The sequence below is a fragment of the Providencia sp. AGC89 genome (assembly GCF_053543535.1).
This window is the reverse complement of record NZ_JBIXLP010000008.1, coordinates 1-57,671: the sequence shown is the minus strand read 5'-3', so window position 1 is coordinate 57,671 and position 57,671 is coordinate 1. Positions and strand designations below refer to the sequence as shown.

At 39.0% G+C, this 57,671-nt stretch carries 36 protein-coding genes (1 of these 36 running past the window's edge); 10 read left to right on the top strand and 26 right to left on the bottom strand.

Translation table 11 applies throughout. The features are described 5' to 3' along the window. Positions 1–571 carry the 3' portion of a porin OmpA gene (ompA, locus tag ACIPUA_RS04465; RefSeq protein ID WP_071547904.1) on the top strand. 500 nt of this gene lie to the left of the window's left edge, so the window shows 571 of its 1,071 coding nt (coding positions 501–1,071); its start codon lies beyond the left edge, outside the window; its stop codon occupies positions 569–571. Positions 572–755: 184 nt separating this feature from the next. Here ompA and matP read toward each other — a convergent pair whose 3' ends face one another. Next, positions 756–1,223: a macrodomain Ter protein MatP gene (gene matP, locus ACIPUA_RS04460; protein WP_042846439.1), complete on the bottom strand. Its 468-nt coding sequence runs from the start codon at positions 1,221–1,223 to the stop codon at positions 756–758. A gap of 173 nt (positions 1,224–1,396) precedes the next feature. Here matP and ACIPUA_RS04455 point away from each other — a divergent pair, with 173 nt between their 5' ends. The 3 genes from ACIPUA_RS04455 to fabA all read left to right on the top strand — a co-directional run bounded on the left by ACIPUA_RS04455 (position 1,397) and on the right by fabA (position 4,132). Continuing rightward, the gene (locus ACIPUA_RS04455) at positions 1,397–1,573 is read left to right on the top strand and encodes a GhoT/OrtT family toxin (RefSeq protein WP_071547903.1); all 177 of its coding nucleotides are present in this window, start codon (positions 1,397–1,399) and stop codon (positions 1,571–1,573) included. Positions 1,574–1,780: 207 nt separating this feature from the next. Further along, complete coding sequence (locus tag ACIPUA_RS04450) at positions 1,781–3,517, top strand: AAA family ATPase (protein WP_042846440.1); 1,737 nt, start codon at positions 1,781–1,783, stop codon at positions 3,515–3,517. 96 nt (positions 3,518–3,613) lie between these two features. Further along, positions 3,614–4,132: a bifunctional 3-hydroxydecanoyl-ACP dehydratase/trans-2-decenoyl-ACP isomerase gene (gene fabA / locus ACIPUA_RS04445; protein WP_449059315.1), complete on the top strand. Its 519-nt coding sequence runs from the start codon at positions 3,614–3,616 to the stop codon at positions 4,130–4,132. A gap of 145 nt (positions 4,133–4,277) precedes the next feature. Here the strand turns inward: fabA and rmf are convergent, their stop codons facing one another. The 6 genes from rmf to rlmKL all read right to left on the bottom strand — a co-directional run bounded on the left by rmf (position 4,278) and on the right by rlmKL (position 12,339). Beyond that, complete coding sequence (rmf, locus tag ACIPUA_RS04440; RefSeq protein ID WP_004909639.1) at positions 4,278–4,448, bottom strand: ribosome modulation factor; 171 nt, start codon at positions 4,446–4,448, stop codon at positions 4,278–4,280. Between the two features lie 351 nt (positions 4,449–4,799). After that, a complete protein-coding gene (pqiC, locus tag ACIPUA_RS04435; RefSeq protein WP_042846443.1) occupies positions 4,800–5,354 on the bottom strand; it encodes a membrane integrity-associated transporter subunit PqiC in 555 nt (184 codons plus the stop codon). Next, the gene (gene pqiB, locus ACIPUA_RS04430; RefSeq protein WP_042846445.1) at positions 5,354–7,003 is read right to left on the bottom strand and encodes an intermembrane transport protein PqiB; all 1,650 of its coding nucleotides are present in this window, start codon (positions 7,001–7,003) and stop codon (positions 5,354–5,356) included. Before pqiB ends, pqiC begins: the two co-directional genes overlap by 1 nt. Then, positions 7,000–8,280: a membrane integrity-associated transporter subunit PqiA gene (gene pqiA, locus ACIPUA_RS04425; protein WP_071547901.1), complete on the bottom strand. Its 1,281-nt coding sequence runs from the start codon at positions 8,278–8,280 to the stop codon at positions 7,000–7,002. The genes pqiB and pqiA overlap by 4 nt, the downstream gene beginning before the upstream one ends. Positions 8,281–8,310: 30 nt before the next feature. Then, positions 8,311–10,218, bottom strand: coding sequence for an ABC transporter ATP-binding protein (locus tag ACIPUA_RS04420; protein WP_042846447.1), 1,908 nt, complete (start codon positions 10,216–10,218; stop codon positions 8,311–8,313). A gap of 12 nt (positions 10,219–10,230) precedes the next feature. Further along, complete coding sequence (rlmKL, locus tag ACIPUA_RS04415) at positions 10,231–12,339, bottom strand: bifunctional 23S rRNA (guanine(2069)-N(7))-methyltransferase RlmK/23S rRNA (guanine(2445)-N(2))-methyltransferase RlmL (protein WP_449059314.1); 2,109 nt, start codon at positions 12,337–12,339, stop codon at positions 10,231–10,233. 99 nt (positions 12,340–12,438) lie between these two features. Here rlmKL and ACIPUA_RS04410 point away from each other — a divergent pair, with 99 nt between their 5' ends. Further along, a complete protein-coding gene (locus tag ACIPUA_RS04410; protein WP_071547899.1) occupies positions 12,439–13,554 on the top strand; it encodes a YcbX family protein in 1,116 nt (371 codons plus the stop codon). 136 nt (positions 13,555–13,690) lie between these two features. Here the strand turns inward: ACIPUA_RS04410 and ACIPUA_RS04405 are convergent, their stop codons facing one another. The 3 genes from ACIPUA_RS04405 to pepN all read right to left on the bottom strand — a co-directional run bounded on the left by ACIPUA_RS04405 (position 13,691) and on the right by pepN (position 18,804). After that, complete coding sequence (locus ACIPUA_RS04405) at positions 13,691–14,236, bottom strand: cell division protein ZapC (RefSeq protein ID WP_042846450.1); 546 nt, start codon at positions 14,234–14,236, stop codon at positions 13,691–13,693. Positions 14,237–14,516: 280 nt separating this feature from the next. Further along, positions 14,517–15,527 carry a quinone-dependent dihydroorotate dehydrogenase gene (gene pyrD / locus ACIPUA_RS04400; RefSeq protein WP_449059313.1) on the bottom strand — a complete coding sequence of 337 codons (1,011 nt, stop codon included), beginning with the start codon at positions 15,525–15,527 and terminating at the stop codon, positions 14,517–14,519. Between the two features lie 658 nt (positions 15,528–16,185). Next, the gene (pepN, locus tag ACIPUA_RS04395; protein WP_048606602.1) at positions 16,186–18,804 is read right to left on the bottom strand and encodes an aminopeptidase N; all 2,619 of its coding nucleotides are present in this window, start codon (positions 18,802–18,804) and stop codon (positions 16,186–16,188) included. 552 nt (positions 18,805–19,356) lie between these two features. Here pepN and pncB point away from each other — a divergent pair. The 4 genes from pncB (at position 19,357) to ACIPUA_RS04375 (ending at position 25,741) form a co-directional block, all read left to right on the top strand. Next, complete coding sequence (gene pncB / locus ACIPUA_RS04390; RefSeq protein ID WP_042846454.1) at positions 19,357–20,562, top strand: nicotinate phosphoribosyltransferase; 1,206 nt, start codon at positions 19,357–19,359, stop codon at positions 20,560–20,562. A 490-nt stretch (positions 20,563–21,052) separates the two neighbouring features. After that, positions 21,053–22,453, top strand: coding sequence for an asparagine--tRNA ligase (asnS, locus tag ACIPUA_RS04385; RefSeq protein WP_042846455.1), 1,401 nt, complete (start codon positions 21,053–21,055; stop codon positions 22,451–22,453). A gap of 568 nt (positions 22,454–23,021) precedes the next feature. Continuing rightward, positions 23,022–24,143 carry a porin gene (locus ACIPUA_RS04380; protein WP_449059312.1) on the top strand — a complete coding sequence of 374 codons (1,122 nt, stop codon included), beginning with the start codon at positions 23,022–23,024 and terminating at the stop codon, positions 24,141–24,143. A 407-nt stretch (positions 24,144–24,550) separates the two neighbouring features. Then, a complete protein-coding gene (locus tag ACIPUA_RS04375; protein ID WP_071547895.1) occupies positions 24,551–25,741 on the top strand; it encodes an amino acid aminotransferase in 1,191 nt (396 codons plus the stop codon). A gap of 132 nt (positions 25,742–25,873) precedes the next feature. Here the strand turns inward: ACIPUA_RS04375 and ACIPUA_RS04370 are convergent, their stop codons facing one another. The 10 genes from ACIPUA_RS04370 to cmoM form a co-directional block, all read right to left on the bottom strand. Further along, on the bottom strand, positions 25,874–35,812 hold the full coding sequence (locus ACIPUA_RS04370) for an anthrax toxin-like adenylyl cyclase domain-containing protein (RefSeq protein WP_449059311.1): 9,939 nt from the start codon (positions 35,810–35,812) through the stop codon (positions 25,874–25,876). A gap of 140 nt (positions 35,813–35,952) precedes the next feature. Then, the gene (locus ACIPUA_RS04365) at positions 35,953–36,279 is read right to left on the bottom strand and encodes a hypothetical protein (protein WP_449059310.1); all 327 of its coding nucleotides are present in this window, start codon (positions 36,277–36,279) and stop codon (positions 35,953–35,955) included. Positions 36,280–36,500: 221 nt separating this feature from the next. Further along, positions 36,501–37,148, bottom strand: coding sequence for an MBL fold metallo-hydrolase (locus ACIPUA_RS04360; protein ID WP_071547892.1), 648 nt, complete (start codon positions 37,146–37,148; stop codon positions 36,501–36,503). 39 nt (positions 37,149–37,187) lie between these two features. Then, positions 37,188–37,736 (bottom strand): YcbK family protein, encoded by a 549-nt coding sequence (locus ACIPUA_RS04355; protein WP_042846461.1) that lies wholly within the window; start codon positions 37,734–37,736, stop codon positions 37,188–37,190. 366 nt (positions 37,737–38,102) lie between these two features. Then, positions 38,103–39,860: a L,D-transpeptidase gene (gene ldtD, locus ACIPUA_RS04350; RefSeq protein WP_042846462.1), complete on the bottom strand. Its 1,758-nt coding sequence runs from the start codon at positions 39,858–39,860 to the stop codon at positions 38,103–38,105. A 392-nt stretch (positions 39,861–40,252) separates the two neighbouring features. After that, positions 40,253–41,206: a YadA C-terminal domain-containing protein gene (locus ACIPUA_RS04345; protein WP_145927298.1), complete on the bottom strand. Its 954-nt coding sequence runs from the start codon at positions 41,204–41,206 to the stop codon at positions 40,253–40,255. A 721-nt stretch (positions 41,207–41,927) separates the two neighbouring features. After that, positions 41,928–46,367 carry a chromosome partition protein MukB gene (gene mukB / locus ACIPUA_RS04340; protein ID WP_210789007.1) on the bottom strand — a complete coding sequence of 1,480 codons (4,440 nt, stop codon included), beginning with the start codon at positions 46,365–46,367 and terminating at the stop codon, positions 41,928–41,930. Continuing rightward, complete coding sequence (gene mukE / locus ACIPUA_RS04335; protein WP_042846466.1) at positions 46,367–47,092, bottom strand: chromosome partition protein MukE; 726 nt, start codon at positions 47,090–47,092, stop codon at positions 46,367–46,369. Before mukE ends, mukB begins: the two co-directional genes overlap by 1 nt. After that, positions 47,073–48,398 (bottom strand): chromosome partition protein MukF, encoded by a 1,326-nt coding sequence (gene mukF, locus ACIPUA_RS04330; protein ID WP_042846467.1) that lies wholly within the window; start codon positions 48,396–48,398, stop codon positions 47,073–47,075. The genes mukE and mukF overlap by 20 nt, the downstream gene beginning before the upstream one ends. Continuing rightward, positions 48,395–49,183: a tRNA uridine 5-oxyacetic acid(34) methyltransferase CmoM gene (gene cmoM / locus ACIPUA_RS04325; protein ID WP_048606597.1), complete on the bottom strand. Its 789-nt coding sequence runs from the start codon at positions 49,181–49,183 to the stop codon at positions 48,395–48,397. Before cmoM ends, mukF begins: the two co-directional genes overlap by 4 nt. 356 nt (positions 49,184–49,539) lie before the next feature. Between cmoM and elyC the strand changes: the two genes are divergently transcribed. After that, positions 49,540–50,367: an envelope biogenesis factor ElyC gene (gene elyC, locus ACIPUA_RS04320; RefSeq protein WP_042846469.1), complete on the top strand. Its 828-nt coding sequence runs from the start codon at positions 49,540–49,542 to the stop codon at positions 50,365–50,367. A gap of 97 nt (positions 50,368–50,464) precedes the next feature. Here elyC and kdsB read toward each other — a convergent pair whose 3' ends face one another. The 6 genes from kdsB to ACIPUA_RS04290 form a co-directional block, all read right to left on the bottom strand. After that, positions 50,465–51,211: a 3-deoxy-manno-octulosonate cytidylyltransferase gene (gene kdsB, locus ACIPUA_RS04315; RefSeq protein WP_042846470.1), complete on the bottom strand. Its 747-nt coding sequence runs from the start codon at positions 51,209–51,211 to the stop codon at positions 50,465–50,467. A 5-nt stretch (positions 51,212–51,216) separates the two neighbouring features. Further along, positions 51,217–51,396: a Trm112 family protein gene (locus ACIPUA_RS04310; RefSeq protein ID WP_042846471.1), complete on the bottom strand. Its 180-nt coding sequence runs from the start codon at positions 51,394–51,396 to the stop codon at positions 51,217–51,219. Between the two features lie 152 nt (positions 51,397–51,548). Further along, positions 51,549–51,764: a cold-shock protein gene (locus ACIPUA_RS04305; protein ID WP_004256206.1), complete on the bottom strand. Its 216-nt coding sequence runs from the start codon at positions 51,762–51,764 to the stop codon at positions 51,549–51,551. Positions 51,765–52,167: 403 nt separating this feature from the next. Further along, positions 52,168–53,166 carry a tetraacyldisaccharide 4'-kinase gene (gene lpxK / locus ACIPUA_RS04300; protein ID WP_449059309.1) on the bottom strand — a complete coding sequence of 333 codons (999 nt, stop codon included), beginning with the start codon at positions 53,164–53,166 and terminating at the stop codon, positions 52,168–52,170. Then, positions 53,163–54,908: a lipid A ABC transporter ATP-binding protein/permease MsbA gene (msbA, locus tag ACIPUA_RS04295; protein ID WP_042846473.1), complete on the bottom strand. Its 1,746-nt coding sequence runs from the start codon at positions 54,906–54,908 to the stop codon at positions 53,163–53,165. The genes lpxK and msbA overlap by 4 nt, the downstream gene beginning before the upstream one ends. 36 nt (positions 54,909–54,944) lie before the next feature. Next, positions 54,945–57,329, bottom strand: coding sequence for a DNA internalization-related competence protein ComEC/Rec2 (locus ACIPUA_RS04290; protein ID WP_449059308.1), 2,385 nt, complete (start codon positions 57,327–57,329; stop codon positions 54,945–54,947). Positions 57,330–57,671: the final 342 nt, after the last annotated feature.

Here is a 57,671-nt window from a genome sequence, read left to right as displayed (position 1 = left end):
TCGTTTAGACTACCAATGGGTTAGCAACTTAGGTGATAAAGACAATATCGGTACTCGTCCAGACAACGGCATGCTGAGCGTTGGTGTTGCATACCGCTTTGGTCAAGAAGATACTCCAGTTGTTGCTCCAGCTCCAGTTGTTGAGCCAGCTCCAGTTGTTGAAAACAAACGTTTCACACTACGTTCAGACGTTCTGTTTAACTTCAACAAAGCTAGCCTGAAACCAGAAGGTCAGCAAGCTCTGAACGAACTGTATAACGAACTGAGCAGCATCGATCCAACTCAAGGTCGCGTACTGGTAGTTGGTTTCACTGACCGTATCGGTTCACAAAACTACAACCTGCCACTGTCACAAAAACGTGCTCAGTCTGTAGTTGACTACTTAGTATCTAAAGGCGTTCCAGCAAGCGCAATCGCTGCTGAAGGTCGTGGTAAAGAAGATCCAGTAACTGGTAACAAATGTGACGCAGTTAAAGGCCGTGCAGCTCTGATCGAGTGCTTAGCGCCAGACCGTCGCGTTGAAATCGAAATTCAAGGTACAACTGAAGTTGTAACTCAACCAGGCGCTTAATTCTTAGCCCTAGTTTGAATTTTGAACTGAACAAAAAACCCCAATTATTATTGGGGTTTTTTTTATTCTTATAAAAACTAATATAACGAATATAGACCGTTTGTTATTTAGTGTTTAATCTACTTTTCGCTTCCCATTACACTTAATAGCAAGAACAACAACCATAAAGATCTTTTCAGATAGCCTAGCTGCCATCTCCTTTCGACGCCCCTAAAATCGCTTGTAGATCCTGCTTCAATGAGCTCATTTGGCTCTCGTATTTATCTTTATGCTCAGCATCTTCGATCAACTGGATAATCGTTTCAGAAAGTGTTTTATTACGTTTTACTGCTAAATTAGACAGACGCTGCCAAACCGAAAAGGTTAGATCTATCGATTTTTTGCGAGTATGTGGGTGCTCAGCATTGAAATGACGTTTACGCCTAGCACGAATGCTTTGTTTCATTCGGTTATCAAGCTCAGGATTCATATGTAATGAAATCCACTTGAGCACATCAATCGGTCTATTTTCCATTTTTAACAGCAAATCTATCGCTTCTTTTTCTGCGCTTCGTTCTATATAGCGGGTAATCGCTTCACCACCTCGTGCTTTATTGACGAGGTACTCCCATTTCCAGCCACATTCAAGATTTTCAAGCTGCTGATATTTCATAATTTTTCCTGAAGAAAACCGAACCTATCTTTATATTAGCAATATTATAAACAAAATGCTCAAGCAGACGTTCGATTTAGTGAAATATTCGTTTCTGCAATAAAGAAAGTAACCTGTCTTTGTAAAAATAGTGTACAATCCGCCCCCATCTGTTAACAAATTAATAAAACTGCATGTCCACTTTTGAAAATATACTCGTCATCTATGGGATTGTCGGTGTATGCGCTATGCTATTCACCCTACTCGTCACAAAAGACCCTAATTGTTTTATGCGCTTACTTAGCGCCATATTAATTGGTTTCACTTGGCCAATGACATTACCTATTGTGTTTATGTTTTCGTTATTCTAGTCAATAATTCAACAATTCTTGCTGCAAGATTGCCTATCAAAGGCTAATATAGCAGGCTTGCCCACTGGGTAATTAACAGGCCTGAAAATTGTTTATAAAACAAACGATGTTATTTGGCAAATTATTAAATAAACCAAATTCAGGCACATGCGCCCAGCTCATTGGCAGGCATTTTATTTATAACCCTATTAATAGCAGATAATTATAGTGATCAGTCAAGAACTAACATGGCAAGGCCTCATTCCTAACTTATCGTCATTCCAGACGAAATTTGTATCCTCAGAAACGTTGTCCCCAACAACACTGTCAGACATTCAGCCTAGATTGTCCGATGGAATACAACATTTTGTCGATGAATTTGCCCAAACACGCTTTATGTTTATCAAGTCTGATGAAAGTGAGGAATACCTTAGCACTTACGCTAATGCAATTGGCCCATTGCTTGTAGATATCAACACTATTGATGGCGACTACCAATTATCTGAAGATAAACATTCCTTTCAATGGAAACATGGCATTAAAAGCCGCTTTTCATCTCGCACAGCGATTGCATACCGTAATTGGATAGAACCAGAGCAACTATTTGGTCATGTAACCCCATCTTTGACCCTTGTCCCTGGCCTATTACATCAGCTTAATGGGGGCATATTAGTGATTGCAGCTAATGCACTCATTAGCCAACCTTTAATGTGGAATCGCTTAAAAGATATGGTTATTCGTCGGCAATTAGAATGGTTATCCTATTCTGATAGTCAACCTTTACCTATAGAAATCGAGCCACAACCTCTTGAACTTAAAGTTATTATTGTTGGTGATAGGCTTGCTTTAGAAGAGTTTGAATATACTTCACCAGAAATATTTGAAAGTGCAATTTATGGTGAATATGAGCCAGTCATGTTCTTTGAGGATGAACAACAATTAACATTATGGATGCGTTATATTAAATCCATCATTGATTCCAATAAATTACCAAATATCTCAGTTGATGGTTGGTTACCTTTGGTTCATCAAGCAACCCGCTATTGTGAAGATAAATTTACTCTTCCCCTTGATATTCCATGGCTTACAAGGCGCTTAATGGACGCGGTTCATTACCAAGAAAATAACTTATTAACTCAAAATTCATTTAATCAAGCGGTCGAAAACCGCCTATGGCGCCACAACTTCCTCATGGAAAGAACGCAAGATGATATTTTGCAAGAGCAAATCTTCGTTAAAACTGAAGGGGAAGTCATTGGGCAAGTGAATGGGTTATCCGTTTTACAATACCCTGGTCACCCTGAAGCGATTGGAGAACCCTCACGTATCACTTGTGTGGCTCATCTAGGTGATGGGGAATTTACCGACGTAGAACGTAAAGCTGAATTAGGTGGCAATATTCATGCAAAAGGTATGATGATTATGCAAGCCTATTTAAACTATGAGCTTAAATTAGAGCAACCACAGCCCTTCTCAGCCTCAATTGTCTTTGAGCAATCCTACGGTGAGGTTGATGGTGATAGCGCCTCACTGGCTGAGCTATGTGCGTTAATTAGTGCTTTATCATTACAACCAATTGATCAACAAATTGCTATTACAGGTGCAGTTGACCAATTTGGCTACGTCCAGCCGATTGGTGGCGTCAATGAAAAAATTGAAGGCTTCTTTGATATTTGTGCCAAACGGGGCTTAACCGGTGAGCAAGGTGTTATTATTCCAATGGCGAATATCCGTCATTTATGCACTAAAGCTGAAGTCGTTAGCGCGGTACAAGAAGGGCAATTCCACATTTGGCCTGTTGAACATGTCGCTCAAGCTATTACATTATTGACTAAGCAACCTTACTTTGAGCAGCAAGCTGAAGAAGAAAACGTACACCTGTTAGCTTTAATTCAAGAGCGTATTAACCAAGCAAACGCACCGGATAAAGCAAGGCTTCCTTGGTTCTTAAAATGGATGAGTTAAGTAAAGATTGCGTAAAAAATAGCAGATCGGAGTTGTTCAGCGTACAAGTGTAAGCTATCCTGTGCCCCTACATTTAATAAAGGCTATCTGAAGAACATGGTTGAGAAACGCGGATCCTACACAAAAGATGATTTAATTGCTTCTGGAAAAGGCGAGTTATTTGGGGAAAATGGTCCTCCACTCCCATCAGGAAACATGTTGATGATGGATCGTATCGTCAGCATGAATGAAGACGGTGGTACATATAATAAAGGCTATGTTGAAGCTGAGCTGGATATCAATCCAGACCTTTGGTTCTTTGATTGCCACTTTGTCAATGATCCTGTCATGCCAGGCTGCTTAGGGCTTGATGCAATGTGGCAATTAGTTGGTTTCTATCTGGGCTGGCTTGGCGGTGAAGGTAGAGGCCGTGCATTAGGTGTTGGCGAAGTAAAATTTACTGGCCAAGTCCTACCTACTGCAAAAAAAGTCACTTACCGTATTAGCTTTAAACGTGTAATTAACCGTAAGCTGATCATGGGGCTAGCAGATGGTGAAGTTTTAGTTGATGGTAAATCAATTTATACCGCAACGGATTTAAAAGTTGGCTTATTCAAAGATACAAGCGCATTCTAATTTTTAGAAGCCTAAGCTATGAGCTAATTAATGCAAACCTCCGCAATGGCGGAGGTTCTTAAATTGATTAGTATCTTTAAGTTAAAAACCCTAAATATAAAAAAATGACAGGTTATTTAACCTTAAAAATGAGATAAATTCTGGATTACACAACCGCTACGGTTCGATCCTCCATCGCCTTTCGCCAACCACCTAGCCAATGCGAACGAGCATCTACTGCTTGATATGGGCAGAGCTCTTTAGAACGCCCTGCTAAACCTGCTTGATAACCTCTTGATAAAGCTCTTTCTAAACGATCTCGCTTCTGTCTTTTCATGCCTTACTTCCCTCATCATTAAAAATGGAAAAGAAAACAGCACCTACTATTTATTAATAGGTACCTTATAGAAATAACGCCCACAGATAAGAAAATCAAGTAAAGATTTTCATATATTTGTCATAAATAGCATAAATGTGACTTAGATATGGCAATTAATATAATCATTTGATTTTACTATGAAATATTTTACTTTATTTATCATGACATTAGAGCATATAAGGTGACTATTATTAACTACATATAAGTTTATTAAATATATTTACTTATTGAAGATAAAAAAATACACCTCAGAAATTTATATTTACCATATATATCTGAGGTGTATTTAATTAGTTAACTAGGTAATAACTAATACTTTGCAATTTCTTTAGCAATATTATCAGCAACTTGTTGCCAGCCTAGTGACAATGTACGAACCAAGTCCGGATACCCATCTTGTTGTTGGTCTAACTGCACATCAAAATTACGACGAATGACTTTATCACCATGGGAAAGCGTCCAAAAACCTTGAATAAGCACTTTTCCATCGTATCGACCATTAAATGCCGTCAAAGTGATATCCAGTGTATCTGGAGAATTCTGTAATGGCTGTAAAGACACTAGCTTATCCGGTAATGCGGCGGATAATTCACTCACCATTGATTGCCCGAGCTGTTGTTCCAATGGGCTAGCCCAAAGATGTGTGCTCGCATTTGTATAACTCACATCGGTTGTTTGGTAAGTAATACCGTTGGAAGTTAATACATCAGACAACATAATACGCTGTAGCCAAACTTGGCCTTTATCCATCACTGCCGCTGATTGTTCCTGAGGAGTTTTTATTGGCAATTGATAATACTTTTTTTCTGGCGTACTACTACACGCTGCCAACAATAAAACAAATACTGATAATAAATATCGCATTATTTTTTCACTCCTTTCGGCTCTACATCCTTAGTCGGCTCCGCTTCAAACACTAATGCATTACTCTTGTTGTTTAATGTACGTAAAAGCGGCTGAACTTCTCTCAATACTTGGTCTAAACGCTGCATGTTATCCACCATTTTATTATAAGCAGGTGAACCCGGTTGGAAACCTTGCATTGCACGGTTCATTTCTTGCAGTGTTTTTTGTAAGTCATGAGGCAAGTTTTGGAACTCTTTACTTCCCATGACTTTGTTTAATTCCACCAACATGGCATTGGCTTCTTTAACCACTTTTTGCCCTTCGGCTAATGTTTGTGTCGTTTGATTAAGCATTGGCTCAATTGGCATGTTATTGATCTTATCCAACACCGCGATAACTTTTTGTTGGATTTGCGCTAAGCCACCACTGGTCGTTGGGATAATTTTATATCCAGCCACTACCGTAGGCCCTTTATAAGGCTCAGCATTAGGGTCAAAATCTAAATCAACAAACAGGGCACCTGTTAAAAAGTTACCCGATTTTAACGATGCTCTTAATCCGTCTTTCATAGCCAATTTTAATTCATTTTTTAAATTAAAATTCGCACCAACATCTTTTGAAAAACGCTCTGGCTCGATATGAATTAGAACAGGAATTCTAAAGTCATTATCCAAAGATTGGTCAAGCCCCTCGGTATAGAAAGGCACTTGTGCCACTGTGCCTAAACGAATACCACGGAATTCCACTGGTGCCCCAGGCTGTAACCCACGAATAGAATCAGAGAAGAACAAGACAAAATCTTGGTATTCTGTATACAGTGAATTTTGAATACTGTTTTGGTTATCAAAGAGTCGGAACTCTGTATTTTCCTTAACACTCGTACCTGGAACCCATCCCGTAGGCACATCAAAACTCACACCACCTGTCAGTAATGTCGCAATAGACCCCATTTCAACGTGAACACCTTGGGATGACATGTCGAATGCAATTCCACTGTCTTTCCAGAAACGCACATTGGAGCTGATCAGCTTATCATAAGGAGCATTGATAAATAATTGGTAGCGCATATCACGCTTGTCCATATCAAAATTACTAGTTTCAACTGACCCAACACGATAACCACGGAATAATACTGGGTCACCAGGGTTTAATTGCCCTGCTTTATCGCTGACTAATGCTACTCGTATCCCTTTTGCATCCGGTGATGCAAGAGGAGGTGTGTCCAATAAAGTAAATTCAAAGTTTTCTTTGGCCTCTACCCCAGGCTGAAGTTCAATATAAGCCCCTGAAAGTAAAGTACCTAACCCTGTCACACCATCACGCCCGATTGTAGGCTTAACAATCCAGAATGATGAATCAGCACGTAGTAAATCCTTCATGTCATTATTTAAGCGCGCTTTTATTAACACCCGACTAAAATTATCATCAAGAGTGACGCTTTCAACGACGCCAATATCGACGCTACGACTTTTAATTTTCGTTTTACCTGCTTCTATTCCCTCAGCATTGTAAGTGATTAGCGTCACTTCCGGGCCTTGGTTGCTAAAATGGTAAAATAATACCCAAGCACCAATTAAGACAGTTACTATTGGGATCACCCAAACTGGTGACCAACTTTTTAACTTACTAACTTTGGCATTGGCCTGTGATGTTTCTTGTGAGGTCACCCGACGACTCCTTCTTGTTCAACAGCATTCGTGTTTACTGCGTTTTTCCTTTCACAACGATCCCAAGTTAACCTTGGGTCAAACGTCATCGCTGCAAACATTGTGAGAATAACAACAACACCAAAGAAAATAATCCCCATTGCTGGCACGATACTCATCAACTGGCCCATTTGAACCAAAGAGGCTAAAATCGTGATCACAAATACATCAATCATTGACCAACGCCCCACATATTCCACTAGCTCATAAATAAAATGCATCCGATGAGGGTCTCGATTGCCATATCCTTGTGAATCAAGGCAAAGCCATGCAATACCAATCATTTTTAACGTAGGTACCATGATACTGGCAATAAAAATGACCATAGCAACAGGATAAGAACCATCCTCCCACAATAGAATAACCCCATCAATAATGGTTGAATTTAATGCGCTGCCCAGTGTATATGTCGTCATCATGGGTAACACATTAGCGGGAATATACAGCATGATTGAAGTAACGAGCAGTGCTAATGTCCACTGCAAACTTTGGTGTTTACGTACACTTCCACGGGAAAAACACCGTGGGCACTGTGATTGTTCCGCTGGTAAAATAGCCGTGCAAACAAGGCATAAACGTACGTTTTGCTTAATACCTGTTTGACCTACTTTTAATGGTAGCTCTAGTTTTGGCGGTGCTTCAATACGGTTCCAAAGCCAATGGCGGTCTAAACATTGAAATGCCCTTACCTGCAACATGCAAAACAAACAGTAAGGTAAAAAACTTAAGCCTATTCCGATATCACCATAAGCAATCAGTTTCACAAAGCTAACTAAAACCCCAGCTAAAAATATTTCCGCCATGCACCAAGCTTTCATTTGGAATAAAATGCGAGTGCTCACGACCTTTAATCCCTTAGGAATATGAACTTGCAACCCTAAGAGAATAATTGTGATCATGCAAAATGCTGGGATAATCAAAGAAAAAAACAGAAAAAATAACGCCAACCCACTATAGCGGGTAGCCGATATAATTTCGATTATCTGAAATAACGATATTTCATTTTCAATTCCTGCCGCCCCCATTTTCACAAAAGGGAACAAGCAAGCAACAAACAGCATAATTAATGCACTAAATGCATATGCTGCTGGTTGCTTATATGGATACCGCCACTTTGAGACTAATGTAGTCTCGCAGCGCGGACATGTTGCTTTGCTCCCTTGTTCCAACTCAGGGACTGCAACCAACATGTCACACTGAGGGCAAAGAACATGTTCATGAGACTCATGGGTACACAAAGTGTATTTGCTCCTCTAATTAAAGCTAACTTAGCCGTTTTTAAGTAATTCAAGCTCTTGCCAACGGTCAAAGGCCTGTTCTAATTCAGACTCTTTAGCCGCTAAATTAGTCAACGCTTTTTCAGTGACTTCATGAGGCTGATTAAAGAAATCAGCATCACCAATCGTAGCTTGTAAAGCCTCAATTTCAGCTTCAAGTTGCTCAAGTTTCGCAGGTAACTGTTCCAGCTCACGCAATAAATTATAGCTTAATTTATTTGCACGCTTTACAGCTTCTTTTGGTTTAGCCACCTTATCTTGGGCAGCTACTTTACTCGTTTGTTCAACTTTTAAACTCACGGTTTGTGCTCTTTGTTTCTGAGCATCAAAATACCCACCCACATACCGGTTGATGACACCGTTACCTTCAAAAATCCAGCACTCAGTTACACTGTTATCAACGAACTCTCGGTCATGGCTGACGAGCAAGACTGTACCTTGATAGCCATCAACAAGTTCTTCAAGTAACTCAAGCGTTTCTACATCCAAGTCATTTGTTGGTTCATCGAGAATTAATAAATTACTTGGTTTTAAGAATAAGCGAGCTAATAACAAGCGGTTACGTTCCCCACCTGAAAGAGCTCTAACCGGTGTCATTGCACGTTTAGGAGGGAACATAAAGTCCTGTAAATACCCTAATACGTGGCGTGGCTTACCGTTAACCATCACTTCTTGCTTGCCTTCTGCCAAGTTATCCATGACCGTTTTATCAGGGTCTAATGCAGCACGGTGCTGGTCAAAATACGCCACTTCCAATTTGGTTCCACAGTGCACACGCCCACTATTTGCCTGTAAATCGCCAAGCATTAAGCGCAATAACGTGGTTTTACCACAACCATTTGGCCCTACTAATGCGATTTTATCACCACGCATAACTTGAGCAGAAAAGTCTTTGACCAGGACTTTATTGTCAACTTGATAGTTAACATTTTCCATTTCAAAAACAATTTTCCCAGAGCGAGAAGCTTCACCGACTTGCATTTTCGCCGTGCCCATAACCTCACGGCGCTGTGAGCGTTCAACACGTAACGCTTTCAAGGCACGAACCCGCCCTTCGTTACGCGTACGTCTTGCTTTGATCCCTTGGCGGATCCACGTCTCTTCTTGCGCTAATTTGCGGTCAAACTCTGCATTTTGCATCTCTTCAACACGCAAAGCTTCTTCTTTACTGACCAAGTAATCATCATAATTGCCCGGCCAAGACGCTAATTGTCCACGATCTAAATCGATAATACGGGTTGCCATATTGCGGATAAAAGAACGGTCGTGCGAAATGAAAACAATACTACCTTGGAAATCTTTTAAGAAAGTTTCCAACCAGAGGATCGTTTCAATATCTAAATGGTTAGTCGGCTCATCTAAAAACAAGACCCGCGGGTTGCTCACTAAAGCACGACCTAAAGCCGCTTTACGTAGCCAACCACCCGATAATGAGGATAGTTCTGCATCCGCAGGTAAACCGAGTTTTTTCAGCACATCACTGATACGAGAGTCTAATAACCATAAATTACGGTTATCTAACACTTCTTGTAATTCAGATAATTTATTTAAATTTTTCTCACTAGGGTCATGTTCAACCAATTTAGCGACATGATGATAATCTTTCAGGTATTGAGCTTGTTCAGCAACGCCTTCAGCAACAAAATCAAAAATAGTCCCTTCGATATTACGTGGTGGGTCTTGTTGTAAACGAGCAACAATTAAGTCCTGCTCATAAATAAGTTGCCCATCATCCAGTGGCTGTTCTTTGGTTAACACTCGCATAAGTGTTGATTTACCCGCGCCATTGCGCCCAACCAGACAAACGCGTTCGTTATCTTCAATGTGAATTTCAGTATTATCAAGTAACGGAGCATCACTAAAAGCAAGGTATGCACCCGATAAATTAATTAAAGCCATTGATTCTATCCTTTACTCTGCGTGGCGAATTAACCAGCAGTTATGTATTTGACGGTTACGAGCAAAATCTTCTGAAAGTGTTTTAGCAGTAATTTCCTGCGCTTGTAACCCTAATTCTTGCATCGCTTCAATATCCATTTTGAAACCGCGTTTGTTATTAGAGAACATCACAGTTCCACCACGACGCAGTAACCGTTTTAAATGTGTAATTAATTGCACATGGTCGCGTTGTACATCAAATGTACCATCCATGCGTTTTGAATTTGAAAATGTAGGGGGATCGATAAAGATCAAATCAAATTGCTCAGTACTATTGGCTAACCAACTCAAACAATCAGCTTGGATTAAGCGATGTTGGCGACCCGTTAACCCGTTTGCTTGCAGGTTTTTCTCTGCCCACTCAAGGTAAGTCCTCGACATATCAACGGAAGTCGTACTTTTTGCTCCACCTAAACCTGCGTGTACAGTTGCAGAGCCGGTGTAACAGAATAAGTTTAGGAAATCCGCGTCTTTACTCATTTGCCCTAACATTTTACGGGCAATACGATGGTCAAGGAATAACCCAGTATCAAGATAATCAGTTAAGTTAACCAACATTTTTGCGTTGTATTCTTGCACTAAAAAGAAATCATCTTTTTGGGCTAATTTTTCATATTGCTGCTTGCCTTTTTGGCGTTGACGCGTTTTCAATACTAACTGATTAGAGGTAAGCTCAAGCACATTCATTGTGGCCGTGATCACGTCAAATAACCGCTGGCGAGCCTTACGTTCATCCACAGTTTTTGGTGGTGCGTATTCTTGAATCACCACTTTGCTACCATAAATATCAACCGCCACGTTGTACTCGGGTAAATCCGCACCATAAATACGGTAACTATCAATACCTTGCTGTTTTGCCCACTTACTTAACTTTTTCAAATTTTTACGTAAGCGGTTAGCGAAATCAGGTGAAATTTCAGCCACGGTTTCTGATGGCGTAGCAGCTAATTGATAGTTCTTTTGCACACAGTCTAAAGGGCCATTTTTGGCTTTAAATTCACGTTCTGAACGCAATTGCAAGCAGCTAAGTAACTCAGGAGAAGCACTAAAAATCGATAAACGCCAACCTGGGAAACGGGCCTTCACAATACGCCCTAACTGGCTATGCAGTGCAATTAAGGCAGGCTCACTTTCTAAACGCTCACCATAAGGCGGGTTACTGATAATTGCCCCTACCGTATCAGTGTTAACTGGGTTTTCCAATGCAGCGGCATCACCTTGTTTAAAGGTGATTAAGTCTTGTAGCCCTGCACGGCGCGCGTTGGCACGCGCCATTTCTAGTACACGCTTATCGATATCAAAACCATAAAAACGTGATGTCGTTTCTTTCAAGCCTTGACGAAAACGCACTTGTGCTTCCGTCGTTAACTCGCGCCATAATTCAGCGTTAAATTTCGACCATGCATAAAAACCCCAATGGGTACGGTGTAAACCCGGAGCTTTGTCTGTTGCCATCATTGCGGCTTCAATTAACAAGGTTCCTGAACCGCACATTGGGTCAACTAATGGAGTCCCTTGCTGCCACCCTGAGCGATTAATAATAGCTGCTGCAAGGGTCTCTTTCAGCGGTGCTTGCCCAGCAAGGTCACGATAACCACGGATATGCAAAGAATCGCCGCTTAAATCAAGTGCAACACTGGCTCTTTCTTTATTCAAATAAACATTAATACGAATATCTGCTTGCTGGCGAGCAACATCCGGCCGTTGGTCTAATTTGCGCACGAAGCTATCAACAATTGCATCTTTCACCTTTAATGCACCATATTGGCTATTGCGGATCTCTTCGTTGGTGCCTGTAAAATGCACGACAAAAGTGTCATTAACTGAAAAAATCTCAGTCCAATCGATAGCTTGCACACCGAGGTATAAGTCTAAGTCACTGTAGACATCAAAATCATTCAGTGGCAATAAAATACGCGATGCCAAACGACTCCACAGCAGGCTTTGGTACATGCCTCGTTCATCGACCTGAAAGTAGACACCCCCTTGCGCAATTTTGCACTGGCTAGCGCCAAGCGCTTCCAATTCCGTTTTCAGTAGTTCTTCTAGGCCACGAGCTGTGCTGGCAAACAGAGAATTCATAGTATTTATTACCGATTTTGATGAAAAATTGTTGCGCATTATAGCTAATCTTATGCAGTTGTCATAAAGTTGCTGCGCAACAATTATAAGGATTAAAAAATGATTACGCTTTCGCGCCTTTATACACACCCAGTTAAATCTATGCGAGGGGTACGTTTATCACATGCCTTCGCAGATACTAGCGGTTTGACTTTTGATCGTAATTTTATGGTAACCACGCTGGAAGGTAAATTTATTACGGCAAGAAAATACCCGCAAATGTTACTGTTTACACCCGTTATGCTTAACAATGGGTTACACCTACAAGCACCTAATGGCGAAAGTGCAACGGTATTGTATCAGGACTTTGATGATAAACAGAGCCCTACTGAGGTTTGGGGAAATCATTTTCATGCACTGATTGCTCCCCAGCAGGTAAATAGCTGGTTAAGTACCTTTTTTGATGAGCCAGTACAACTACGTTGGCTCAGCACTCAATTGTCTAGAAGAGTGAAAAATCATCAAGATGTTCCCGTATCTTTTGCTGATGGTTACCCTTTTCTACTCATTAATGAAGCATCCGTTCAAGAACTCCAAGGCCGTTGCCCTGCCAGTATTAAGCTAGAACAATTTCGTGGCAACCTAATTATTACTGGCGCTAAACCTTTTGAAGAAGATACTTGGAAAACCATTCAAATCGGTGATGTTATCTTTACTCTAGATAAACCATGCAGTCGTTGTATTTTAACCACTGTCAGCCCCGAGAAAGGGATAAAACACCCTAATAGTGAACCATTGGCCACGTTGCAAACCTTCCGTACTGATGAAAATGGTGACGTGGATTTTGGTCAAAATGTTATGGCTAAAAATACGGGGATTATTCGTGTTGGTGATACGCTAACAGTATTAGAAACCAAACCAGCTAAACAATATATAACGCAAAAAAGAGAAGCTGAAAGCCCAAGCCCAAGCTTAAATTCTACAGTCGACAATGTCAGTTTAATTTTTGAAGAAACAGAATATCAAGGTGATAACCAAAATGTGGTCCTCGAGCAACTGGAATCTCACGGTTTATCCATTCCCTATTCCTGCCGAGCGGGTATTTGTGGGCGCTGTAAAATTAAGCTTATTTCTGGTGAGGTCACACCGCTAAAACAAAGTGCAATTAAAGAAAACGGCTATATATTGTCCTGTAGCTGTATTCCAAAAACTTCGCTCAAATTAGCACTTAACTAAACGTTTATTATGGCTCATTAACACCATCAGCAATTTTATATTATGATGGTGTTAGAATACCTATAACTACATTAGTTATCTAAGTCGGACATTTAGTTTTTATTCATTTTCTTTTTATTTGATCACTGACGATCAACTAAATAACGTTGCCATATAACTGCCGCTTCGTCTTTGATGAATACTCAAGCATACGATCGTTCATGATCTTAATTGGATCACAAAACCTTAAAGTACGATCGGGTAATTCTAAAACTGGTTCAGCTAATAAACACAAGCTTGCTGAAGGGCCCGCTTCTGCAATAATAAATGAAAAATAACGACTGGTATTTTCTAAACACACCTGAATTATTTGCCCCTGTTTAGGCGCATTAATATAATGAAAAGAAGAAAAATACCAACTTTTCGGCATCTGTGGTTTTAGAAAACGAAAAGCAACCAAGCTATTTAAGACTAATTCCGCTCTTTCTTCTTGCGTAATATTTAGTCTCTTTGCTTGCTCATCAAATAAATAATATTCCCCTGCATCTTCAATGCTAAATGGCATTTCACTACGAGCAAATGCGGTTAACATTTTAGCGGGAAAACATGAACGAAATATCATGCCGTTGGCGAGATCTAACATCACCCTGTCATGGTCATGATCAAAATACCAACGCCAATGATCATCAGGTTTAATATTCATAAACGATCCTTCAGCGATTTATCGGTAAATATATAATAGGAACGATCATCATAATGATCTTCCCTAAATTTACTCTGCGGCAATTTTTATAGATTAAATTTTCACAAATTAAGCTTTCATAGATTAAGTCATGTCGTTTAATTGCAACTGGATATTACATTGTCTAAACAACAAATTTACTGAAAATTGATATCAATTTGATATAAAAATAGCCACTATTAGCAATATAGTTTAAAAGGGGGAATAAAGAAACCCCCTTGTTAAGTAAATTTACAATTTATTAGATATGATTGACAATATCTTTAATTAATTTTGGTCCATGGTAAATAAAACCAGAATAAATTTGAATTAATGAAGCGCCTGCTTCCATTTTTTCACGCGCCGCTGTAAGCGAATCAATTCCACCCACACCAATTATTGGTAACTTACCATTTAATTCACGTGAAATAAGTTTAATAACTTGCGTACTTTTTAATTGTACAGGCCGCCCACTCAACCCACCCGTTTCATTGCAATGGTTTAACCCCTGAATAAGGGAGCGATCTAGCGTTGTATTTGTAGCAATCACCCCATCTATATTATGCCTCACTAAGCTATCTGTAACTTGAATAATTTCTTCTTCAGATAAATCAGGCGCTACTTTCACCGCAACTGGCACATATTTTTGATGTAATGATTGCAACTCAAGTTGCTTCGCTTTTATACCACTCAATAAATCATCGAGAGCCTCACCGTATTGTAATGTACGTAAGCCCGGTGTATTTGGTGAGGAAATATTAATCGCAATATAGCCTGCATGGGCATATACCTTATCCATGCAAATTAAATAATCATCTTTACCTTGTTCTACCGGTGTATCTTTATTCTTACCAATATTGATACCAATAATTCCACCGTAATTAGCCTTTTTGACATTCTCTACGAGGTTATCAACACCTTTATTATTAAAGCCCATTCGGTTGATTAAACCCTCAGCTTCAACGAGTCGGAATAACCTTGGCTTATCATTACCAGATTGAGGACGGGGAGTCACAGTCCCTATTTCAATAAACCCAAACCCCATTGCGCCAAACGCATCGATACATTCACCATCTTTATCGAGACCAGCAGCGAGGCCAAGGGGGTTTTTAAAAGAAAGCCCCATGCATTGAACTGGTTTGGTAGCAACAGATTGACGAATAAGGCATTGAAAAGGGGAATGGTTCAAACGTTGAAGCTGGCGAAAAGTCAATTCATGTGCTTTTTCGGGGTCGAACTGGAATAGTGCCTTTCGGGCAAGATGATATAGCATATCCAATAACCTATTTTCTGCTAGTGCGTTTCAATAAAATAGACATCATACCGCGCATGCTAAAACCCCCACCAAAGGGTTCTTGTTGAGTTTTAACTGTGCGAACTATTTTTCGTCGGATAAAACGCGCAATAGACTACCCTATTTAGGGGCAACTTTACTATGAAAAGATCAATATATTCTGTTTTGTGCCTCTAATAACAACAAATAATAAAGGGCTCTTTAATTCACTCAAACTCTGGGGAAACAACCACTCCCATCAAAAATACTTGTATCGTATTGATTTATAATTAAATTATTCATCTAACTATTTGTTGGATGGAAAGCTTATAGTAACACACCAGCAGGGGGAAGAAACTATGTCATCACGACTGAAAATTATGAGTTACCACTCAACGTCTACCGAGCCCCTTATGACTAAGATAAGGGAAAACGCCCATCTAAGTTAAAAGCTTGCCGAGCTAAAAACCATATCATCGCTTAGTTTTTACAGTTCACATTATTAAACTGATAAACCATAGCAAAATCAAAAATTAAAAAGGGGAAGACGGTTAATCTTCCCCTTTAGTTCTAAACCAAAAGCCTATTTTTACTTTCCTATCGCCTCTGAGTAGCGTTCATTAGCCCATCATATAAAAATAGTGTAATGGCGTAATAATTAGCTTTCTAATGCTTTGGTGATTTTCTCAAATAAATCACCAGAAAGGTTATCTAGGGCTTTCAATTGTTCAAGCACTTTACGCATTTGAGCCTGACGCTTTTCGTCATAACGTTTTAAACGGATCAATGGTTCGATCAACCTTGATGCAACCTGCGGATTACGCGTGTTCAGATCAACCAAGATCTCATATAGGAACTGATAACCGCTGCTATCTTCCGCATGGAAATTAACTGGGTTCCCCGCGGCAAATGCCCCTACTAGCGACCTTACTCGATTTGGGTTACTCATGCTAAATGAACGGTGATTTAACAGCTCACGCACATGCGATAGCACCTCTTTCGATGGGTTTGCCCCTTGTAATGTAAACCACTTATCCATCACCAAGCCATCATGATGCCAGCGTTCATCAAAATCAGCCATTAGCTGTGCTTTGCACGGTAACTGAGATTCATTCGCTGCCGTTAATGCAGCAAGAGAATCGGTCATATTATCCGCAGATTGGTATTGTTCTTGCACTAACTTATTCGCTAGTTCAATGTCATCACCCGCAGCCAAATATTGGAGGCAAATATTACGTAATGCACGTTTGGCAATGTCCTGATGATCAACGCGATAACCCGTGATATTGACCGAATGGTAAACAGCCAATAACTCATCCTGCATGTCTACCGCAAGTTTATGGTGGATAAAGTTCAGCACCTCGTGAATGGCGACAGGGTCAATAATGGCAAACAGTTCAGCAAGTTCGCTTTCTGATGGTAATGTCAAGATCAACGCTGCTAACGCAGGGTCAATTGATTCACTCAATAACACCGCTCTAAATGCATCAACGACAGATTCAGGTAAAACTAACTCTTCCCCTTTCTGATAGTTAGCGACATTAATTTTTACGTAGTTATTAATCAGTTGCTGAGCAGCATCCCAACGGGAAAACTCGTTATTGGCATATTGCATCAAGAATGCAAGTTGCTCATCGGTATAGTTATAATCCAGTTTTACTGGAGCAGAAAACTCCCGTAATAATGAAGGAACCGGACGGCTTGCCACTTCATCAAATACAAATGTTTGTGACTCTTGAGTAATATTTAAAACAGAGTTAACAGCACTACCATCACGTTTTAACGCAATCACGCTACCATCTTCAGCATATAGCTCAATATCTAAAGGAATATGTAATGGCAATTTTTCAGTTTGGTCAGCCGTTGGCGGCGTCATTTGCTTCACATGCAGGGTATACTGTTGTTTTTCTGCTGAATATTCATCTCGTACCGTAAGTATTGGTGTACCTGATTGGCTGTACCAACGGCGAAATAGTGATAAATCGACATTTGAAGCATCTTCCATTGCTTGTACAAAATCATCACAAGTTGCTGCACTACCATCATGGCGATGAATATAAAGTTGCATACCGGCTTGGAACATTTCTTCGCCCAACAGGGTATGGATCATACGGATCACTTCGGAGCCCTTTTCGTACACAGTCAACGTATAGAAATTATTCATTTCGATCACTTTGTCTGGGCGAATTGGGTGCGCCATTGGGCTTGAATCTTCAGCGAATTGGGCTGATCGCATCACTTTTACATTGTTAATGCGGTTAACAGAGCGGGAACCTAAGTCAGAACTAAATTCTTGGTCACGGAAAACCGTTAACCCTTCTTTTAAGCTTAACTGGAACCAATCACGACAAGTGATTCGGTTACCTGTCCAATTATGGAAATATTCATGCCCAATGACTGACTCGATATTGAGATAATCTTTATCTGTTGCTGTCTCGCTTTTAGCTAATACATATTTAGAATTAAAAACGTTAAGACCTTTATTTTCCATTGCACCCATATTGAAGAAATCAACAGCAACAATCATATAGATATCAAGGTCATACTCTAAGCCAAAACGCTCTTCATCCCACTTCATTGCATTTTTCAGAGACTGCATTGCCCAAGGTGCGCGGTCTAAATTGCCTTTATCAACAAACAGTTCTAACGCCACTTCGCGGCCACTGCGCGTAACAAACACATCTTTTAAAACATCAAAATCACCAGCAACGACAGCAAATAAATAACTTGGTTTTGGGAAGGGATCTTCCCATTTAACCCAATGACGCCCGCCTTCTAATTCACCTTCTGCAATACGGTTACCATTTGAAAGTAAATAAGGGTAGCGAGACTTATCCGCGGTAATTGTTGTGGTATAGCGCGCTAAAACATCTGGCCGGTCTTGGTAATACGTAATATGGCGGAAACCTTCTGCTTCGCATTGGGTACATAAAGCATCACCAGAAACATACAAACCTTCTAATGCAGTATTTTTTTCAGGGCTAATTTCATTCACAATACGCAAGGTAAAAGATTCTGGTAGTGCTTCAATCACTAACTTACCATCAACTTCGTGATAGTTTTCCCATGCTTTACCCTCTATTTCGAGACTAATTAACGATAAGTTTTCACCATTGAGCTCAAGCGTTGATGACTGCGCATTAAGGCGTTTTACCTGACTAGTTGCTGTCACAACCGTCTTTACAGGGTCAAGATTAAAATCGAGGTCAATCGCTGTAATGGTATAATCGGGGGATTGATAATCTTGACGGTATTTCGCTTGTCTTAACTGGGTCATATGTAACCTTTCTAATTTGTTATATCCGATATCGTACTGCTTCGTTACTTCATACAATACTATAAGACACAATAATGTGAATGGATTTGAGAAACATTTTCATCATAATGTGTTATCCATTTTAATATTGATGTTACCTTTCTATTTCTCACCCTAGCTAATTTTGTTACACAATCGTTTGTTTGTTGGTGCTATAGCACTATCAAATATTTTATAGCATGTTAGTATCTTTTCGTGATTAATGCTTTTGTATGTAATGACGAGATACGGTATGACTGAAATGTATTTACCTGATTTAACTACTTTACATAAAAGCGAATGCGTGAATTGAGCTTGCGAATGCCCTCGTAAAACAGACAGGTAGAATAACGCTTCTATCTTTTGGTAAAGTGGGTATACTTTTGCAACTTTAACGATTTAGCTAATTGCTACGTGCTGTTTTATTTTGTTTTTTTAATGGGGTGAATTTCAAGTTTAAACTCTGTGAGTTATCCCTATAAAAACAAACAGCCTTAGTCATAAAGATAAGCTCCGCGAGGATGTCTGCGTGCCATGAACTTAGACGCTACACCAATTATTACATCACTGCTTGATACCGACGCTTATAAGCTTCATATGCAGCAGGCCGTTTTCCACCGTTATCATCAGGTACCGGTTGTCGCTGAGTTTCGCTGCCGTAGTAGCGATATATTAGGTAGCTACGCTACTGAAATCAGGCAACAAATCCAGCAGATGGCAAAACTATCACTGACTGATGATGAATTAAATTTTCTCCGCCGCTTACCTTTTTTCCATGAAGACTATCTTACATGGCTAAAATCATTTCGTTTTAACCCACAACAAGTGGTTGTTAGTGTGACTGACGAAGGGCAACTGGCAATACGCATTAGTGGCCCTTGGCGCGAAGTGATTATGTGGGAAGTTCCTCTTCTTGCCCTAGTAAGTGAAATCGTGCAACGAGATAGGCACCCAAACATCACAACTGATGATGCGGTCCAACAACTGAAAAAACTGTTAGATGTTTTTTACCAACAAGCTGACGAGCACCAACTTGACCTATCCGGCTTTAAGCTGATGGACTTTGGGACGCGGCGCCGCTTCTCATACGGTGTCCAATCAGCCATTGTGGCTATGTTGAAACAGGAATTCCCTTACCTTGTTGGCACCAGTAATTACAAGCTCGCGCATGAGCTAGATCTTGCGCCAGTAGGAACCCAAGCCCACGAATGGTTCCAAGCGCACCAGCAAATCAGCCCTGAATTAGCAAATAGCCAGCGTGAGGCTTTGCAAATTTGGTTAGATGAATACCCTAATCATCTCGGTGTTGCCTTAACGGATTGCATCACGATGGATGCTTTCCTACGTGATTTTGATGCTAATTTCGCCAAACGCTATCAAGGGTTACGCCATGATTCAGGGGACCCTATCGAATGGGGCGAAAAAGCAATCGCTCATTATGAGAAGTTAGGTATTGACCCAATGAGTAAAACTTTGGTGTTTTCAGACAGCCTAGATCTACAAAAAGCACTGGAGTTATACCGCTATTTCCACAAGCGGGTTAATCTTGTATTTGGTATTGGTACGCGCCTAACCTGTAATATTCCCCATGTTACGCCACTGAATATCGTGATTAAATTAGTGGAATGTAACGGTAAACCGGTTGCTAAGTTATCTGATAGCCCAGGTAAAACGATTTGCGAAGATGATGAGTTCGTTAACCAACTGAGAAAAGCGTTTGACCTCCCTAAAGCCTGCTAATCACGTAACAACCTTAAAGCTCTGAATAAGAATTGGCATTTTTCTTATCGGGGCTTTAAAACCCCTTTTTCTTTTATTCACTTACTATTACTATAGCTTTTAAGCTCGATAAACCCTCATCACTTAAACAGAAATATTTTATCGTGATTTTTTACTTGTTTCCTAATAAATGGCAAGTAACATAGAGCTTTGGCCCCTGAAATATGGGATTTCGTAAGTATACCCCTACTTTACTGTTTTATTTATCATACACTGGTTGTTTTGCGCTTTAACTAACAACACCGCAATGCAATTAAAAAATGAATTTAATACAGCTTGAATGGCATCCTAAATAATTCGAGTTGTAGAAAGACGGCAAACAAATGGAGCCCTAGGAGCATACATAAGTATGTGACTAGGGTCAGTTTGTGAAGCCAACGCATCTACAGCTCGAAGTATGACGGATTGAGATAGTAAAGTAGATATTGTTAATATGAAGAGAGTGAATTATATGATAGTAGCGCCTGTAGTCGACGTACTGCAAGGCCGAGTGGCGGTAGGCACAGAAGTCACCGTTCAAGGCTGGGTACGTACAAGAAGAGATTCAAAAGCGGGTTTTTCTTTCCTCGCCGTTTATGACGGTTCTTGCTTTAATCCGTTACAGGCTATCATCAATAATAACTTACCTAATTATAATGATGAAGTCCTGCACCTAACTACGGGTTGTTCTGTTCAGGTTACGGGCGTTATAAAAGAGTCTCAAGGCCAAGGGCAGTCCTTTGAACTTGATGCAACCGCAGTCAAGGTGGTTGGTTGGGTTGAAGACCCTGAAACTTACCCTATGGCAGCGAAACGCCATAGCGTTGAATTCTTACGTGAAGCCGCACACCTACGCCCTCGAACCAATTTAATCGGTGCGGTTGCACGCGTGCGCCATACCTTAGCACAAGCGATACATCGTTTCTTTGATGAGCAAGGTTACTTCTGGGTTTCAACCCCAATCATTACTGCCTCTGATACCGAAGGCGCAGGTGAAATGTTCCGTGTCTCCACACTGGATTACAATAACTTGCCGCGTAATGACAAGGGCGAAGTCGATTTCAGTGAAGACTTCTTTGGCCGTGAAGCATTCTTAACGGTTTCAGGCCAGTTAAATGGTGAAGCCTATGCAACTGCACTGAGCAAAGTGTACACTTTTGGCCCAACCTTCCGTGCTGAAAACTCCAATACCAGCCGCCACTTAGCTGAGTTCTGGATGGTTGAACCTGAAGTTGCTTTCGCTAACTTAGATGATGTTGCAGGCCTAGCAGAAAAAATGCTGAAATTCGCCTTTAAAGCCGCGCTTGAAGAACGCCGTGACGACTTAGAGTTTTTTGCTCAACGTGTCGATAAAGACGTTATCACTCGCTTAGAAAGCTTTGTTAACTCTGATTTTGCCCAAATTGATTACACCGACGCGATCAAAATCCTTGAAACCTGTGGTCAGAAATTCGAAAACCCAGTTTACTGGGGTGTCGATATGTCATCTGAACATGAGCGCTACTTAGCTGAACAGCACTTTAAAGCGCCTGTGGTAGTAAAAAACTATCCGAAAGACATCAAAGCTTTCTATATGCGCTTAAATGAAGACGGTAAAACTGTTGCTGCAATGGACGTTCTCGCACCGGGTATTGGTGAAATCATCGGTGGTTCACAACGTGAAGAACGCCTTGATATGCTTGATGCACGCCTTGAAGAAATGGGCATGAATAAAGAAGATTACTGGTGGTATCGTGATCTGCGCCGTTATGGCACTGTGCCTCACTCTGGTTTCGGCCTTGGCTTTGAGCGTTTAGTGGCTTATGTCACTGGTGTTGGTAACGTGCGTGAGGTGATCCCATTCCCTCGTACGCCTAGAAATGCTGCATTCTAATTGCGTTTTTTTGGTGCAATAGTGATGTAAAAAGCGGACTAAACATATTTTGGTCCGCTTTTTTGTTCAATAATGCTTTCATTGGCTAATTATTCCGATACGTTACATTAAATTACAGTAAAATATTAAGTAGATCACAACTTTTCCCTTAATACCTTATAATTATCCGTAAAGTAACGCACTGCCTGCTACCGCTAAGAATAATCTGCTTTTTTATTATATTTTTGCTTTTTGCTAATCATAAATCTTCAACTTAACTGGCCTAAGTTGCTCAAAAAAAGCTCAAATTATCTTTTGAAAAAGTTCCCTCTTTTTTGTAATATTTTTTAAACTGGTACGATGAGTGGTTATTTTTTACTCTATTTTTTACATTTTGAAACACCTTGTTACCATTTGTTTCAGAAACTTTGATTTTGTAGCACTTTGAGGGTGGATAAATTTATTTAGCAATGGAACACTGGTCGCCGACATAGACGACACTAATCTCTCATAAATAGTTCCAATTATTTTTTGAGAATTATTTTTGGCAGTGGCAGGTGTCCGAATAACACCAATGAGGGTAATAATAATGATGAAACGCAATATTCTTGCAATGGTTATCCCAGCTCTGTTAGCTGCTGGTGCAGCAAACGCAGCTGAAGTATACAACAAAGACGGCAACAAATTAGACGTTTACGGTAAAGTTGACGTTCGTCACTACTTTGCAGATGGTAAAGGCAGCAGCGAAAAAGCTGGTAGCCAAGATGGTGATGATTCACGCGTTCGTTTAGGTGTTAAAGGTGATACTCAAATCACTGATCAACTAACTGGTTTTGGTCGTTTCGAGTGGGAAACTAAAACTAATAAAGCTGAAAACGAAGGCGAAAACAAAAACCGTTTAGCTTACGCTGGTTTAAAATTTGCTGACTTCGGTTCAGTTGATTATGGCCGTAACTACGGTGTTATCTATGACACGAACGCATGGACCGACGTATTCCCATTATGGGGCGGCGACACTATGGCTCAAGCAGATAACTTCATGACTAGCCGTAACCGTAACCTATTAACTTACCGTAACAACAATGCGTTCGGTTATGTTGATGGCCTAAGCTTTGCTCTGCAATATCAAGGTAAAAACGGTGACGATAACCTGTCTGCAGCTAAAGATAATAATGCTCGTAAAGACAACGGTGACGGCTACGGTTTCTCTACCGCTTATGACTTAGGTTGGGGCGTAACACTGGGTGGTGGTTACTCTAACTCTTCCCGTACTCCAGACCAAAAAGATACACTGACTCATAAACAATATGCTGGTGGTAAAAAAGCTCAAGCATGGAACGTGGGTGGTAAATTCGACGCTAACAATGTTTACTTAGCAGCAATGTATGGTCAAACTCATAACATGAGCCGCTACGGTGACAATGGTATTGCTAACAAGACTGAAAACGTTGAGTTAGTAGCACAATACCTGTTTGACTTTGGTCTGAAACCATCTTTAGGTTATAACCAATCTAAAGGTAAAGACCTGAATGGTTATGGTAACGAAGATCTGGTTAAATATATCTCTGTAGGTTCTTATTACTACTTCAACAAAAATATGTCTGCAGTTGTTGATTACAAAATCAACCTGTTAAAAGACAATGACTTCACTAAAAATGAAGGCATCAGCACTGATAACGTAGTTGGTTTAGGTTTAGTTTACCAATTCTAATTATCAGTTAACTGATAAGTTAGAAAACGGTAACATGTTTTTGCAAGCAGCGCTCCGGCGCTGCTTTTTTTGCCTTTAAACGCTGACTAAATTTTTATACATCAAACCACTATATCGACAAGACAGACTGATTCACCAACTTTATAGATATTTATGGTTAGATTACATGCAATTCCTACCTAGCTCACAAGATCTCGCCAATTTATCGCAAAACGGTTGGCAAAACGCCTTTCTCACGTTACCCTGATAACTCGACTCGTTCGACTAAACCCGTTTTCAGCTATACCCTTTATTTCAAGCAGTATGGGCTTTTTACAAGCAAGGATAGCCAAAAGCATTCTCACTTAATGCCTTCATACGCTATGAACTGTATTGGGTAACCACAACAGAGCTTTGGAATCGACAACATGTTTGAAAAAATTACTTCTGCCCCCGCTGACCCAATTTTAGGTCTTGCTGATAGTTTCCGTGCTGATCCCCGTGACAATAAAATCAACTTAGGTATTGGCGTCTATAAAGACGAATCAGGGAAAACCCCTGTGCTTGATACCGTAAAAAAAGCAGAAAAATTCCTGCTAGACAACGAAAACACCAAAAACTATCTTGCGATTAGCGGAATGCCAGAATTCGGCCGTGTAACACAAGAACTGTTATTCGGTGTACAACATGAAATTGTCACCTCAAAACGTGCCCGTACTGCACAAGCCCCTGGGGGCACTGGTGCCCTGCGTATTGCAGCTGACTTTATTGCTAAACAAACCAATGCAAAACGTGTTTGGATCAGCAACCCAACATGGCCTAACCATAAAAATATTTTTGAAGCCGCTGGCTTAGAAGTATTAACTTACAACTATTATGATGCAGCAAAACATGGCATGGATTTCGACGGCATGCTAAGTAGCTTATCCACTGCGGTTGCAGGGGATGTTATTGTCCTACATGGTTGCTGCCATAACCCAACAGGGATTGACCCAACTGCTGAGCAATGGTCGAAGCTGGCTAACTTGTGTGCAGAAAAAGGCTTATTACCTGTTTTCGACTTCGCCTATCAAGGTTTTGCTAAAGGGTTAGATGAAGATGCTGAAGGCTTACGCATTTTCACCCAAAATAACCCAGAAATGATTGTCGCCAGCTCATACTCTAAAAACTTCGGTTTATATAATGAGCGTGTCGGTGCTTGCACCATTATCGCTAAAGACAGCGACAACGCAGAGCGCGCATTTAGCCAAGCAAAAGCGGTTATTCGTGCAAACTACTCTAACCCACCCGCTCACGGTGCAGCAGTGGTTACCACTATCCTTTCTGACGATACCTTAAAAGCAGAATGGGTCCAAGAACTAACAGCAATGCGTGAACGCATTAAACGTATGCGTCAGTTACTGGTTAAAACATTGGAAGAGAAAGGCGCTAAACAAGACTTTAGCTTCATTATCAACCAAAACGGTATGTTCTCCTTCAGTGGCCTCACAAAAGAGCAAGTAGAGCGTCTACGCAGTGAATTTGGCATCTACGCCGTAAGTTCTGGCCGTATTAATGTTGCAGGCTTAACACTGGAAAACATGGTTCCACTGTGTGAAGCCATCGTAAAAGTACTGTAAAACTCATAAAGTACACCCCAAGTTAGCCCCATATTTTATTGGGTTCTAATTTTGGGGTGTTTTTTTAGGAGTATGGTTCGCTTTGAAGAGGAATCGCTCATATTAAAGCTTATTCCTCTAATCATTTGAAAGCTAATTAGCGGCTGATACGCTCGTCCCCTCTAATAAAAGGTTCATAAACGGTAGAGGGTTCCAACGGTTGCGTAGGTGTGCTGACATATTCGTTGCCTCAAAAGTACTTTCGTATTCAAAACGTGACTCAGCATAAAGCTGAATAAGCTTATCTACCGTTTTCTCAGCTTGCCCATTCCATTCGTCCCCATCACACTTACGGAACTTTATATCTGTTACATCTGTCATCGACATTAAATGGTTACTATGATAAATCTCCACTTTTCGACCAGTATATGATCCATAGATACTGAGTGTTTTTGATGAATCTATTTGCTGTACCATCACTGGGGTCACATAAAAATTAACCAAAACAACCTGATTACGACCAGCCAAATCCTCAATCTTCACTGTTGTATTGCTTTCATAACCATTAACAAGATAAGTATCATTACCTAACCCACCAGACAAGGTGTCGTTACCCGCAACGGAGATCAATAAATCTTTATCAACTCCCCCGGCGAGAATATCATTACCTTGACCACCAAAGAGGACGTTATTGCCCCCTAAAGTCACTATCCTATTATCTCCTTTACCCCCCTGAATTATCCGACCATGCCCAGTATGGTCCAAAACAACTAAGTTTCCTTCCTTAGTCTTAATTAACCAATGAGTTCGAGCATAATTTGGGTTTAAAATAGTTGGGCCATTAGTAGGTACATGTAATGACTCTAATAAAGCATCTGGCGTTCCATTTAGTAAATGAGTTAATGTATCAGCTAGTTTCCAATGACCTTTTTGCCCTGTTTTTTCAGCGATGGAATAACTATCTGCAAAGTATTTAGCTAAAGGCTCCATCCCATCTTTTGTTAATTCCTGCAACTTATGCGGCAATTTAGGGTACATGTAGACCTGACATACAGCGTCTTTATTTTCTTGTAGAGATGGCTGTTTTATTTTAATAATTTTGCCTGATTTTGATATATAAATGCGATAAAGAGCACCATTATCCACACCTTCAGTAATGTTTTCACAGTCAAAATTCAGTAAATGAATATTATTTTTCCCTTCAAGATCCTCGATATAAACAACCCCTCTATATCGACAATCAATTAAATAGTTATCATCGCCCTCCTTACCCATTAAAGTGTCGTAACCAAAATCAGAGAGTAATAGATCGTCCCCATCTCCGCCCGAGAGAAAATTCATTCCTGAGCCAGCATACAGCACATTATTACCTGAAACGGCTGTTATCGTATCATCACCGTCCCCACCGATCAGCACACGGCTAAACCCACTATGGTCAAGAATAATATCATTTCCTGCTTGCCCGTTTATCAGTAATTTTTTACCAAGGTACCCCATTGGAATATTAATGGTATCATCGCCATCGGTGCTGTTTGCAATGGGATTTGAAGGGGCAATGACACTATTTTCACTCTTCAGGTCGATACAAAACATATTACTGTACTTATCTTGAATAAGTACCGCATTATTCATACCCCCATCGAAATTCTGAAAACGAAAGCTCAGTGTTGTCTTTTCGAACCTATCTTTGAGCAAAAGCTTTTGCCCATTCATTTGTAGTTGGTAGCCATTTACCGTAGGTAATAAAATAATAACCTTATCTTGATCTGTAAAATGGCCTTTGACATTAGCAAAATCAAATACAATATCTTCATTGTTATCGTCAAGTTTATTTATTTGATAACTATCTTGGCCCAATGTGACTTTTATATGGCTCCCCGATGCTATATGGGAGAGGATATTGTTTTTTTCACTTCCAGTATAAGTTAAATTCTTAGCTTTACCTATTGATACTAACCTTCCCCATTTAGGTGAGTTATATACTCGTGTTTTATTAACTTCAATCTCATCTTTACTTTCATCAATATAAACACTTTTTTCACCTGAATATAGCGTTTTATCATTATTTTGAACATATAACACATTGAATAGTTTTCCACGTATAGTATGTTCAGGATTATTTTCTTTTGGGAGGTCAACTAATTGACTAATTAAGGCAAAACCATCGTTAGTATTTAAGTTATAACTATGATTGCGTTTACGAACCCCATCTATATCACGATATACATTATTTAATTTTATGGTGACTTCACTCTTAACCTTATCAAATACATATTTATCTGTCTTATAATCATCAACCTGTATTTTAAGGTAAAGGTCGTTACCCTTTATATACATATCCTTAATTTCATTTAATGAGTATTCAAGATCAACCCAACTCACTGACTCGCTATTCTCTTCAATAATAACATTAACTTGAAATCCTTTATTTTCCCCCTGATAAATAGGGTTGATATAATGTTCTTTTTCAACTCGGAATGCTTTTTTATTATATGACATTTTTGTTTTATAAAGATCATCTACATGAGAAGCCCATTCGAACCGTTTAATAAAGTAACTATCAATCCCACTGCCACCAATGGCTTTCCCTTTTGTTAGTGCTAATCGGTCATCTCCACCATATCCATATAGCGTATCTTCCCCTAACCCGCCATTGATATTATTATTTTCATCATCGCCATGGATAATATCATTAGTATTATCAATAAGAGTAATATTTTCAATATTTTTAGCATCAACAACATCAATAAATTGATGTTGATATTTAAATTTAGATTTAGACTCCTCGCTGCAGAAATACGCAACCTTATTTATCCTTAAATCGATATAAACATGATAGCCATTAGGCAAATTATCAATAAATAAAGTGTCGCTTCCTGATTGGCCATCTAGAAACTTCGTTACTTTGCCATCATTTGACTCCAATGATGTTAAACTATTATCCCTTAAGTAAAAATAATCTGACTTTGATCCTGTAGCAAAATACTTTTCACCCGATAACACCTGAAGAGCATACATTCTGTCGTCTTTTCCAATAAGATAATCAACACCATTTGCGAGATTAATACTACTCCCCTTAGTCTCATCAATATCTATAATATTCGCAATTATACCAGGTTTATTCTCAATATATTCATTGGTGTTGTCTGCATATTTACGGATAGTGAAATTTTTTTGCGCAGCAACCTCGGTTTGTTTAGAATAAAAACTTAATTGTTCATAATCCGAAGCTGTAAGCTGCTTTTCTATACTCTGTGTTAAATTACTTTTTTGAATTCCATGTTTTTCTAAAAACTTATCAAATAATGGGTTTTTATAGTTTGTGTTAAAACAATAGCCCTCATTAGACGCTACTGTCCCAGTACGGACAACATCAGTAACCTCCTTGAGAACTGTCTTAAATACAACTCGATCTTCTTGCCCAGTAACTCTTTTCACCCTCCCATCGGCTTGCAAAGAATAATTTTTAATTAAAAAATCAGCTTCACTGGAAGTAAATGAAGGGGCTCCACGTTTGGTATAACGATAAACATAATCCGAAAAACTTAAACGTACCCCCCACCACATACCACCAAAATAATTATTATTAGTATCTACAAGATAATAACGTTCTTCTGATTTATTAGTCGGCTTTTCAATTATACTCAAGTGATGATCAAAACCTGCTGGGACAAACCTTTTTTCAAACAGGTCTATATCCATCTCTACATCTAATTTTTTAAATGCTTTTATGTAATGCACAATCGCCATTTCTTGCTGGCTACGCAGGGTAGGTTCAAAACCAAATGCACCACGAAGCCCTTCTTCCAGTTCCCTATCCCAGCTAATATCAATTACCTCTTTGATATTTTCAACTGCGCGGGCACCTTGATATACCAAACCAGAAACCAGTAAAACGCCCCCAACAACAAGGCCCACTACGGGAATAGTAGAAGAGCCAATTATGACACCAATAACGGTGATGCCATTTAACACACAACTGGCAATAGAAAAAGTCGCATTAACAATCAAATCTTGCCGCTGTTTTGGATCTGAAACACTATCAAGTTTAGATAAACTGTCATACGCTTGGTAAGCGTCAAACCCCATTCCGACTAAATTAAATATAATCACTGTTCCCGCTGCAATTCTGCCACGGATTAACGATGTTGCCCCCCCTTTACTAGCTATATTTAATAAAATAGGTTGTACAATCATGTCTCCATAATTAGCAATTGCTGAACCACAAATAAGGTAAAATTGTTTTTCTAACTCAGCACATTCCTCATCCCTTAAATCAGGGTTATCTAATTTTTTCAAGATTAAATGTATACTAATTAATGTTTGTACTGCACCAACTCCACCCATTACTTGGCCAAACCGATTACCTATTTGTTGAAAACGCGGTAACTTAGTTCCTAACGCTCTTAAGTTCTCAATCATCTCCGGTGTCAATTTAGACACATTAGGGTCGATGTTTCTTGCAATATACTTCAACTGCTTTTTCAATACCGCGCTGTCTTGAAAACCAGTGTTATTATCTGTGATAGGAATATGATCTACGTCGCCTAATTGCTGATGAAGAATCCTGAGCAAAACAAGGTCCGATTCATTTCCATCAACTAATGTTAATTCAGCCGCAAGCTTTTCGGGATGAAATCGCACTTTTTTCTGCCAACCATTTTTTTTTGTATGATCTGCAGTAATAAGTTGACCATTAATAGTCACCCCTAAGTTTTGTAACCTTGCCAAGGCAATTTTTTCACCATTAAAATTCACCCAACTGTTTTTATCAGCAACAGTGACAGAATTAATAAGTGCAGTTACGTTCTTTCTATACTGCTCATAATCATGAGGTATACGCTTGATACTGTTATCATCAAGTGCAATAAATTGCATATCTGCCGAATAAAACTTACCATTATTATGACTTCCCTCTCCAAAGCCTGCCTGTTGGCCCCGAGTTATAGTCTCTCCATTAAGTAAACTTACATTTTCGTTAAAATAACTATTGACTTGCTTCGCAAATAATTTTGATGCTAAAGAACGTTGTTCATTACGAATACAGAGTTGTAAACCATTAGGATCAAGTAAGCGGTATTCATGAATGTTACCTCGGGTCGTATATTGAATAGTATATGTTGTGTTCTTACCTTGAAGGAATAAAAGTGAATGACCCTGGGAATGGTAAAATTTATTATTGGCTGATATAACATATTCAATAGATTGCCTCGCTTGTTTCTCTCCCTTATTATCAAACCCATCTACAATATTATTTGAATAGCGCTTTATTTCATTAAGTAACTCGGTTTCTCCCTCGGTTAGGGGCCCATTATAGCGTTTCTGTTCTAGCTTAATTTGCCACTCAATAAGATTTCTCGCCGAGTTTTCATCTCCTAACTGAGACTCAACGGTATAAATTAACCCCATCTTTCGGTCAAAACCTGCTGCATCTCCTTTACGTCTTAACCTATCATAGTTAATCATATTCACTTGGCTATCAGCAGACCACTTACGCATCTGATTACACAGTTCATTATATTGCTGTAACCGCTGATGACGCTCAACTTGATGTTTATGTAATGCCCCTGCAAATGAGAGCCCTTTTAATGGTGCATTTTCCCCATCAAAATTGTCCTTGTTAAGCCTTAAAAATGAATTAAGGTCCTCGGACATTAATGAAAATGCATTTACATCTTTAGCTAACGCAGTGACTTTGCCACGATCAAAATCATTAATGGCAGGAAATATCGCTTTTAATTGTAAACATGATTTTTCGCTTAAATGATGTAATACAGATGGGTCATCCTGTATCGCATGCAAAATAGTAAGTGTATCTTTAGCTTGCTGTTGTAAATCCGTAGACAGACGAGCCTCAAATAAATTGTCCCAGTGAGCTTTATTTTCAGTTGTATCATTGCTCAGGTAATGGTTAACTTTTGGGGCTATTAATGGATCATATAGTGCTATTTTCAGCTTATCTGCACTAAATTGGCCGTACGCATCGTCAAAGTAACTCACTAAATAAGGGTGCTCTGCCAAACGAACATGCTCCAAACTGATATCTTTTGACGCTATTTTCTCTATTAAAGATTGAACTTGTTGATGATGTTTTGTATCTAAATAGTTTTTTACCGTTGGTGTCTCTTGGTGCATTACCCCCACTAGTTGCTCGGCAGCACTCCCCTTTCGCTGATCAAGCTCTATAAATAAGCTACTCGTAATTTTTATTTTTTGTTTATTTATAGCGTGGAGCGACATACTCTCCTCTGCTGTAAATGGATATTTTTCCTTTACCTCCGTAAGAACCGAGAACAAGCCATCGATTGGTTTATTCTTTACCCCATCATTAGCTATAATAACCCACTTTACTGCTTTACCGCTTTCTAGTAGTGAAGGAATATTATTTTCCCCGTATTCTACCGCCCAGATTTTATTATCTGTGTCCGCTTGCAAAATTAGTGTGTTTTCTGGGTTTTTACCTGCTAACCGCTCTGCTTGCACCTTCCCCTTTAGGTCCTCAGTAGCGCGCACAATAATAGAAAATGTTGAGGTGTCCTTCTGCAAATGAGATTGTAAATGTGCTTGATGCGCTATACTATCTTGATTAACCGTAGGCCATATAGGTGTTGATTTAATCCCTAAGTCATTTAATTTTTTAGTGAAGTGTGAATGAAAATCGCTAGGTAACTCCTGATTATGCTGTTTTAATTCATCAACAAAAAATTGATAAGCTTGAGGGTTATAGATTATTTTTTTTATTAGAGAAAAATCTAAATCTTTGAATGATGAAAGCCTAAATATTTTCATTGGGTCTGGTTCAACATAGTTATTTAATTGCGATAGTTTTAATTCTCCTCGACGTAGCTCATTAATAAAATATAATGTACTAGATTTTCCATTTATTTTTACTTGCCCTGTATTAAGATCATATTGATATATAAATTTATAACCCTTAGTACTATTTCTAATGGAATTACGTTCCCCCTCCACAACCATTTTATGCCCATAATTATAATTGGTTATACTTCGATTATATGCAACTATTGGCATATTCATCTTATTATTAGCAAATAGATTTGTAGCCTTTAATGCAAAGTTTTCATATATTCCTCCCCTACCTAAATTGCACCCCATTAGTACTAGTTTATCGGGGACCGTATTTTTCAATACTTTCTTTTTCAAATAGACCATCGCATCTGTATATTTCTTTGCACTCCTTTCTGCATATAAGGTAGGTTCTCCATCATCAAAATAAGAACCATGCCCAATGGTTATCCAGCGTACTTTCCCTGTAGTTATTTTTTTTAGAGAGCCATATAATACCTTATGTTTTCGACTACCTAAATCGTATTGAATCACTGTACTATTGTCGGGGTGTTTTGAGAGAGCTTTAGCTACCACATCCGCTGAAACTTTATCCCCTTGTAATTGAATAATAACGTTATGGTCATATGCTGTAGGGTTTGCCTGTTTATTATCCCTAGATTCAATGTTAATTGCCGTTAATTTATGATACACCTTAATAGGGTCACACCAGGTATTAATTGAGTGCGCCTTTGAAGCCAAGTCACCAGCTAGAGACGCATGATGGCTACCATTAAAATTATTTTCATGTATATCAGAAAAGTCATTATCTAATCCAACAACCGCTTTTCCGAATACGCCTTCCATATACCTACGCCTATTAACAATTAGCGCCTTATCTACTTTGTTATTCGTTGAGCCTTGCTCATGATTATCTGAACTCGGTATTATTTTATCTGAGGTTTGTTCGCTGTTATCTGAGTTTGGTATTATTCTATCTGAGGTTTGTTCACTGTTATCTGAGTTTGGTATTATTCTATCTGAGGTTTGTTCACTGTTATCTAAATTCTGATCTATCTTATCATTAAATATTGAGATGCTTTTTTTTATTTTAATCTCACCATGGTTTACAATATACCCTTCCGATTTTTTTCTTTTAGGTTCAAATAACCTACCGTTCTCACCTTCGCTCCATTTTCTATTTAATGGTGCTCGATAGCCTTGATTAATTAACAACTGCTGAAAATTAGACAACTGTTCGACATCATTAATAATGATGGCACCATGAGGGTTCATCTCAAAATAAGTTTCAATAGGTTGAGTTGTCCCCGACAACTTATTTTTTCCTTTTAAACTCTCAGGTAAAAAGAAGGTAATAGGGAAGTTATCCTTCATCACACTCACGGGGTTTGCATCATCAGAACCATGATGAACTAATTCAAAGCCCTCAGTTCTCCCTAGCTCTCTATTAAGCTGCCTATTAACCTCTTTTATTCTATTATTGATAATGCCATTTTCTTTCCCTTCTTTCTTATTATATTCTGCCTCATTATTATACAGTCTCTTTTGAGCTGGCGTTAACTCCTCATAATTTACACTCGCTTTCCATTCTTGCCAATCAGGCATTTCCGTAACTTTAACATAATGCTCTAACTCTGAAATTGGGAAGATAATGCTAAAAATATCATAATCAGCCGTCATTGCCTTACCCGTTTTAGGATCACCTATCACAAGAAAAGGTTTAATTTCATTATTTTCTTGATAAGAAACCTGCCAAATATTACCTTTTCCTGAAGGGCTTTTTTTTAATAAAAAGGTATGTTCTTCCCCATCAATAGTTGAGCTAGTTTTCTTGTAATCCCCATCATCTGTATCAATTAGTGGCGTGATGGTTTTATAGTTAATTAATTCATTAATCCGTTCCGAACTAATTTCAAGGGGAACCGCTATTGCATGCTTTTTATCAATAGACTGTTGCACATAGTCATTATATTTGCTTTGCTCATCTCGACCCGATTTCTTAGAGAACTGCTGCAAAACTGGAATAAAACCACTGTGTGGGCCCCAGTCAGAACTTTTACCTTTAATTGTTAATCCCTTACTACTGTATATGCCTAATTCGATTAAACTAGCCGATTTATAGTCAACAGGCCGAATACCAATGGTAATATTATATTTATCCGCAACTTTATTAATCGCTTTTTGGTGGTTTTCTGGGACCCCCGTAGCTATGGTTGGTTGGTCACCCATACGTGGAACAAGGTGCAAATTGACACTTTTATAATCTCTATCACCCTCTTGTTGAGGTGGTGAAAAAGCATTTATATCAAATTGTTTACTTACTAAGTAAACTTGATAATCATCTTGGCTAATAAATTTATCACTATTAATTTTTGATAATGCATTTACATTATCCTCAATTATTTTAGTAAGCTCACCGCTATTTAAAATATCAGTATAAATGAATGATGTCTTTCCGTTCAGTGTAACCTTTAGTTTAGCTATTTGATTTTTTTGATTAAATTCCACATAGGTTAATTTACATTTTTGATCACTACTAATGTATGCCAATTTTCTTTTTACTAATAGCGTATTTTCCGTAATTAGTTTATCTCGGTTATTTAATTCCTTCAGTTGAAATGGCCTTCCGATACTGTCACTAGGGTTAAATGAAAATGTTCTAATTTTATAATCATTATTCTTAACCTTACTAAACCTATATTTATCTGCATTAATTTTTACAAATGTATCGATATAAGAAATAAAACTGTCTTTTTTGTTAAATGTCATGACTCCAGTATCAGGATCAAAGAACTTATATGTCCACACCTTTGTTTTTTGATCATAAATTATGGATATCGCCATTGCATGGCTAGCTGAACAAAACTTAATTAACAGTGGTTGATTGCTTGTATTTATATGTGAGTAGATTTTTTCTTTAAAGCGACTCAATGTGGTTTCATTAGCTAAGTGTGTCGTAAAGTTCTTACTATCAACTACCTGAACACCTTTACCATTCCTATTGTCTTCTAACTCTAAATAATTATCTCTTTGAATAACCTCTGATATTGTATTAATGAATATTTTGGCATCATCAGTAGTAAAACTCGATGCTAGATTTTCCCCCCCAATGCTAAGTTTATCTTTTAGCTTTATAAAAAGCTCATCTGATGCGATATCTTTCCCTGCCTTTGTTTTGAAAAAATCACTATCAGCATCAGCCAAAAGCGCATCTGTATAAATTTTAATTTTTAATTTTTGTAACTCTGCCAAATAATTATAATAATTAGCCTCTCTACCATACATACTTTTGCTAACAGCATAATTTGTATTGACAATATCATTAATATATTTAACAAAACTACGTCCATTAATCTCTTCATATTTAAAGTTATAAATATAATTATAATGACGTACTGATTTTATATATGAAAGCTGTTTTTTAATTACATCTGATACATGCTCATAAATAATGATTTAGCATGTAACTTCAAGGCATCATTTCTAGCTTTATCTAACGGGGTTAAATTATCATCATTTGAATTTATAATAGAATAAAGTTCATTTAATTGCTCGATATATTTACCCCCTTGATTATTCATGCTGTAAACTAAAAACTCATCCGTTAGCCCATAGCAATACCCTGAGAAACTAGAATGAGATATACCATTATTATTTATTAACTTAATAAACAAATCATGATTTTCAGTATCATTAACATAGTCATATAATACATATTGATTAAAATTCACATCTGTATTTTCTACTTTCATAATAATTCCCTTTAATTAATAATTAATGTATGTTATTGAAATTAATATTTAAAGTAACAAAGTAATTTATTAATAACCATATCAATATGAAACATTCGGATAAAATGTTTCGGATAGTAAAAATTAACATAGGGTAATTATCAATGATAATTAACTATAAAAAACATACCCAATTCTTAGGGTATGTTTTTAAATTAGGAAGGAATGACTATTTTTGTTAATTACCAAACAGGTAATTCATCTTGTAAGAAAGGGTTGGTTTTGCGTTCAAAACCTAAATTAGACATTGGCCCATGCCCCGGTATAAACTGGTAATCGTCACCTAAAGGCAGTACTTTAGTTTTAATTGATGAGATTAAATCTTGGTGATTACCACGAGGGAAGTCACTGCGACCTACCCCCCCCTTAAATAACACATCACCCATTGAAATTAGCTTATCATTGTGATTCACAAAAATAATATGACCGGGTGTATGCCCTGGGCAATGCAACACATCAAATGAAATGCCACCACAAGTGACTGTATCCCCTTCTTCTAGCCAATAGTCAGGCGTAAAATCAGGACATTCCCCTATATAAAACATGGCATTTTGCTCAGCAAGATTTTCAATCCAAAACGCGTCTTCTTTTTGTGGCCCATAAATAGGCACAGAGAAATGTTTGGAAAGTATAGCTGAAGCACCGATATGGTCAGAATGACCGTGGGTAAGCAGAATTTTAGTTAACTTTAGCCCTCGACTTTCAATGGCAGAAATAATTTTTTCTGCCTCACCGCCGGGGTCAACCACAACCGCTTCTAACGTATTTTCATCCCAAATAACCTGACAGTTTTGCATAAATGGTGTTACTGGGATAATAGTATATTTCATCGGGCAATTACTCCGTAATCTGTGTCACCTATGCACAGATTACCACGTTCTTGCTGGCCCTGTATCAATATGTATAAAATTGCTTCTAGGATAATAGCCAACACCACCCGCTTTCATTTTCAGCGCGGCTTTACGAATGTTACTTAACTGTAAACCTTCGATATGGAAATCCATCGCTTGCCCGCGAGTATGGTAACTTTTCTTCGCGACTCCCGAACTTTTACTACGCAATTTATTATTCGTTTCTAAAGAGCGATAACCCGAAATAAGTTGAACTGGTTTGTTAGTCCCCATCATCATTTGTAATAAATAAATTTGGTCAAATAATTTAGGATCAATGGTTTTGACTTTATCGCAGCGGTAATCACGGAAAAAATGATTTAAACGTGCAAGTTCAGATTTGTTATAACGTTGACCGTCAAAAAATTCTGTTTTTAAAGACTCCCCCGTATTAATATTTTGAAAGCGTAAAATACGTGGGCGTGGGGTGGTCATTGCAGCAAAGACATGGCTTGGTAATAAACTAAGGCCGACTGTAGCAGCCCCAATTCCCAGCCATTTTCTGCGGGATTGGTCAATAATATCCATAGGTGATAGCTCAGACTCTAATAATTTCAGTAATAATCGATAAAATTTTGACAACCTATTGAGACTAGCAAAACATTCTTAATTTTAATGTATATTTATGTAAAGATATGCATACTTTAAGGGAATTTGGTTGCTATATTCGTCAAAAATAGCGCTTTGTCACTAAATTCACATGTAATAAGCGAATTACTACGCTTACTTTGCTGCCTTGGTTGATATGAATCGCGATCAGCTCTCTATTATTTACTGCATGATAATAATTAAATGCCTAAAAGCAACGGACCTAATAAGAAATTATGGGAGTTAAACAGAACTACTCGCAAAAAAGGGGGAAATCCCCCTTTCATATTTAAGCTAACATGATGATTAATGCAAAATCTTTTTCAACATTGGCAAATAGTTATCTGCATTATTAATGCTGTTATCATATTGATATATATCCGCTCGATATTGTGGTTGCTGGTCTTTATCAACCCAAGCGGTTTGATAATAAAGAAATACTGGGATCCTATCCGGTATATTCACATAACGGGTCGAACCTTCCTTAAGTGCACCATCAATGCGCTTCCTTTCCCAGCCCGCATCACCTAATAAAATACTTGCAAGCTCACTAGCTTTATTAACTCGTACACACCCAGAACTTATTGCACGTGCGTTGCGATTAAATAGACTATGATTCGGTGTATCATGCAAATAAATTGCATCAGAACTTGGCATGTTAAATTTATAGCGCCCTAATGAATTAGTAGGGCCAGGAGCTTGACGAATTCGATAAGGGAAATTGGCAGGCGTAATATTTTCCCAATCAATGGCATACGGGTCGATTTCATAGGAATCTGCGCCCCACCCCGAATAAACAGTATACCCTTTACGGCTAAAATAACTTGGATCTTGCTTTCCTCTCGGGGCAATATCTTTACGTGCCATGCTAGTCGGCACACTCCAAGGAGGGTTAATCACCACATTATTCAGTGCACTGCTCATGATCGGTGTTTTTCGATCAGCACGTCCAACAATCACTTTTGAGTCTAAAATAACCTCATCATTCAAATAAAAATCTAAGGAATAGCCTGGTATATTGACTAAAATCCCAGTTCCTTGACTTGCTGGAATAATACGCAAACGCTGAATATTTAATGCCATTAATCCTGCTTTTTGTTTTGGCTTCATATTCAGCCAAACACGCGTACCTTTACCGACAACACCATCCGCTTCTAAGCCATACTGTAATTGGAATTTTTTTACCGCATCAACAAGGTCTTGGCTATACACTTTTGATGCCTTACTTATTGGTGTCTCAGCTGTTTTTGCTGGTTCACTGGTTTGTTCAACCGCTTGCTCAGCAACTTGCGCCATCGTTTCAGGGGCTTCAACTTCGCTGCTCTCCATTACTGTTTCACCTTCCAGTAACCCTTCACGTTGCAGAATTTGGCGCAAAATAACCACGTCATCATTTGATTGACCTGGTTTTAATGTTTTAGTCCCCACGATTTCCAAGTCATCTTCAGGCATCGCCAATAACTTCAGCATTTCTTTGCGCATTGGCAAATACATTGGATGGTTAGGGGCTTGCGATTTCACCCAATCACTTAAGCGATTACCTGAAACTGCATCTAACCATGGTTTCATTTGTGCAGAAGTCGGGGCAATAATTTTATAGGGGCGGCTACTATATAACCAATATTGCCCACTGGCTTCAACCGAAGATAAATAGTGTAAATATCCCAACATTGCATCGGACAAAATAACGTCACGACCAAGTTCATTTAATTGGTTATTTTCCAGTATCGCGAGCCACTCGGCAAATTGAGGTTGTACCCCCGCGAGTGCTAATTCGGCCAACTGTTGTTGGAATTGACTAATTGCTGTTTCATCTTGCCACAATAGCTGCATTTGCCGCTCAGCATATAATTTAGATAATTGTGAAGCAAAAACAGGTTTCACCCCCGAAGGAAGCGAGACTGTTATTTTAGCCAAACTTTCTGCTGGTGTAACTGCCGCGGTAGCTTGTACTTCCTCGACACTTTGCTGCATATTTTCTTCATTTGAAAACGCAGGTATGTGTAATGCCATTAACCCACATATTACTGAGACTTGCAGAGCTTTCACACTTCTCTTTGCCATACATCCACCTTAAGTTACAACATGGATAACAATAGTTTTTATTATTAACGATTTTATTATAGTAAATTCTGGATACTCAAAGTATTCACACATTATACATGGTTAACAGTGCAGCATATCAACTTAAGCATCATTAAGTCAGTATGAACAATATAGGCAGGAATGTTATAGGAAAAAACTAATTCTGTGTTTATTTCTTCTGATTATCAATAAACGTAAGGTAACGATATAAACGGCTAAAACAAATAAAAACCAAGTGTGTTACCGCTTTTTATGCCCCATATGAGTATTTATTCAATTAAAGAATAAAAGGCAAAAAAACATAACATATGCTTTTTTGCCTTAAGTTAGATTAAAAGTGTAACCATGAGGGGGTTAACTAATGATTCCTGTTACCATTCAAAGTTAACAGCGGCATTATAAGTCACGCCTTTAAAGTCATCAGTATTTGTTGCTACACCCGCTTTTACTGCCACACTTTCATCAATACGATAACCTGAACCTAGTGCAAGAGCTGTATTAGATTCATACCCACCTAACGCCATAGATAGGTTAAAGTGCCCAACATTATAAGGTTGGAATAACCCTGATAAAGCAGCTTGCGAAGCCAACCCACGCTTTAATTCGTTATCTAATGAATCAACACGCTTATCTAACGATGTGACTCTGCTATCTAGCTGATTTAATCTATTATCAACATTTTTATTGATCTGAGATTGGCGGTTATTAACAGCTATTTGGCTATTGTTGAAAGCCATTTGGTTTTTATTAAAAACAGTTTGTTTATTATTGGTTAATTTTTGGTCACTATTAACTTTAGCTTGGTTTTGGTTAATAACATCTTGCTTATCATTAACGACTTTTTGATTTTCATTTACTAATTTTTGGTCGCTATTAACTTTAGCTTGATTTTGGTTAATAACGTCTTGTTTATCATTAACGACTTTTTGGTTTTCATTTACTACTTTTTGTTCTTTATTAATATTAGCTTGCTCAACGTTAGTTATTGCTTGCTTAGAATTAATATCTGCTTGGATTTGATTTAAAACCCCCTGATTTTGGTTGATCAGGGTTTGGTTTTCATTAATCTCTTTCTGATGCTTATTATATCCATCTTGCTTAGCATTATATGCATCTTGTTTAGCTTTATGATCCTGCAAATCTGCATTAACGTTATTTACATTGTTAGCAAGAATATTTTGATTTTCTGATGTTAGTGCTGTACTTGCATGTCCATTATCGCTGCCAATATTGTTATTCCAACCGGCCCAGCTAACATCCGCAACAGATACGTTACTCATCATGGTTGCAGAAACCATAACGGCTAATAAGGTTAATTTATTCATTTTTTGTATTCCAAATTTATTGATTAGTGTTAATTGGCCATCAGAATACAAGCTAACTCCATTACAGAGTATTTCATTTTACATCATTTTTTATATCTAATTAATATGCGCAATAAGGTACACCCTTAATTATCTCTTTCCCATCCAACTTTCTTTTATACAAAATTATTAATAATTAATGCGCTAAAGAATAAAAATACAATGAACTGACTAACCTTAGCACTCAGGTTACATTTTTATGTTGTTTAACATTAAGAAAAACCAAAACAAACAAATAAATCAACCAATTAAAACACCAATTTAGAGTTTTTGTGAGACTCCATCAGCATAAATAAGAAATAAACAGATAAAAAAATTTCCAATCCGTTGTAAAACTGCCAAATACCCCTATATAGAAACAGTTAATTATCCTTATCCATAATTAGTTATTACATCGATATAACTATAAGTATTTTTCATGCAAAGTTTTACCTAAATTAAATTCATTACGAGAGTTAGTTATACTTCATTAATTTTTGTTACATTCTATATGCGTTAATCGTAAAAATATACTTTCCCTAAGCAGTTTCTCTCGCTATCACTATTAAGCTACCCATTAAAATACTGTGCTTTTATGTTTAAAACACAGATATCCCTTCAGTTAGAAGAAGGGATATCAAATACAAAAAAGCCGATACTTATTACTAAGTATCGGCTTTAAATGCATTTAAGTTATCTATTACTACAAGGCCGGTTCTTGAACACTAGCACTGTCTTGGCCAAAACCTTTTAAGCCAACCACATGCACATGCTCATGGTTGCCTATCACCTTACGAACTAGCTTATAAGTTGTCCCTTTCTCAGGGCTTATATTCTCTGGTGCCGCAATTATTAACTGCATTTCTAACCTATCACACAATTCGAATAAGGTTGCTATCGATTTAGCATCTAATCGAGCGGCTTCATCTAAGAATAATAGACGACAAGGAATAATATCTTTTGCACGTAAACGACGGGATTCTTCTTCCCAGCTTTGTACCACCATCACTAGAATTGACATCCCTGTACCAATAGCTTCACCCGTTGATAGCGCACCACTCTCTGCTTTCAGCCAGCCATCTGAGCCACGGTTAACCTCAACATCTAGCTCTAAATAATTACGATAATCGAGTAATTCCTCACCAATGGTTTGCGGTAAACGCTGGCCAACATCCACTTGTGGGTTAAGGCGTTGATACAGTTTTGCCATCGCTTCAGAGAATGTCAGGCGCTGGCTAGTAAATAAGTCTTGATGCATTTCACTTTCTTCAGACAGGACACTGAGTAACAGTGCATGGCTTTCACGAATATTTACATTAAGACGAACGCCTTTCACTTGGCCAAACGCAACGGCTTGTAACCCTTGGTTTAACATGCGGATACGATTTTGTTCACGTTGGATCGTTTTGCGAATAATATTCGCCACACTTTTCGAGCTAATCGCTAATTTTTGCTCACGAGCGGTTAATTCTTCCGTTAAACGACCCAACTCAATTTCCATTTGCTCAATCGCATCAATCGGGTCATCCGTACGAATAATATCTTGGCGAATTCGTTCGCGTAAGTGTTGATACACTGCAATAAAGAACTTAATTTTGCGTTCTGGGTATTTTGGATCTTCAGATAAACGTAGCACATCACGTAAATGTTCGTTATCTGCCACCGCAAGACGTAGCGCCCCTAATGCTTTATCCGACATAGAGCGTAAACTGTCACCATCAGTATAAGCAAGTTCACGGCGGTGCAAACGGCGCTCAACACCATTGTCTTTCACCAAACGCATTACAGCACACCAACCTGCTTTCGCAGAAACCACTTGTTCACGTAATAGATAATAATCTTTTTCTAACTTACGTAGGCGTTTTTGTAAGTTATCCATTTCAGCTTCACATAAGGTTAGCTGTTTTTCTAACTGATTAATACGGCTACGGTTCTCCATCACTCGTTGGTGTAATTCATCACGACGAATGCGTGCACGCTCTTGTGCTTCAGGGTCAGCTTTTACACCAATCTCCTGCATTTCGGCTTCTAGCTCTTTCAGCATTTCTTGCTTAGTTTCAAAAGAGCTACGTAACGAAGCCAATACTTGATGGTATTGCGCACTCTGCGATTGCTGCTGACGTAGTTGCTCACGGGCTCGAGCTCGCTCGGTTTCTGCCTGTTCCAAACGCTGACGCAATTTTTCATTCAAATCACTATTTTCACTAACCATCCCCGTAGAGTCACTGTAACTAAAGTGAGCCCGACGTTGAACCACTTCAACCAATGCAAAAGCCTGCTGTTTTGCATTCTGTTGAGTGTGCTTCGCGAGTTCGTAATCTTTGCGTAGCTGGTCATGTTGCTCAGGGTCACTGAGTAATACCGTTACAATCGGCTCTAATTTTTCTAATGTACTTCCATGTTTATTGAGGAAATGCGCCGCTTCTTCAGCTTCTGATAGTTCCTCATTGATTTCTTCAACCCTATCCACCAGTGTTTCATCAAGTAACAAGCCCATCTGCGGTAACAAACGGTTAAGTGCCGTTAAACTTTCTTTTCCTTGAGCAAATTGTTGGCGCTGTTGTTGGGTTTGTTCTTCAAATTGCGCTAAAGCTCTTTCTAGTTCTGTTCGTTTTTGATTAAGTGTACGGATTTCAGCTTCTGGGTCTGCTTCGAAAGCGACAGAAATGTGCTGACCGATAAAACGACTGAATGCTTGATGTGAACGTTGAATTTTTTGTACATCAAATGACAATGTCGCATAGCGTTCGGCGAGCTCATCACGCTCAGCTGATAATGACTCTAAATGGCTTTCACGCGCTGCTCGCCCAAATAAAGGAAGCTCAGGATAACGCGAATAACGCCACTGCCGCTCAGAAGAGCGAACTAATACGGCTTGTTCAAATTCTTGGGCATCAAAAACGCTATCATCAAAGGAAGAAGGGTCCCCTTCGATAAAATACACATCATCAGGGCAGTCTTGTAAAGTTTCTAACTGGCTACGAACAACTGATAAATCCTGTACGACAATACCATGACGAGCAGGACCATATAATGCTGAGAAATAAGCCGCATCTTCAATAGTAATGTCATCATAAATTTCAGACAGTAATACCCCGTTGAAACGTTCCGCCAATGCAAGCATCCGGCTATCTTCTGCACCACTTGGCTGACTTAAACGCTCTATTTGCTTCTCAAGGTCGCGCCGCTGCGCTGCAATCTCATCGCGCTCAACCGTGATTTCCCTTTCTTGTTCAAGCAACTGCTGCATAAATTCAGTTACAGCAGTACTCGATGCAAAAACTTCACCTGATTGTTCATTCAATTGAGTTAATGCTTCTTGAGCAATGATCCATGCAGGTGCTTTAGAAGATAACTGTTGGATACGCTGGCGAATTTGTTCCAATTCTTGGCGCATTTGCATGCGCCTTTCGCCACTTTCGTTTACACCAACACTTAATTCTTCTTGTTGCGCTTCTAACTCAGCCATTAACGCATCAAGTTCATCAGGCTCATAGCTTTGACCGTGGCGTTTACAAAACTCTGCCAACATACGCTCTGCATTCTGCTGGCTATTTAGGCGTTGTTGTAATTCAGAGAGTTGCATGCGTAACGGTTGTACACGTTCAGCTAAATGCTGTTGTGATGACCAATCCCGTAATAGAGCACGTGCTTGTTGGTATGCATCACTGCGACTTACCTCACCTACCATATTTTTAACTAATTGATAGGCTTGCTCAAATTGGCTATGTGCTGCATCAGCAACACTCATTTTTTGTTCAAGGGCCAATAACGACTCTGTCGCTTGCTGTTCCCGAGCCTCAAATGTATCTAACCATTCATCTGCATTATCAATTGATAATTCAGGAAGCTGACACAAATCACGAGCTCGAGTTAATGCATGTAACGCTTGTTGGTATTGGATAGCACGAGTTTGCTGTACATCTAATGCTTGTTGGTAGTCCGCTAATTGGTTTTTTAGCTCATCAACCTCTATCTCAGCGGCTTGGGCACGAGCTTCATATTCGTCTTGTGTTTCTGTTGCTTCTGCAACAACTTCGCTTTGCTCTTCAAGGCGATAAGTCAGCTCTTCAATATCAGCTTGATAACGGTCTATTTTTTCTTGCTGACGTAGCGCTGCTTGCACTAAATTCAAATGGTCATTGGCCGCTTGGTAATCAGCTTCCAATTCTGTTGAAGCGCTATTTTGCTCATTTAGTTCGCGTGCCATTTCTACACTACGAACTTGCTCTATACGCAGTTGTTTACGACTAGCGAATAACTCATTACGTGCAGCTAAAGCGGCATCTAAATGGATACGCCTTTCATTGGAATGACGCATATAATCCGCTGATACATAATCCGTTGCTTGGCTAATTAAATGTTTAAACAAGTCGCGGTCAGATTGTGTAACGCGAATGGCTTCCAACGTTAAGCGGTTTTCACGCAATGCAGCTTCCATATCTTGGAAGGCTTTACGAACGCCACCATTTTCAGGCAATAAGTAATCACGTAATGAACGCGTAATCGCGCTGGAAATCCCACCGTATAATGACGCTTCAATAAGCCGATAATATTTGCTTCGATCACTCGCTGAGCGTAAACGTTTTGGCAAGACACCTAATTCAAATAGAACCGAATGGTAATCTGTAATTGAGTTAAATTGCTTGAACAAAATTCCTTCTTGCTCTTCAAGGCGTTCTTTTAACTCATTCAGTGGGATCACTTTGGCTTGGCGACCATCAATCACTTCTGTCAATATTTCAGTCGGAACCGTTGCCAATGGAATGCCTTGCACCATGAAAGGCTTAATATCAACTTTTTTATCACGCCCAGCAACTTGCTGTAAGCGCACACCCACCATGACGCGCTGATGTTTAGAGTTTAAAACATCTAAAATGGCATAGCAGACTCCAGGACGTAATTTCCCATGTAACCCTTTGTCCCGTGACCCTGAGGTAGCACCGGCTTCAGTGGTATTACGGAAGTGGAGTAAGGTTAAATCTGGGATCATGGCAGTAATAAAAGCAGCCATCGTTGTCGATTTACCCGCACCATTACCACCAGATAAAGTGGTGACTAACTCGTCAAGGTCAAAAGTACGAGCAAAAAAACCGTTCCAATTCACCAGCGTCAGTGAGCGAAATTTTCCGCGTTCAATCATTATTCTTCATCCTCATCACTTTCTGCCGGTTCTTGACTATCTTCGACATTCTCTTCTTCACTGTCTTTTAGTGAGAGTTCACCTTCGAGAGAGATAGCTTCGCCATCACGGATCATACGTAACTGAGCGTCTTGCGGGTTATCACCACTGCGTACATCTGCACCAAAACGGAACACAGATTCACTAATAATAAATTTACTCGGGTCATTTTGCAGAAAATGCACCATCCCTAAACGACGTAGACGGTTTAATGATGTTCTTAATTTTTCCTGCAATTTTTGTTTATCAAGGTCAGAACCCGTAGAACGCTGATTAACAAATTTAAGCAGTTTATTTTCATCCGCTAAAGAGAGTAATTCTTCAAAAAGCTCTTGAGAGGTAAAGATACCTTGATTACTTAAACGCTCAGGGCTGAGGTAGAGATAACACAGAATTTTGCCAACCATCATATCCAATTCAGATAGGACTGAGCGTGGGATCAACGTGGTCGAACGCGGGCGTAAATAGAAAAACCCTTCAGGTGCACGAATTAGCTCAACATTATACCGTGAGTAAAATTGCTCCAATGCTTCCTGAAAATCCATCAAAAATGCGTGGTTATCAAGGTCATCAATACTAATATGCCGACCTGAACGCAATTGGCTGTCTAGCTCTGGGAAAATAGGGTTAGCTAATGCTTGAGCCAGTTTTACTGGCATAAATTGTTCAATATTTGTCGATGACATGTGCCTGTACCTTGGCTCCGTAATCATTAATAGCTTGCCATTCTGCCGGTAACCCCGCCAAATCAGCCTCTGCAATGCCTAGTCTTACCGCCTGATCAATAATAATTCGAGCGACATCAAAATGACGTTTTTGTGGATATTGCTGCAAGTACCCCTGCAATACACGACCAACGTCTAATGGACGCTGTTCTGTTTTATAGATGGCAAGTTCCACTTCCATTAACTCGGCTAGTTTATCATTGAGCTCACTAAACTCTTCAAATTCAAGCTCTGGAGGCAATTCACCCGTTACCTCTTCATCATGTAATGTGAGCTCTTCATCTCGCATATCGAATAACCGGTCTGCGTTGGTATAAGTAAGAGCCCAAGGGCTATCGAGATAATGTTGAACGGACTGACGTAACCGTTGTGAAAAGATCCTGTTTTTATCCATATCTATCGCTGTACGGATAAATTTATGGACGTGACGGTCATAGCCTATCCATAAATCGATAGATTGCTGCCCCCAACTGACGATACGGTCTAATTTATTTTGTAAGTCAAAAACCAGTCTATCCACCATTTCAGAAAAAGCAGGTGCATTCATATTCGCTTCTTGAATACGCAATAAATTGGCTTGTAGTTTATCCCCTGCGGCTTCTAACGTGTCTTGCAGCTCACGCAAAGTACCGGATGTTTCTGATAATAATTGCTCACAGTTTGCGATGGCCGCCTGCCAATCTTGGTTTAACAAGGCAGCAATATCTTCTTTAACGGTATTTTGCTGCTCATCCATGATACGTTGGGATAAATCGATGCTATCAAAAATTTCAGCGACTGAATATTTTAATGGAGCAAAAACATAACGATGCCAATAAAATTCATCACCGCCTTCTTCTGCTGCTTCAGCCGCTCTTTGCAGCTCACTGGCAACTATCGAAAGCTGCATGGAAAGTCTTAATGTGGAAAATTCTCGCTGGCGTATATAATAATCGCTGATGCCAATCCCCAATGGGGTCAGACGATAAATGGCATTGCCTTCAACAATATCACTGGCGAAACGGTTAAATATCTTTTGGCGCACCATATCATTGATGGCATTATTTGCCCTCACCGCCAAAGATTCCGTTGTCTGTTCAAAACCTTTGCAAACTTCACGAAAGGCGTCAACCAGTTCCCCTTCACTCATTTCGCCATTCACTCTTTCACTGTTTAATACTGCCACCGCCAGCAAAAATGCCAAACGCTCAGCAGGGAGTGAAATCGCAAAATCATTTTTTCGTGCCCAAGACACAAGTTCAGGGACGGTCTGGGAAAAATCACTCATAAATCGTCCTTTTGTATTTGTTTGCGTGCCATGACATGAATATAACGCCCCATACTAAGATAGGGTTCTTCACGACAATATTGTTGCTCTAACGCTAACAATGCAGGAAAATCTTTTTGCTGTAATTGCCTACTTTGCAGATAGTCATGGAAAACTCTGACGCCACTTTTAGCTAAGATGCCCATACCACACCCCCTTAACCACTCATCAACTTGCTGAGGAAATAAAGGTTTCTGTGGCGATAACGAGCGTTTACGACGCCGCTGAATATGCGGGGTTGCCAAATGAAAGTTCCCCAAAATCGCATTACGCATGACTAAGCCATTTGCATTATAGAACATGACAGAAAATACGCCTTCTGGTCTGATTATATCTGCCAGTTGTTCAATTGCATATTTTTGATCGCTAATCCATTCAAGAACAGCATGGAATAAAACAAGGTCAACGGGCTCATTAATATGTTGGGAAATATCTTGCACCGCGCAGTGAACAAAGCGAATGTTATCGCTAATCCCTTGTTCTTTTGCAAGCTCACTGGCTCGTTCCAACATTTCTTCGGATAAATCGCAAAGTATAACTTGATGGCCCATAGCAGCAAGTTTACGTGAAAAATGCCCTTCACCTCCACCTGCATCAAGTATTTTTAAGGTTTTCCCCTTAAATTGGCTATCTAATATATGCGTTAAATCTTGCCAAACCACCGCTTCACGTATTTTTCCTTTTGTCGTGCCGTAGATATTTTTTGCAAATTTATCGACAATATCATCAAAGTTGCGGTCTGCCATGTGCTATCCGGTTGCCTATCATTGTTCATTAACTAAGTTTTATGGGCCAATTAGTCGCAAAAACCGCCAATGTAGTCTATTTTCATCTTGAACTTAATGAAATTAAGCTAAATTGAGAATACTATCACTGAGTATTGTGCTTATCACACCAGATGTGGGCGACAATTGAAACATGAATTATAACAGATAATAGCGATATTTTTGCATTGTACTTTATTTTGCTCAGTGAATTTCATTTTGACATCATTGAAGGCGATTTTCGCTATTTTTATGTTGAAAAAGTGGTTATATGACGCTTTTTCAAGGGTAGTTCCACAACCAAAATTGATTGATAACCCTTAAGAATAGGCTTAGTTATGTTATTTTTTTTAAAAAAATATATTGGTTCCCTTTTGATGCCACTGCCATTATTGCTCATCATTGGGTTTATCGGGTTAATTTTACTCTGGTTCACTCGCTGGCAACGGTGCGGAAAAACATTTACTAGCCTGAGCTTAATACTCCTAGCAGTACTCGGATTACAGCCTGTTTCAGATAGCTTGCTCGCGCCTGTAGAAGGCCAATATAATAAGCGATATGAATTGATCACTGAAACACCACCGCAAAATATACAGTATATCGTGGTATTAGGAGGTGGGTTTACTTACAACCCAGATTGGAGCCCAAGCTCTAACTTATTGAATAACAGCCTACCAAGAGTAACTGAAGGCGTCCGATTATATTTAAAACACCCAGGCAGTAAGCTTATCTTTACTGGAGGGAAAGCGAGCAGCACCATAAGCAGTGCAGAAGTTGCGGCACAAGTAGCTCAGTCTTTAGGTGTACCCGCACAAGATACAATCCCTCTTACAGAGCCTAAAGATACCCAAGAAGAAGCCTTTGAGGTTGAGAAAATTATTGGGAAATCGCCTTTCTTATTAGTCACTTCAGCCAACCATTTGCCTCGGGCGATAACCATGTTTACAGACAGAGGCATGCAACCATTCCCTGCTCCCGCAAATCAACTTGTTATTACTAGCGGCATTAACCCATGGGAGAAATACATCCCTTCAGCATATTACTTCGGTCACAGTGAACGAGCGTGGTATGAATTTCTTGGGACGATTTGGTGGCACCTAAAGCCTGATAATACACAATCAATAGACTCCTCGTTGCCAACTCCAGAAGCAACCGTCGCCGAATGAAAACAAAAAGGTGTAACCTATACAGATTACACCTTTTGTTGAATACCAAGAGAACAAACAAGATGCTACCTCTTGGGCTTACTGAATAATATTTTAATTACAATAGAAATTGCTTTCTGACAGCATCAAGATCTGCTTGGGTATCAACACCCGCCCCTGGTGTTGTTTTAGCTACATCCACATGAATTTTCTCACCATACCAAAGCACCCGAAGCTGCTCAAGCATCTCGATTTTTTCTAATGGACTAGCTTCCCAACTAACATAACGGCGGATAAACCCAGCGCGATAGGCGTAAATACCAATATGACGTAAAAACGTGTCACCAATGACATCATGACTTTTAGCAAAACCGTCTCTGTCCCAAGGAATAGTTGCACGAGAAAAGTACAACGCATAGCCACCTTGATCAGTAACCACTTTCACTGCATTGGGGTTAAACGCCTCATGAGCATCACGAATAGGCACGGCCAGCGTACCCATTCCAGCTTGACTTCCCTTAAGATTATTTGCTACTTGGCTAATAATTTCAGGTGGAATTAAAGGCTCATCCCCTTGCACATTCACAATAATTTCATCATCAGAAAAGCCGTAAGTATCGATAACTTCTGCTAACCGCTCAGTGCCAGACTGGTGCTCGGGGTTGGTCATACAAGCCTCACCCCCAGCTTCAATCACGGCTTTAGCCACATCAGGATGATCTGTCGCCACAATGACTCGACTAGCTCCTGATTTAATCGCTTGTTCCATCACCCTAACGACCATTGGCTTGCCATGAATATCAGCTAAAGGTTTACCCGGCAAACGGGTCGATGCATAACGAGCAGGAATAATAACCGTAAACATGGCGATTATTTTCCTTCATCTAATGAGACTTGGCGTGCTTCATTTTCGAGTAATACAGGGATGCCATCACGAATTGGATAGGCTAAGTGATCAAACTTGCAGATAAGCTCGAGGTTTTCTTTGTTATAGCTTAATTTGCCATGACATATAGGGCAGGCAATGATTTCAAGTAAACGGTGATCCATGTTTTCTCCCGAATGGATTTTAACTCACTTGGAGTCAGGATATCACATGCAGATATCACCGTTAACTTTAATCTTTCTGAATAAGATCTCCTGCGTGAGATGAGAGGATAAAAGCAGGAGAATTTGTTCTGTTAATTGTTTAGTAATTACTTCTAGTAAGCAATAACGTCTGCTGCCGTTATGCCATCCGAATTACGAGTAACAGAGAACTCAACGTTTTGACCTTCAAATAATGATTTGATTTTTTTATTAGCGATTGATTTTGTTGTCACAAATACATCATCTCCACCATTGAATGGTGAAATAAAACCGTAACCTTCTTTTGCGTCAAACCATTTAACTCGACCCATATGTAATTGAAAATTCATATTAAAACTCCTTTTGTTCTGAGAACAATATTTTTTTTATCTTTGTATCATTACTCTTTCTTGCGTCCCATTTATAAATTGCCGATCTATTAATACATCAAAGAGTAAATACACTTTTACCAATTTATGCACATAAATAATTGTGCATTTACTATAACGCCCGTAAATATAGATTTCAGATATCACTCATCCACTGTGAAGTTAACAGCCTAATTTGACATTATGATGACAAAACTTAGAAGTAACGACCCAATAATGTAGATTGTGCGAGGATATGAAGACTAACTAAAGAACGCGGCGTGAAATTCAAGCTAGTATAAAATCCAATTATTAATGTATTGCATCTAGATACATAATAAGTAGATCTATATCACATTGGCGATATTATTATCATAGTGAAACGTTAGTGGCAAGTTTTTTTGTTATTTGTGATAAGTTTTTTTATTTCGCTTAAAATTTTATCTGCACCACGATGTTGGAGCTGAGCTTGAACAGGAAGGAACCACCAGTTAGGTTGAGCAAATTCGCGGCATTTTACTGCATCTTTCTCCGTCATTAATAAAGACTGATGGGGTTTAACTAAAGACATTAACTGTTGTTGTTCATACGATTGGTGATCGGCAAAAGCTTGGCTTCCCTCTAATACAACCCCTTTACCCTGTAAAGAATTAAAAAAACGTGTGGGGTGACCAATTCCTGCCATTGCCACTACCGACTCTAGCTCCGTAACGGGTTGTTTTTTTAAGCTCACAAGGTTAATTGCGCTATCCCCCTCTAGGGTCATTAGCACTTCATTTCCTTGGGGATTACCACCATTAACTATAGATGCATTAACAGTTTTTAAACGCCCAATTCTTTCACGCATAGGCCCAGCAGGAAGCCACCAGCCATTACCAAAACGACGTTGCCCATCAATGACGACTATCTCATAGTCACGTTGCAGTGCGTAGTGTTGTAGCCCATCATCGGTGATGATGACATCTAATTCGTATGCCTGAAGCAGGGCTTTAACTGCATCGCTACGCTTAGGGGCTACAGCAACAGGCGCCTTTGTGCGATGAAATATCAATACAGGTTCATCCCCTGCAACTTGTGTGGTAGTCGCCTCATTAAGTACTAATGGGTAATTCTCTGACTTACCGCCATAGCCCCTAGAAACGACCCCCACCCGACAACCTGCATTAGTTAATGATTCAACTAACCAAATGACTACGGGCGTTTTACCATTTCCACCCGCAGTTAGGTTCCCAACTACGACCACCGGAACCGGTGCTTTCCATGAACGAAATAGCCCAACTTTATATGCCATATGCCGAATTACTGTTATCAGCCCATAAAGGAAAGATAACGGCAATAACAAAATATATAGCCAAGATTTGCCAGACCAAATACGCTCTATCATTGTTTAAATTGGATTCTATGTAATTGAGAATACGCGCCATCTTGCGCTAATAAAGATGCATGATTACCACGCTCAATAATCTTGCCATCTTGTACCACTAAGATTTCATCGGCGTTCTCTATCGTTGATAACCTATGAGCAATCACTAAAGATGTCCTATTCTTTTGTAGTTCATCAAGTGCAGCTTGAATTGCACGTTCAGACTCAGTATCTAAAGCAGAGGTTGCTTCATCAAGAATAAGGATTGGGGCATCACGTAACAATGCGCGAGCTATCGCTATCCGCTGGCGCTGACCACCTGAAAGCATGACCCCATTTTCACCGATAACCGTATCTAAGCCTTTATCAAGCTTGGCAATAAAGTCCATTGCGTAAGCCATCTCTGCTGCTTTTTCAATTTGCTCACGGCTGTAGTTGCCATCTGTTGCATAGGCAATATTATTGGCTATCGTATCGTTAAATAAGTAAACATGCTGTGAAACTAAAGCAACTTGGTTCCGTAACGAAGCTAAGGTGTATTCGCGAATGTCATGACCATCTATCTGAATCGTTCCTTCATCAATGTCATAAAAACGCGTAATTAAATTAGCAATTGTAGACTTACCTGAACCTGAACGCCCGACCAGAGCAACTGATTTCCCCGCAGGTAACGTAAATGAAATATCGTCTAACGCAGGATGCTCTTTGGTTTCATAGGTAAAAGTAACATGTTCAAATTTGATGTCACCTTTTACCTCTTTTAATACTTTCGTCCCATTATCTTTTTCTTGTTCAGTATCTAAGATAGCAAACAAGGTTTGGCAAGCAGCCATACCGCGCTGAAATTGAGAGTTAACATTAGTGAGGGATTTTAAAGGCCGCATTAATGCAAACATAGATGAAAATACAACGGCAATGGTACCTGATGTTAATTCATCGCGAATTTCGGGAAAGCTCGCAGCGTACAATACAAATGCCAATGCGAATGAAGCAATAAGTTGAACAATCGGGTCTGAAATTGCTGATGCGGTTACCATTTTCATATTTTGGCGACGCATGTTATTGCTTACCTTGTTAAAACGCTCAGTTTCAACTTTCTGCCCACCAAAAATTAAAACTTCTTTATGCCCTTTTAACATTTGCTCTGCGCTAGCAGTAACATGTCCCATCCCCGTTTGCATATTTTTACTGATTTTACGAAAACGTTTAGAGACAATGCGAATAGTCACAGAAACAACTGGGGCAATAACAATTAATATCAGAGATAGTTGCCAGCTGTAATAAAACATCATGGCAAACAACCCGATAATATAGGCGCTTTCACGTATAATAGTAATTAATGCACCTGAGGAAGAGGAAGCAACCTGCTCTGAGTCATAAGTAATTCTCGATAATAATGTCCCTGTTGACTGCTGGTCAAAAAAGCTAACAGGCATTCCCATCATATGACCAAACAATTTACGGCGCATATTCATAACGACTTTGCCCGCGACCCATGAAACACAATAGGTTGAAACAAAGCTAGAACTACCACGAACGACCATAAGACCTAACACCGCAAGCGGAAGCCATTTTAAAACATCGTTGTCGGCTTTATCGAAGCCTTCATCTAACAAGGGTTTTAACAAAGAAATCATAAACGCATCACCTGCGGCGTTAATGATAAGTGCTATTGCTGCTACAATTAAACCCGCTTTAAAAGGCGCAATAATTGGCCACAAGCGGCGAAAAGTTTGTTTTGTCGAAAGGTCTTTATCATTCATACTTTTAATTACCAGACTTAATGTAAGCGCACTATTCTACTCGGGAAATAGCGGCAAGCCAAACCACAGATGATACCAACGGGGTTGAATTTCATAGCGATAACGTAAAATTTTAATATTTTCTTTTTTAAACCATAAAGTTATCTGACCATTCTCTGCTGTGTTTAACCATTTAACGCCACTACTTTTATACCTAGAATAGACTTTTTGTGATGGAATTTTCCACGCACTGTACCTTGCAGAAGAAACTAATGCCAATGATGGTTTAACATTCCTTAACAATAAGGCGGTTGAGGATGTGCTACTTCCATGGTGAGGCGCAAATAAAATGTTAGAATGAAGTCTTGATTTATACATTTCAACAATTGATCTTTCACCTTGTTTTTCTAAATCTCCCGTCAATAAGATTTTATGGTACCCATCAGTTAATTGAATAACACAAGAATCATTGTTATGCGATATTTTTGATGATTTTTCAGGCCACAACACTTCAAATGTTAAAATCCCCCATTGCCACTTTTGCCCTTTGAAGCAAGGAAGATGCTGAATACGCTGTCTTTTCTTTAACTTATTATATTCATTAGAGTAATTACCAAAACTACTACGTATGCTTATCCACGGGTATTGCTGACTTAAATCTTTAACGCCCCCAGTATGATCCAGATGATTATGACTGAGAATAACAGTTAACGGTGTAATATTATGATGTTTAAGAAAGGGGATAACCTGCTTTTTTGCACTGCTGCTCCCTTTCCATATATTTCCTGTATCATATAAGAATGCTAGATTATTTTGTTCTATAACGACTGCTAAACCGTGGCCAATATCGAGTACAGTTAAGCTCCAATCCTTTTTTGGTGATTTACTATTCCCTCTTTCAGTTAGTATTAATATGAGGACACAGCCGCATAGCCCTAAGTAATTTTTGTACCACCGGTAAAGGATCACTAAAACAATAAGCCAACAGCTTACCAAAGCATAATAAGGCACATGACGTAATTCAAACCAAAAGCGGCTGAAGAATGGAATTGGCTTCAACCCCCATTCAATTACCTGATCAATAGCAAGTAAAATAACATTTTGTATCTCAGGAATTGGTAGTAAAAATAAGACAAATATAGCAGGAACTACTAACCAAGAAATAATAGGAACAAACCAAAGATTTGCAAAAAAACTCATTAGATTAATGCCATTAAACATTATAAGTTGCATGGGAATAAGTAGAATAAGTAAACCTATCTGTAAATGAGTTAATATAATAATTTTCCCTATTACTTTTTGTTGCGCAAGATGAGGAGATAAAGGTAAAACACTGGACCAATAGAGTATGGCTAAAACCGCAAAGCTCGATAGCCAAAAACTATCTGATAAAATTGATAACGGGTCTAATACTAAGATACCTGCAATGCTCCATAACGCCCATTGCCAAGAAAAATAATGAGATATTTTTTTTCGAATATAAACCCATAACAATAAAGCAAAAAATGCCCGAGTTGCAGGGATTGCAAAATCAGAAACCCAAGCATAAAGAACAGCCAAACATACCCCTGACAATATTGGGATACTTTCATTTAAAAATGATATAGGTAATAAATATTGAATCCCCCTTACAATCAAATAACCAAATAAATAGGCTAGACCTATATGTAAACCAGATATCGCAGTTAAATGAGTTAACCCTGTATTCTGTAATAGTAGAGAATGCTGTGGGGTCAATAGCCCCCTTTCCCCAAACATAAGCGCATAAATAACACCTGCATTATTTAATGGTGATATTTGCTGTGAATAATAGTTAATAAGCTTTTGTCTAATAGAACATTGAGAGTCTAATATTTTTTGTTGCTGACTCTTCAGTAAACCAATTTGCCTTTTTGCTAATAGATAACGCTGTTGATTAAAACCCCCTTCATTTAAAGAACTATGTAAAGGCTTAAGCTTTCCTACAATTTGCCATGACTGCCCCGCGCATAATGGCTCCTTAGTCTTCCATAAAGCATATAATGGAGGAAAAATAATTTTAGAGTTTATTCTATCAATACGTACCTTATGCTTATATTCCTTTCCTGCTAACGGAATACTTATAACGGTAAGGTCAATTTTGTGGTTTTTCTCAGATAGAAAATACATTTTGTTTTTAATATCAATACAATGCCAGTTTCCCCAAATAAACGATATGATAACCAATGAGATAAACTTCCCCACCTTATTAGTCATATAAAAGATTAAAAATAAAGTAATGATAAAAATACAAGTAATTGTAACGTTTAAACTTATAAGTTCAGGAATAAATAATAAAGGTAATACCCCAGTAATTACCGCTAATGCTGCCAATGATAATGATAGTGATTTTTTATATTTACCTAGCCAATAATGAATAGTGTGATTAATAGCCCAGTTCTTCCCCCCTCCCTGTCCTTTCATATTTGGCTCCTTTTACCCATAATCTAGAGCCCAATCTAAAACTTAACTATTTATTCAATAAGTAGTTAAGATAGGTTTTGAGTCGCGCTTCGTAATAAGTTATTCAGGAAAAATACAGTATTCATTAAAGTGGGAAGCGCCTCGCAATTTATTTCAATACTTATCAATACTTGTCGTGTTTAAGCCTACATCTACATTTATAATCCCATCTAGACCGATTGATTTCTTTTTCCATTTTTCAATGAGCGAAAGCTATGAGGTCAAGTATTTGATTCCCAGTGTTAGGTGTTAGGTGTTAGGTGTTAGGTGTTAGGTGTTAGGTGTTAGGTGTTAGGTGTTAGG

What these genes read in the sequence shown, in the direction of transcription:
- ACIPUA_RS04405 (WP_042846450.1), bottom strand. Translation starts at nt 14,236, where the DNA reads ATGAATATTAAACCTGATGATCATTGGCGTTGGTATTTTGATCATGAC.
- kdsB (WP_042846470.1), bottom strand. Translation starts at nt 51,211, where the DNA reads ATGTTTACGGTTATTATTCCTGCTCGTTATGCATCGACCCGTTTGCCG.
- elyC (WP_042846469.1), top strand. Translation starts at nt 49,540, where the DNA reads ATGTTATTTTTTTTAAAAAAATATATTGGTTCCCTTTTGATGCCACTG.
- ACIPUA_RS04455 (WP_071547903.1), top strand. Translation starts at nt 1,397, where the DNA reads ATGTCCACTTTTGAAAATATACTCGTCATCTATGGGATTGTCGGTGTA.
- cmoM (WP_048606597.1), bottom strand. Translation starts at nt 49,183, where the DNA reads ATGGCAGACCGCAACTTTGATGATATTGTCGATAAATTTGCAAAAAAT.
- ACIPUA_RS04370 (WP_449059311.1), bottom strand. Translation starts at nt 35,812, where the DNA reads ATGTATGGTAGAGAGGCTAATTATTATAATTATTTGGCAGAGTTACAA.
- msbA (WP_042846473.1), bottom strand. Translation starts at nt 54,908, where the DNA reads ATGAATGATAAAGACCTTTCGACAAAACAAACTTTTCGCCGCTTGTGG.
- pqiC (WP_042846443.1), bottom strand. Translation starts at nt 5,354, where the DNA reads ATGCGATATTTATTATCAGTATTTGTTTTATTGTTGGCAGCGTGTAGT.
- ACIPUA_RS04290 (WP_449059308.1), bottom strand. Translation starts at nt 57,329, where the DNA reads ATGAAAGGACAGGGAGGGGGGAAGAACTGGGCTATTAATCACACTATT.
- ACIPUA_RS04305 (WP_004256206.1), bottom strand. Translation starts at nt 51,764, where the DNA reads ATGAATTTTCAATTACATATGGGTCGAGTTAAATGGTTTGACGCAAAA.
- ACIPUA_RS04365 (WP_449059310.1), bottom strand. Translation starts at nt 36,279, where the DNA reads ATGAAAGTAGAAAATACAGATGTGAATTTTAATCAATATGTATTATAT.
- ACIPUA_RS04410 (WP_071547899.1), top strand. Translation starts at nt 12,439, where the DNA reads ATGATTACGCTTTCGCGCCTTTATACACACCCAGTTAAATCTATGCGA.
- ACIPUA_RS04375 (WP_071547895.1), top strand. Translation starts at nt 24,551, where the DNA reads ATGTTTGAAAAAATTACTTCTGCCCCCGCTGACCCAATTTTAGGTCTT.
- ACIPUA_RS04380 (WP_449059312.1), top strand. Translation starts at nt 23,022, where the DNA reads ATGATGAAACGCAATATTCTTGCAATGGTTATCCCAGCTCTGTTAGCT.
- pepN (WP_048606602.1), bottom strand. Translation starts at nt 18,804, where the DNA reads ATGACCCAGTTAAGACAAGCGAAATACCGTCAAGATTATCAATCCCCC.
- mukE (WP_042846466.1), bottom strand. Translation starts at nt 47,092, where the DNA reads ATGTCATCGACAAATATTGAACAATTTATGCCAGTAAAACTGGCTCAA.
- ACIPUA_RS04355 (WP_042846461.1), bottom strand. Translation starts at nt 37,736, where the DNA reads ATGGATATTATTGACCAATCCCGCAGAAAATGGCTGGGAATTGGGGCT.
- ldtD (WP_042846462.1), bottom strand. Translation starts at nt 39,860, where the DNA reads ATGGCAAAGAGAAGTGTGAAAGCTCTGCAAGTCTCAGTAATATGTGGG.
- ACIPUA_RS04420 (WP_042846447.1), bottom strand. Translation starts at nt 10,218, where the DNA reads ATGGCTTTAATTAATTTATCGGGTGCATACCTTGCTTTTAGTGATGCT.
- rlmKL (WP_449059314.1), bottom strand. Translation starts at nt 12,339, where the DNA reads ATGAATTCTCTGTTTGCCAGCACAGCTCGTGGCCTAGAAGAACTACTG.
- matP (WP_042846439.1), bottom strand. Translation starts at nt 1,223, where the DNA reads ATGAAATATCAGCAGCTTGAAAATCTTGAATGTGGCTGGAAATGGGAG.
- asnS (WP_042846455.1), top strand. Translation starts at nt 21,053, where the DNA reads ATGATAGTAGCGCCTGTAGTCGACGTACTGCAAGGCCGAGTGGCGGTA.
- mukB (WP_210789007.1), bottom strand. Translation starts at nt 46,367, where the DNA reads ATGATTGAACGCGGAAAATTTCGCTCACTGACGCTGGTGAATTGGAAC.
- ACIPUA_RS04360 (WP_071547892.1), bottom strand. Translation starts at nt 37,148, where the DNA reads ATGAAATATACTATTATCCCAGTAACACCATTTATGCAAAACTGTCAG.
- pyrD (WP_449059313.1), bottom strand. Translation starts at nt 15,527, where the DNA reads ATGCTATATCATCTTGCCCGAAAGGCACTATTCCAGTTCGACCCCGAA.
- pncB (WP_042846454.1), top strand. Translation starts at nt 19,357, where the DNA reads ATGAACTTAGACGCTACACCAATTATTACATCACTGCTTGATACCGAC.
- lpxK (WP_449059309.1), bottom strand. Translation starts at nt 53,166, where the DNA reads ATGATAGAGCGTATTTGGTCTGGCAAATCTTGGCTATATATTTTGTTA.
- mukF (WP_042846467.1), bottom strand. Translation starts at nt 48,398, where the DNA reads ATGAGTGATTTTTCCCAGACCGTCCCTGAACTTGTGTCTTGGGCACGA.
- ACIPUA_RS04345 (WP_145927298.1), bottom strand. Translation starts at nt 41,206, where the DNA reads ATGAATAAATTAACCTTATTAGCCGTTATGGTTTCTGCAACCATGATG.
- fabA (WP_449059315.1), top strand. Translation starts at nt 3,614, where the DNA reads ATGGTTGAGAAACGCGGATCCTACACAAAAGATGATTTAATTGCTTCT.
- ACIPUA_RS04310 (WP_042846471.1), bottom strand. Translation starts at nt 51,396, where the DNA reads ATGGATCACCGTTTACTTGAAATCATTGCCTGCCCTATATGTCATGGC.
- rmf (WP_004909639.1), bottom strand. Translation starts at nt 4,448, where the DNA reads ATGAAAAGACAGAAGCGAGATCGTTTAGAAAGAGCTTTATCAAGAGGT.